Origin of the sequence: Streptomyces sp. NPDC003077, from assembly GCF_040611095.1 — a bacterium.
Lineage (GTDB): Bacteria > Actinomycetota > Actinomycetes > Streptomycetales > Streptomycetaceae > Streptomyces.
Genome location: NZ_JBEXNM010000015.1, coordinates 1 through 55,583 on the forward strand (window position 1 = coordinate 1; position 55,583 = coordinate 55,583).

The 55,583-nt window shown below is 72.7% G+C and carries 50 protein-coding genes, 1 tRNA gene, 1 pseudogene and 1 riboswitch (1 of these 53 running past the window's edge); of the genes and pseudogenes, 35 read left to right on the forward strand and 17 right to left on the reverse strand.

Translation table 11 applies throughout. The features are described 5' to 3' along the window. Positions 1–386 precede the first annotated feature (386 nt). The 3 genes from ABZX96_RS13075 (at position 387) to ABZX96_RS13085 (ending at position 4,801) form a co-directional block, all read left to right on the forward strand. Positions 387–1,751, forward strand: coding sequence for an FAD-linked oxidase C-terminal domain-containing protein (locus tag ABZX96_RS13075; protein WP_355542522.1), 1,365 nt, complete (start codon positions 387–389; stop codon positions 1,749–1,751). Positions 1,752–2,727: 976 nt separating this feature from the next. Then, positions 2,728–4,170, forward strand: coding sequence for an NAD(P)/FAD-dependent oxidoreductase (locus ABZX96_RS13080; RefSeq protein WP_355542525.1), 1,443 nt, complete (start codon positions 2,728–2,730; stop codon positions 4,168–4,170). A 226-nt stretch (positions 4,171–4,396) separates the two neighbouring features. Further along, entirely contained in the window at positions 4,397–4,801 is a 405-nt protein-coding gene (locus tag ABZX96_RS13085; RefSeq protein ID WP_355542528.1) for a VOC family protein, read from the forward strand. 162 nt (positions 4,802–4,963) lie between these two features. On the opposite strand, the gene ABZX96_RS13090 is transcribed toward ABZX96_RS13085, so the two are convergent. Next, positions 4,964–5,452, reverse strand: coding sequence for an SsgA family sporulation/cell division regulator (locus tag ABZX96_RS13090; protein ID WP_355542531.1), 489 nt, complete (start codon positions 5,450–5,452; stop codon positions 4,964–4,966). Positions 5,453–5,698: 246 nt separating this feature from the next. Between ABZX96_RS13090 and ABZX96_RS13095 the strand changes: the two genes are divergently transcribed. Together ABZX96_RS13095 and ABZX96_RS13100 are read left to right on the forward strand one after the other, a co-directional pair. Continuing rightward, positions 5,699–7,741: an RDD family protein gene (locus ABZX96_RS13095; RefSeq protein ID WP_355542533.1), complete on the forward strand. Its 2,043-nt coding sequence runs from the start codon at positions 5,699–5,701 to the stop codon at positions 7,739–7,741. 133 nt (positions 7,742–7,874) lie between these two features. Continuing rightward, on the forward strand, positions 7,875–8,843 hold the full coding sequence (locus ABZX96_RS13100; RefSeq protein WP_355542536.1) for an RDD family protein: 969 nt from the start codon (positions 7,875–7,877) through the stop codon (positions 8,841–8,843). A gap of 167 nt (positions 8,844–9,010) precedes the next feature. Here ABZX96_RS13100 and ABZX96_RS13105 read toward each other — a convergent pair whose 3' ends face one another. Beyond that, positions 9,011–9,352, reverse strand: a complete 342-nt coding sequence (locus tag ABZX96_RS13105; protein WP_355542539.1) for a hypothetical protein — start codon at positions 9,350–9,352, stop codon at positions 9,011–9,013. A gap of 650 nt (positions 9,353–10,002) precedes the next feature. Here ABZX96_RS13105 and ABZX96_RS13110 point away from each other — a divergent pair. Beyond that, positions 10,003–10,329, forward strand: a pseudogene (locus tag ABZX96_RS13110) (hypothetical protein); the annotation flags it as partial. Positions 10,330–10,492: 163 nt separating this feature from the next. Here ABZX96_RS13110 and ABZX96_RS13115 read toward each other — a convergent pair. Together ABZX96_RS13115 and ABZX96_RS13120 are read right to left on the reverse strand one after the other, a co-directional pair. Continuing rightward, a complete protein-coding gene (locus ABZX96_RS13115) occupies positions 10,493–11,089 on the reverse strand; it encodes an isochorismatase family protein (protein ID WP_355542542.1) in 597 nt (198 codons plus the stop codon). Positions 11,090–11,855: 766 nt separating this feature from the next. Continuing rightward, on the reverse strand, positions 11,856–13,184 hold the full coding sequence (locus ABZX96_RS13120) for a nicotinate phosphoribosyltransferase (protein ID WP_355542545.1): 1,329 nt from the start codon (positions 13,182–13,184) through the stop codon (positions 11,856–11,858). Positions 13,185–13,414: 230 nt separating this feature from the next. Here ABZX96_RS13120 and clpS point away from each other — a divergent pair, with 230 nt between their 5' ends. The 8 genes from clpS to ABZX96_RS13160 all read left to right on the forward strand — a co-directional run bounded on the left by clpS (position 13,415) and on the right by ABZX96_RS13160 (position 20,339). Further along, positions 13,415–13,741: an ATP-dependent Clp protease adapter ClpS gene (gene clpS / locus ABZX96_RS13125; RefSeq protein WP_355542856.1), complete on the forward strand. Its 327-nt coding sequence runs from the start codon at positions 13,415–13,417 to the stop codon at positions 13,739–13,741. Further along, positions 13,741–14,349 (forward strand): DUF2017 domain-containing protein, encoded by a 609-nt coding sequence (locus tag ABZX96_RS13130; RefSeq protein WP_355542548.1) that lies wholly within the window; start codon positions 13,741–13,743, stop codon positions 14,347–14,349. Before clpS ends, ABZX96_RS13130 begins: the two co-directional genes overlap by 1 nt. Before the next feature lie 617 nt (positions 14,350–14,966). Further along, positions 14,967–16,427 carry an amino acid permease gene (locus ABZX96_RS13135; RefSeq protein WP_355542551.1) on the forward strand — a complete coding sequence of 487 codons (1,461 nt, stop codon included), beginning with the start codon at positions 14,967–14,969 and terminating at the stop codon, positions 16,425–16,427. Positions 16,428–16,591: 164 nt separating this feature from the next. Continuing rightward, positions 16,592–17,017, forward strand: coding sequence for a M67 family metallopeptidase (locus tag ABZX96_RS13140; RefSeq protein WP_355542554.1), 426 nt, complete (start codon positions 16,592–16,594; stop codon positions 17,015–17,017). Between the two features lie 300 nt (positions 17,018–17,317). Continuing rightward, positions 17,318–17,485, forward strand: a complete 168-nt coding sequence (locus tag ABZX96_RS13145; protein WP_355542557.1) for a putative leader peptide — start codon at positions 17,318–17,320, stop codon at positions 17,483–17,485. A 211-nt stretch (positions 17,486–17,696) separates the two neighbouring features. After that, entirely contained in the window at positions 17,697–17,990 is a 294-nt protein-coding gene (locus tag ABZX96_RS13150) for a MoaD/ThiS family protein (RefSeq protein WP_355542560.1), read from the forward strand. Further along, positions 17,990–18,940 (forward strand): cysteine synthase, encoded by a 951-nt coding sequence (locus ABZX96_RS13155; RefSeq protein ID WP_355542563.1) that lies wholly within the window; start codon positions 17,990–17,992, stop codon positions 18,938–18,940. Before ABZX96_RS13150 ends, ABZX96_RS13155 begins: the two co-directional genes overlap by 1 nt. 646 nt (positions 18,941–19,586) lie before the next feature. After that, on the forward strand, positions 19,587–20,339 hold the full coding sequence (locus tag ABZX96_RS13160) for an MBL fold metallo-hydrolase (RefSeq protein ID WP_355542566.1): 753 nt from the start codon (positions 19,587–19,589) through the stop codon (positions 20,337–20,339). A gap of 151 nt (positions 20,340–20,490) precedes the next feature. Here the strand turns inward: ABZX96_RS13160 and ABZX96_RS13165 are convergent, their stop codons facing one another. Next, positions 20,491–21,762: a PTS transporter subunit EIIC gene (locus ABZX96_RS13165; RefSeq protein ID WP_355542569.1), complete on the reverse strand. Its 1,272-nt coding sequence runs from the start codon at positions 21,760–21,762 to the stop codon at positions 20,491–20,493. Positions 21,763–22,219: 457 nt separating this feature from the next. Then, the gene (locus ABZX96_RS13170; protein ID WP_355542571.1) at positions 22,220–23,554 is read right to left on the reverse strand and encodes a PTS transporter subunit EIIC; all 1,335 of its coding nucleotides are present in this window, start codon (positions 23,552–23,554) and stop codon (positions 22,220–22,222) included. A gap of 407 nt (positions 23,555–23,961) precedes the next feature. Between ABZX96_RS13170 and ABZX96_RS13175 the strand changes: the two genes are divergently transcribed. From ABZX96_RS13175 to rdgB, 4 genes are all read left to right on the forward strand, one after another. After that, the gene (locus ABZX96_RS13175; RefSeq protein ID WP_355542574.1) at positions 23,962–24,201 is read left to right on the forward strand and encodes a PTS glucose/sucrose transporter subunit IIB; all 240 of its coding nucleotides are present in this window, start codon (positions 23,962–23,964) and stop codon (positions 24,199–24,201) included. Between the two features lie 294 nt (positions 24,202–24,495). Continuing rightward, a complete protein-coding gene (rph, locus tag ABZX96_RS13180; protein ID WP_355542577.1) occupies positions 24,496–25,227 on the forward strand; it encodes a ribonuclease PH in 732 nt (243 codons plus the stop codon). Between the two features lie 167 nt (positions 25,228–25,394). Further along, positions 25,395–25,541: an SCO1431 family membrane protein gene (locus ABZX96_RS13185; RefSeq protein WP_355542580.1), complete on the forward strand. Its 147-nt coding sequence runs from the start codon at positions 25,395–25,397 to the stop codon at positions 25,539–25,541. 310 nt (positions 25,542–25,851) lie between these two features. Next, positions 25,852–26,454 (forward strand): RdgB/HAM1 family non-canonical purine NTP pyrophosphatase, encoded by a 603-nt coding sequence (gene rdgB / locus ABZX96_RS13190; RefSeq protein WP_355542583.1) that lies wholly within the window; start codon positions 25,852–25,854, stop codon positions 26,452–26,454. 68 nt (positions 26,455–26,522) lie between these two features. Here rdgB and ABZX96_RS13195 read toward each other — a convergent pair. The 4 genes from ABZX96_RS13195 to ABZX96_RS13210 all read right to left on the reverse strand — a co-directional run bounded on the left by ABZX96_RS13195 (position 26,523) and on the right by ABZX96_RS13210 (position 29,780). Next, positions 26,523–26,606: transfer RNA gene (locus ABZX96_RS13195), tRNA-Leu, on the reverse strand. A gap of 6 nt (positions 26,607–26,612) precedes the next feature. Continuing rightward, positions 26,613–27,338, reverse strand: coding sequence for an HNH endonuclease signature motif containing protein (locus ABZX96_RS13200; protein WP_355542586.1), 726 nt, complete (start codon positions 27,336–27,338; stop codon positions 26,613–26,615). Next, positions 27,335–28,009 carry an HNH endonuclease signature motif containing protein gene (locus tag ABZX96_RS13205; protein ID WP_355542589.1) on the reverse strand — a complete coding sequence of 225 codons (675 nt, stop codon included), beginning with the start codon at positions 28,007–28,009 and terminating at the stop codon, positions 27,335–27,337. The genes ABZX96_RS13200 and ABZX96_RS13205 overlap by 4 nt, the downstream gene beginning before the upstream one ends. 247 nt (positions 28,010–28,256) lie before the next feature. Further along, on the reverse strand, positions 28,257–29,780 hold the full coding sequence (locus tag ABZX96_RS13210; RefSeq protein ID WP_355542859.1) for an MFS transporter: 1,524 nt from the start codon (positions 29,778–29,780) through the stop codon (positions 28,257–28,259). Positions 29,781–30,707: 927 nt separating this feature from the next. Here ABZX96_RS13210 and ABZX96_RS13215 point away from each other — a divergent pair. Both ABZX96_RS13215 and ABZX96_RS13220 read left to right on the forward strand, forming a co-directional pair. Then, a complete protein-coding gene (locus tag ABZX96_RS13215) occupies positions 30,708–31,241 on the forward strand; it encodes a hypothetical protein (protein ID WP_355542592.1) in 534 nt (177 codons plus the stop codon). Further along, positions 31,241–32,599, forward strand: coding sequence for a HAMP domain-containing sensor histidine kinase (locus ABZX96_RS13220; protein WP_355542595.1), 1,359 nt, complete (start codon positions 31,241–31,243; stop codon positions 32,597–32,599). Before ABZX96_RS13215 ends, ABZX96_RS13220 begins: the two co-directional genes overlap by 1 nt. A 258-nt stretch (positions 32,600–32,857) precedes the next feature. Here the strand turns inward: ABZX96_RS13220 and bcp are convergent, their stop codons facing one another. Beyond that, positions 32,858–33,325, reverse strand: coding sequence for a thioredoxin-dependent thiol peroxidase (gene bcp / locus ABZX96_RS13225; RefSeq protein WP_355542598.1), 468 nt, complete (start codon positions 33,323–33,325; stop codon positions 32,858–32,860). A gap of 193 nt (positions 33,326–33,518) precedes the next feature. On the opposite strand from bcp, the gene ABZX96_RS13230 reads away from it, so the two are divergent. The 3 genes from ABZX96_RS13230 (at position 33,519) to ABZX96_RS13240 (ending at position 35,000) form a co-directional block, all read left to right on the forward strand. Beyond that, entirely contained in the window at positions 33,519–33,839 is a 321-nt protein-coding gene (locus ABZX96_RS13230) for a DUF3618 domain-containing protein (RefSeq protein WP_355542601.1), read from the forward strand. A gap of 308 nt (positions 33,840–34,147) precedes the next feature. Then, positions 34,148–34,450 (forward strand): co-chaperone GroES, encoded by a 303-nt coding sequence (locus tag ABZX96_RS13235; protein WP_355542862.1) that lies wholly within the window; start codon positions 34,148–34,150, stop codon positions 34,448–34,450. A 123-nt stretch (positions 34,451–34,573) separates the two neighbouring features. Beyond that, positions 34,574–34,644: riboswitch (guanidine-III (ykkC-III) riboswitch) on the forward strand. A gap of 35 nt (positions 34,645–34,679) precedes the next feature. Next, a complete protein-coding gene (locus ABZX96_RS13240; RefSeq protein ID WP_355542604.1) occupies positions 34,680–35,000 on the forward strand; it encodes a multidrug efflux SMR transporter in 321 nt (106 codons plus the stop codon). Positions 35,001–35,081: 81 nt separating this feature from the next. Here ABZX96_RS13240 and ABZX96_RS13245 read toward each other — a convergent pair whose 3' ends face one another. Then, the gene (locus ABZX96_RS13245; protein ID WP_355542606.1) at positions 35,082–37,403 is read right to left on the reverse strand and encodes a transglycosylase domain-containing protein; all 2,322 of its coding nucleotides are present in this window, start codon (positions 37,401–37,403) and stop codon (positions 35,082–35,084) included. Between the two features lie 384 nt (positions 37,404–37,787). Between ABZX96_RS13245 and ABZX96_RS13250 the strand changes: the two genes are divergently transcribed. The 4 genes from ABZX96_RS13250 (at position 37,788) to ABZX96_RS13265 (ending at position 41,369) form a co-directional block, all read left to right on the forward strand. Beyond that, a complete protein-coding gene (locus tag ABZX96_RS13250; protein ID WP_355542608.1) occupies positions 37,788–38,588 on the forward strand; it encodes an ABC-2 family transporter protein in 801 nt (266 codons plus the stop codon). Positions 38,589–38,697: 109 nt separating this feature from the next. After that, positions 38,698–39,462, forward strand: a complete 765-nt coding sequence (locus ABZX96_RS13255) for an ABC transporter permease (protein ID WP_355542865.1) — start codon at positions 38,698–38,700, stop codon at positions 39,460–39,462. A gap of 62 nt (positions 39,463–39,524) precedes the next feature. Continuing rightward, on the forward strand, positions 39,525–40,490 hold the full coding sequence (locus tag ABZX96_RS13260; RefSeq protein ID WP_355542610.1) for an ATP-binding cassette domain-containing protein: 966 nt from the start codon (positions 39,525–39,527) through the stop codon (positions 40,488–40,490). Between the two features lie 162 nt (positions 40,491–40,652). Then, entirely contained in the window at positions 40,653–41,369 is a 717-nt protein-coding gene (locus ABZX96_RS13265) for a DUF1707 domain-containing protein (protein ID WP_355542613.1), read from the forward strand. Between the two features lie 40 nt (positions 41,370–41,409). Here the strand turns inward: ABZX96_RS13265 and ABZX96_RS13270 are convergent, their stop codons facing one another. After that, the gene (locus ABZX96_RS13270; protein WP_355542616.1) at positions 41,410–42,726 is read right to left on the reverse strand and encodes an SGNH/GDSL hydrolase family protein; all 1,317 of its coding nucleotides are present in this window, start codon (positions 42,724–42,726) and stop codon (positions 41,410–41,412) included. A 461-nt stretch (positions 42,727–43,187) separates the two neighbouring features. Here ABZX96_RS13270 and ABZX96_RS13275 point away from each other — a divergent pair, with 461 nt between their 5' ends. The 3 genes from ABZX96_RS13275 (at position 43,188) to ABZX96_RS13285 (ending at position 46,550) form a co-directional block, all read left to right on the forward strand. Beyond that, on the forward strand, positions 43,188–44,504 hold the full coding sequence (locus tag ABZX96_RS13275) for a DUF445 domain-containing protein (RefSeq protein ID WP_355542619.1): 1,317 nt from the start codon (positions 43,188–43,190) through the stop codon (positions 44,502–44,504). 304 nt (positions 44,505–44,808) lie between these two features. Further along, positions 44,809–45,039 carry a DUF3311 domain-containing protein gene (locus tag ABZX96_RS13280; protein WP_355542622.1) on the forward strand — a complete coding sequence of 77 codons (231 nt, stop codon included), beginning with the start codon at positions 44,809–44,811 and terminating at the stop codon, positions 45,037–45,039. Next, positions 45,036–46,550: a sodium:solute symporter family protein gene (locus ABZX96_RS13285; protein ID WP_355542625.1), complete on the forward strand. Its 1,515-nt coding sequence runs from the start codon at positions 45,036–45,038 to the stop codon at positions 46,548–46,550. Before ABZX96_RS13280 ends, ABZX96_RS13285 begins: the two co-directional genes overlap by 4 nt. 74 nt (positions 46,551–46,624) lie before the next feature. Here the strand turns inward: ABZX96_RS13285 and ABZX96_RS13290 are convergent, their stop codons facing one another. Next, entirely contained in the window at positions 46,625–47,959 is a 1,335-nt protein-coding gene (locus tag ABZX96_RS13290) for an SCO0930 family lipoprotein (protein ID WP_355542628.1), read from the reverse strand. Between the two features lie 574 nt (positions 47,960–48,533). On the opposite strand from ABZX96_RS13290, the gene ABZX96_RS13295 reads away from it, so the two are divergent. The 4 genes from ABZX96_RS13295 to ABZX96_RS13310 all read left to right on the forward strand — a co-directional run bounded on the left by ABZX96_RS13295 (position 48,534) and on the right by ABZX96_RS13310 (position 52,970). Then, positions 48,534–48,839: a DUF6412 domain-containing protein gene (locus tag ABZX96_RS13295; protein ID WP_355542631.1), complete on the forward strand. Its 306-nt coding sequence runs from the start codon at positions 48,534–48,536 to the stop codon at positions 48,837–48,839. Between the two features lie 543 nt (positions 48,840–49,382). Next, positions 49,383–50,138: a membrane protein insertase YidC gene (gene yidC / locus ABZX96_RS13300; RefSeq protein WP_355542634.1), complete on the forward strand. Its 756-nt coding sequence runs from the start codon at positions 49,383–49,385 to the stop codon at positions 50,136–50,138. A 382-nt stretch (positions 50,139–50,520) separates the two neighbouring features. Continuing rightward, positions 50,521–51,378, forward strand: a complete 858-nt coding sequence (locus ABZX96_RS13305) for a fumarylacetoacetate hydrolase family protein (RefSeq protein WP_355542637.1) — start codon at positions 50,521–50,523, stop codon at positions 51,376–51,378. A gap of 194 nt (positions 51,379–51,572) precedes the next feature. Continuing rightward, positions 51,573–52,970 carry a choice-of-anchor A family protein gene (locus ABZX96_RS13310; protein WP_355542640.1) on the forward strand — a complete coding sequence of 466 codons (1,398 nt, stop codon included), beginning with the start codon at positions 51,573–51,575 and terminating at the stop codon, positions 52,968–52,970. An 88-nt stretch (positions 52,971–53,058) separates the two neighbouring features. Here the strand turns inward: ABZX96_RS13310 and ABZX96_RS13315 are convergent, their stop codons facing one another. The 3 genes from ABZX96_RS13315 to ABZX96_RS13325 form a co-directional block, all read right to left on the reverse strand. Further along, on the reverse strand, positions 53,059–53,217 hold the full coding sequence (locus ABZX96_RS13315) for a hypothetical protein (RefSeq protein WP_355542643.1): 159 nt from the start codon (positions 53,215–53,217) through the stop codon (positions 53,059–53,061). Between the two features lie 7 nt (positions 53,218–53,224). Further along, complete coding sequence (locus ABZX96_RS13320) at positions 53,225–53,698, reverse strand: heme-degrading domain-containing protein (protein WP_355542868.1); 474 nt, start codon at positions 53,696–53,698, stop codon at positions 53,225–53,227. A 65-nt stretch (positions 53,699–53,763) separates the two neighbouring features. Beyond that, on the reverse strand, positions 53,764–54,978 hold the full coding sequence (locus ABZX96_RS13325) for a Gfo/Idh/MocA family oxidoreductase (protein WP_355542646.1): 1,215 nt from the start codon (positions 54,976–54,978) through the stop codon (positions 53,764–53,766). 56 nt (positions 54,979–55,034) lie between these two features. Here ABZX96_RS13325 and ABZX96_RS13330 point away from each other — a divergent pair, with 56 nt between their 5' ends. Next, positions 55,035–55,583 carry the 5' end (the start) of an ROK family transcriptional regulator gene (locus tag ABZX96_RS13330; RefSeq protein WP_355542649.1) on the forward strand. The gene runs 606 nt beyond the window's last position, so 549 of the gene's 1,155 nt are visible here — the first part of the coding sequence; it begins with the start codon at positions 55,035–55,037; its stop codon lies off the right edge, out of view.

Sequence of the window (55,583 nt, forward strand, 5' to 3'; positions counted from 1 at the left end):
CCCCGGCGGGGGCGGCGGGGTGTGACGGTCCCGGGGTGGCCGTGGGGGGCGCTTTCGGACGATGACGAGGGCGCCCTCGGGCACTCCGCCGGGGCGCTCGCGTGACACCGCGGCGGCCGGACGCACCCGGTACTTCCCCGCGGGTGCGTCCGGCCGGCCCGTAGGGGGCGCGTGGACCCGGGCCCGTAAGGAACCGTGAGGGTTTTCCGGGCCCGTAAGGGAACGGCCTCCGGGGCTCCGGGGCCGTACGGACGGACCCGTGGGGGTGCTGACCACACCCCTGCGGGTCCGGTTTCGCACCCGCCCCGGTTCGCTCCCGGCACACCAGGGGAAGCAGGAGTTCCCGAACCTTCCGTGTACGTCCCATGGATGCGAGGCTGGGCCACATGGACCTCATCGCGCGGTTGCGAGCCGGACTCCCCGAAGAAGCCGTCCTCACCGATCCCGACGTCACCGCCTCCTACGCCCACGACGCGGCGAGCTTCTGCGCGGCCGGCACCCCGGTGGCCGTCGTCCTGCCCCGCACCGTCGAACAGGTCCAGCACGTCATGCGCACGGCCACCGCCCTGCGCGTCCCCGTCGTCCCCCAGGGGGCCCGTACGGGGCTGTCGGGGGCGGCCAACGCCTCGGACGGCTGCATTCTGCTGTCCCTGGTCAAGATGGACCGGATCATCGAGATCAACCCCGTCGACCGGATCGCGGTGGTCGAGCCCGGCGTCGTCAACGCCGTCCTCTCCCGCGCCGTCAACGAACACGGCCTCTACTACCCGCCGGACCCCTCCAGCTGGGAACAGTGCACCATCGGCGGCAACATCGGCACCGCCTCCGGCGGCCTGTGCTGCGTCAAGTACGGCGTGACCGCCGAGTACGTCCTCGGCCTGGACGTCGTCCTCGCGGACGGCCGGCTGCTGTCCACCGGACGGCGCACCGCCAAGGGAGTGGCCGGTTACGACCTGACCCGGCTGTTCGTCGGCTCGGAAGGCAGCCTCGGCGTCGTCGTCCGCGCCGTCCTCGCCCTCAAGCCCGAACCGCCGCAACAGCTCGCGCTGGCGGCGGAGTTCCCGTCCGTGGCCGCCGCCTGCGACGCGGTCTGCGAGATCATGGCGCGCGGCCACGCGCCCTCGCTCCTGGAACTCATGGACCGCACCAGCGTCCGCGCCGTCAACGCGATGGCCCACATGGGCCTCCCCGACAGCACCGAGGCCCTGCTGCTCGCGGCCTTCGACACCCCCGACCCGTCCGCCGACCTCGCCGCCGTCGGCGAGCTGTGCACCGCCGCCGGCGCCACCGAGGTCGTCCCGGCCGACACCGCCGCCGAGTCCGACCTCCTCCTCCAGGCGCGGCGGATGACCCTCACCGCCCTGGAGACGATCAAGTCGGCGACGATGATCGACGACGTGTGCGTCCCGCGCTCGCGGCTCGCCGCCATGCTCGACGGCACCGCCGCGATCGCCGAGAAGTACGACCTGACCATCGGCGTCTGCGCCCACGCGGGCGACGGCAACACCCACCCGGTGGTCTGCTTCGACGCCGCCGACCCGGACGAGTCCCGGCGCGCCCGCGACTCCTTCGACGAGATCATGGCGCTCGGCCTGGAACTGGGCGGCACGATCACCGGCGAGCACGGCGTCGGGGTCCTGAAGAAGGAGTGGCTGGCCCGGGAACTGGGACCGGTGGGGCTGGAGATGCAGCGCGGGATCAAGGCGGTGTTCGATCCGTTGGGGATTCTCAATCCGGGCAAGGTGTTTTGAGGGGCGGCTTCCGGCGTCGGTCGGCGTCGGGGGGCCGGTGTCGGGTGGTGTCGGGGCTCCGGCGTCGGTCGGTGTCGGTCGGCAATCGGGCGGTGTCGGTCGGCGATCGCTCCGTATGGTTCGGCCGGTTCGTCTCGTGGGTGCCGCTTCGATGACGAGGGCTGGTCCGGCGCGCCGGTAGTGCTCTCGCGCGCCGGGCGCCGATGAGTGTGCCGGGGCGCGGGAAGGCCGGGCGAGGCGCGTCCGGCCGTGTGCACGGGTCGCGTGCGCGGTCGCGCGGATGTTCGTACGGCGCACGGAAGCACGTACGGGCGTGGTGGCGCACGGGCGGGCGCCTGGGAACGTAGGGAAGCACCGGCGGCTGATGTGGCCGGCGTGCGCCGCCGACCGTTGACCGTTCCGCCGGTGTCCTCAGTCGGCCGCTGCACGGGCGCACGCCCCGTCCGCTCGACGGACGCACGCCTTCGGCCGTTCCACGGACGCACGCCTCCGGCCGTCCCGCACACGCGCGTCACCAACCGGCCCGTCCCGCCTGCCCGACCGGCCGGATCGGCCCGACCGGCCCGGCCCGCCGGAACGCGGGCGAGCACGCCGTTGTGCACTCCTGTACCGATCCTGGGGCACTCCCGGCCGGTTCCGCCGCGTCCGGGTGTGGTCCCGTACGCGTGTGGTGTGGCCGAACCCGGCACTCCGGCAGAGGATGGACGCGCACCGCACAAGAACAGGTTCCGAACGGCCGGTGTGACCCCACCGCCGCACGGGACGACGAGAACCGCGCGAGCCGGCGCACGACGGCCCACGCCGCTGCCCCGATCGCCCGCTGATCCACCCGTCCACCGGCCCGACCGCGCCACCGCACGGCGGTCGACCGGCGGCACGGCCCCGGACGCGGCGGGACGAGGTGTGAGAAGGCGATTCGGGGTGAGCCGCCCCAGTGGGTACGGACCGCACCGGCCGACGGAGGAGCGAGGAAACGATGGCGGGGACAGACGAGACGCACGAGTACGACGTGGTGGTGCTCGGGGCGGGGCCGACCGGCGAGAACGTCGCCGACCGGGCGCGCGCCAACGGCCTGAGCGCGGTGATCGTGGAGAGCGAACTGGTCGGCGGCGAGTGCTCGTACTGGGCGTGCATGCCGAGCAAGGCGATGCTGCGGCCGGTCACCGCGCGCGCCGACGCCCGCCGGGTGCCGGGCGTGCCGCGGGCGATCGACGAGCCGCTGGACGCCGCCGCGATCTTCGCCCACCGCGACGGCTTCGCCTCGCACTGGAAGGACGACGGCCAGGTCCAGTGGCTGGAGTCGGCCGGGATCGACCTCGTACGCGGCCACGCCAGGCTGGACGGGCCCCGGCGGGTCGTGGTGGACGGCGGTACGGACCGCGCCCGGGTGCTGACCGCCCGGCACGCCGTCGCCGTCTGCACGGGCAGCCGCGCCAAGCTGCCCGGCCTGCCGGGGCTGGCCGAGGCGCGGCCGTGGACCAGCCGCGAGGCCACCAGCGCCGGCTCCGTCCCGCCCCGGCTGGCGGTGGTCGGCGGCGGGGTGGTCGGCGTCGAGATGGCAACGGCCTGGCAGGCGCTCGGGTCCCGGGTGACGCTGCTGGTGCGGGGCGGGGGACTGCTGCCGAAGATGGAGCCCTTCGCGGGCGAACTGGTCGAGCAGGCGCTGACCGAGGCGGGCGCCACGGTGCGCACCGGCGCGTCGGTGACCGGCGTGCGGCGGCCGGAGCCGGACGGGCCGGTCACGATCACGCTGGACGGCGGCGAGGAGATCGTTGCCGACGAGGTGCTGTTCGCCACCGGCCGCGCGCCGCGCACCGACGACCTGGGCCTGGAGACGGTGGGCCTGGAACCGGGTTCGTGGCTGGAGGTGGACGACACCTGCCGGGTGACCGCCGTCTCCGGCGACTGGCTGTACGCCTGCGGCGACGTCAACGCCCGCGCGCTGCTGACCCACCAGGGCAAGTACCAGGCCCGCATCACCGGCGCCGTCATCGCGGCCCGCGCGCGGGGCGCGGCCGTCCAGGGGGAGCCCTGGGGCGCGCACGCCGCGACCGCCGACACCGCCGCGGTCCCCCAAGTGGTCTTCACCGACCCCGAAGTCGCCTCGGTCGGCCTGACCGCCGAGGCCGCCGAGCGCGCCGGCCACCGGGTGCGCGCCGTCGACTACGACCTGTCCTCCGTGGCAGGTGCCGCCCTGTATGCCGACGGTTACCGGGGGCGCGCCCGTATGGTCGTCGACCTGGACCGGGAGGTCCTCCTCGGCGTCACCTTCGTGGGCGCGGCCGTGGGGGAGCTGCTGCACTCCGCGAGCGTCGCGGTCGCGGGCGAGGTCCCCATCGACCGCCTCTGGCACGCCGTCCCGGCCTACCCGACGGTCAGCGAGGTGTGGCTGCGGCTGCTGGAGACGTATCGGGGCTGAAGACATCCCCGCGGACGGCAAAGGGCCCTTCCCCTTGGGGCTGTGCGCCGCACGACGGGCCCCGTACGCCGTACGACGGACTCCGTGCGCCGTACGACGTAGGACGAAATCCCGATTCCTGCCACGGGCACGCGGACATACGGTCGGTGGTGCGCAGGCAACAGCGCGCAGGTCACAGAGCAGCACCAACGGCCCTGTCCGCAGCGGATGACGCAGGAGGCCCCTCGTGCCCGTACAGCTCGACCACACCATCATTCACGCCCGCGACAAGTTCGCTTCCGCCCGGTTCCTTTCGGAACTGATCGACGGTCCCGAGCCCCAGGCCTTCGGCCCGTTCGCGGCCGTGCCCGTCGGCAACGGCCTGACCATCGACTACGCCGACTTCGTCGTGAAGCCGGAGCAGATCGTGCTCCAGCACCTGGCGTTCCTGGTCGACGAGGATGAGTTCGACCAGATCTTCGCCCGCATCCAGGAGCGCGACCTGCCGTACTGGGCGGACCCGTACCACGAGAAGCCGAAGGAGATCAACCACATCGGCGGTGGCCGGGGCGTCTACGTGAGCGACCCGGACGGCCACGCCATCGAGTTCCTCACCCGCAAGCACACTCTGGAGGACCTGAGCGCTTCCTGAACCCACGGGCGGTGTGCTCCGGGGCGGCCCAGGGGAGGGCCGGTCCCGGGACACCGCCCGCAGGCCGGTCCCGGGACACCGCCCGCAGCCGGTGACGCGCCACCGTCGGGAAAGCCCTGCGCGGGGCCCTTCCGGGAAAGGCCCTACGCGCGGGGAAAAGCCCTACGCGGCCCCGTCCGGGCCGTCGCCGGACGTGCCGGACGCGCCGGACCCGTCCGGCCACGGGTCCTCGCGCGGCGCCGGGGTGAGGAGGCGGCTCAGGCCCTTGTCCAGCTTCAGGTGGTCCTGTTCCGTCCCCGGCGGGACGATCCGCAGCGTGCGCTCCAGCCACGCCGACACCGCCGCCGCGGGCGCCTCCAGCAGCGCCTCGCCGTCCGGCGAACTGAGCGCCACACAGACCACGCCGCGCGCCCGCGACTTCGTCGGCCAGACCCGCACGTCACCGTGGCCGCACGGCCGGAACACCCCCTCCACCAGCAGCTCGCGGGCGAAGGTCCAGCCGACGGGGGACGGCGAGCCGATGTGGAAGGTGACGTGGACGGCGTAGGGGTCGTCCGTACGGTAGGCCAGCCGGGCCGGGACGGGGACGCTGTGCTCCGGTGACAGGACCAGACCCAGCTCCAGCTCTCGTTCCACCACGGTGTGCTGCATGGGACCGCCTCTCTATCTCTCCCTGGGCGGGCACCCGTATGAGGGCCCGCACCTCAAAGGGACGGTGCGGCCCCCGTGGCCTTACACGGCTTCGCGGCCTTTTTCGCGGCCCACTTCCAGGTGGTCCGGCATGGGGACGGCACGGGCCCGCCCCTCGGTCTGATAGATGTGGTCGCTGCGTTGCGGCAGACTGCACATGCCCCACCCACCACACACCAGGCCGAGAACAGATACGGGACTTCGGACATGAGCGCCCCTACCTCCGGATCCGAGGGCGGCAGCCCCACGCCAGGCTTCTACCCGGACCCGTCCATCCCCGGCTACATCCGCTACTGGAGCGGGACCGCGTGGGTTCCGGGCACCAGCCGCCCGGCCCCCGCCGAGGGCGAGCCGCTGCCCGCGCCGCCGCCGGGCGCCGCCGCCCGCCCCCAGGCGCCGGCCGCACCGCCGTCCGGGGCGGGGCGCGCGGGGGACGGGGCCCGGGCCGCCGCGCAGGAGGAGACCGGCCCGGTGTTCTTCGACGAGACGGAGCAGCCCGCCGGGGCGGCCTCCGGCGCCGACTCCGGCCGTCCCGCGCCGGGTCCCGGCAGTGAGGTGGACGACCGCACCCTGGCGGCGTGGGAGGGCCCCGGACGGCTGTCCTCCGGCACGCCTTCCGAGCCGGGTCCCGGACGGCTGTCCTCCGGCACGCCTTCCGAGCCGGGCCCCGGGCGGCCGTCCTCCGGCGCGTCCGCCGGGCCCGCCTCCGCCTGGCAGGCGGACGCGGGCCGGCAGGGCGGGTTCGCCGGTGCGCCGGATCACCGGGTGTCGTGGGGGGCGCCCTCGGACGAGGCCGCGGATGCGGCCGGGGCTTCCGGCGGTGCGGCCACTCGGCGGGCGGGGGCCGCGTCGCCGGTCCCCCCTTCGTCTTCGGCGGGGCGGACCGATTCGGCAGCTCAGGGCGGGGCGGCGGAAACGCCGGGCGCCGCCGAGCCGGTGGGTGCGGCGGACGCCGCAGGGCGGGCCCACGCGGCCCCGGGCGCCGAGCGCGCGTCGGCATCCCCGTCCGCCGAGCAGGCGCCCGCCGCCACGTCCGCCGACGCGCTGCCGCCCGACCCCTCCCGTCCGGACGGCACGGTCACCATCCGCGCCGTCCGCGAGCCCGGTCCCGGCACCGATCACGGGACGACGACCTTCCGCGCGGTGGGCCGCGAACCCGCCCCGCGCGGCGACACCGACCAGGGGACCGCGACCATCCGCGCGGTGCGCCCGGACGGCCCGGCGCCGCGGAAGACCGGCGACACGATGGCCATCCGCCTCACCGCCCCGCCGTCGGACGGGCCGTCCATCGGGGCGCCGAGGTCGCTGCCCTCCGGCGGTACGGCACCCGCCCAGGACGGCCGGCCGGGCGGGCAGCCCCAGCCGTCGGCCCGGCAGCCGCTCCCGTCCCAGTCCCCGGCATCCCCGGCCCGCCCGCCGCGGCAGGACGCGGCGCAGGGCGGGGTGCAAGGCGGTCCGCAGGCCGGGGCGCAGGGCCTGACGACGCCGCAGCCGGCGCCGGGGCGGCCGTCCCCCGTCCAGCCGTCCTCCCCCGTCCAGCCGTCCCCGTTCCCGCGGGCCGGTGCTCCGGCCTCCCCGGGCCCGCAGTCCGCGTCGGCCCCCGGTCCGCAGCACCGTCCGGCGGCGTCCGGGCCCGCCGCCGGGTTCCCCGCGCAGGACGGGCGGCTCGCGGCCTCCGGGCCGGTCGTCCCGCCGCAGTCCGGCGGGCCCGAGAGCGTCATCCCGTGGAAGCCGCCGGTCTCCGACCCGTTCGGCACGCAGGAGCAGGGCCGGCCGGCCGGGCTCGGGCGCCGGCTGGCGGCCCGGCTGGTGGACAGCGTCGTGCTGGCCGTCGTCACCGGCGCCGCCGCCGTCCCGCTGTGGGTGCAGGCGGCCGACCACATCGACGAGAAGGTCGAGGCGGCCAAGCAGACCGGCCGGCAGGTCACGGTCTACCTGCTCGACGGCACCACCGGCCCGTACCTGGGCATCGTGCTCGCCGTCCTGCTGGTCGCCGGGGTGCTCTGCGAGGCGCTGCCGACGGCCAAGTGGGGCCGCACGCTCGGCAAGAAGCTGTGCGGCGTCAGGGTGCTGGACATCGAGGGGCACGACAAGCCGTCCTTCGCGGCGGCGCTCAAGCGCTGGCTGGTGTACGGCGTGCTGGGGATGGTGGCCGTCGGGATCGTCAACGTCCTGTGGTGCCTGTTCGACCGTCCCTGGCGGCAGTGCTGGCACGACAAGGTCGCCGGCACCTTCGTCGCCGGGAACTGATCCGCCCTCAGGCGCGGCGCCGCCCCGCTCTTCCGTCGGAAACGGCCCCGGATCGACCGATCCGGGGCCGTTTCCGTCCCCCGAACGGCGCGCGCGGGGTGCGACGGGCCGCGCCAGGGGTTCGACTCGGGCCATGAGCAGCGACCAGCCGAGGCCCGGAGCCTCCGGTGAGCCCCCGGAGGACGACCCGTTCCGGAAGGGACCGAGGCCGCCGGGCGAGCCGCGTCCGTCGGCGAACGGTTCCCCGTACGGCGGTTCCGGCTCCCCGCGCGAGGGGCCCCCTCATGAGAGCGCCCCTCAAGACGGCCGTCAGGGCTCTCCTTATGACGGCCGTGAGGGCTCCCCTTATGACGGCCCGCCCCCCGACGGGTCTCCCTACGGGGCTCCGCCCTACGACGGTCCCGCCCATGAGGGTCCGCCCCGCGACGGGACGCCCCGGGACGGTTCGCCGTACGGCGGTACGGCCTACGGGACCGGCGAGGCGGGCGGCCCGCCCCCGCCCCCGCCGAGCGGCGGGCCGCCCTACGGCCAGGGCCCGTACGGGGGCGGCCCCTACGGGAACGGTCCTTACGGCGGTGACCCTTACGGGGGCAGCCCCTACGGCGGCGGCCCTTACGGCGGCCCGTACGGCGCGGCCGACCCGCTGGCCGGAATGCCGCCGCTCGCGCATCGCGGCCGGCGGCTGGTGGCCCGCATCATCGACGGGCTCATCATCGGCGTGCCCGTCGGACTGATCGTCAGTCTCCTCGTCGGCGGGGTGGACTACACCAGTACGAGCAGCGCGGACAGCGGCAGGCAGGCGACGGTCTCGGGCATCACGATGCTGGCCTACCTGGTCTACGAGGGACTGATGCTGACCAGCCGCGGCCAGACCGTGGGCAAGATGATCATGGGTATTCGCGTCGCGATGCTGGACAACGGGGCGATCCCGACGGGCCCGGCGGGCTGGGTGCGGGCGGCCGTCTACACGCTGCCGGAGATCGTGCCCTGCTGCGGCTTCCTCTTCTGGCTCGTCAACGTCCTGTGGTGCACCTGGGACAAGCCGTACCAGCAGTGCCTGCACGACAAGGCGGCGCGGACGGTGGTGGTCTCCGCCGCGTGAGCCCGGTGTTCCCGCGCGCGTCCGCCGATGGGGAGGCGGCGGATCCCGTACGGGAGATCACGGCCGGGGGCGGGCTTCCCGTGGTCGCTCGCCCCTGACAGGCCGTCATCACCTATAGATGCGCGAGGACATGCGCGGCGCGTGAAAGCGGACGGACAGCGGGTGGCTCAGCGGGAGCGTTCCCGTACGGCGGTACCGGCCGTGTGCGTGCGCTGCCGCGGCGACTGGCGGGGAATCCGCACCGGCCGTGGCGGCGTGGAGTCGGCGGACGCCTCGTCCCCGGATCGCGCCGTGGACGCCGTGCGCGCCGCACGCCGGCGGGCGCCGCGCGCGCCCCGAGGCGCCGGGGCCGCCGTGAGCGCCACGAGCAGGCCGAGGCCGAGGGCGACGAGGGCGATGACGACGATGCCGACCCCGGTCCGCGTCTGGGACAGCAGCAGCATGGCGAGTGTGGAGAAGACGACGGTGGCCGAGCCGTAGGCGAGCTGTGCGGGAGTCGGACGAGGCATGACGATTCCGTCCCTCAAAGGTCGGTAAGGGCTGTCGGTCGACTGTGGCGCGCCGTCAAGCGACTCTACGGTCCTTACTTCCCGAGGGGAACTGGCGGTAAGCGTGACCTGACCCACGGTTCCGAGGCACGGGGGCGCACGGCGCCATCACGCGCTTGGACGCCCGTGAGCTGTGCGTCTGTTGGCGAACGTGGGGCGCCGCTGCGTCCGGCGATGAGGGCGTACGCGCCCCCTGCCACCGTCCGCTGACCGGTCGCGGACGACCGCTTATCGCACACCTTCGGCGGGGGCCGGACACGTATCGGACGCGGCGGTCGGCGAGCGACGCGCGGCGCCCGGCGGACGGTATCCGGCGGCCCGTCTGCGGCACCCGGCGGCGGGGCGGCCCCGGCCGCCGTGCGGCCCCGGCCACGCGGACGGGGCGTGACCGCGCCGCCCCCTGATCGTTCCTGACACCGGTGCCGTGCCGCGGCCGGAAACGTCCGGACCGGCCCCGGACCGGCCCCGCGCCGGCCCCTGCGGCCCACCGGAGCGAACGGTGAAATGGCTGGTCATCGACGGTGTGACGGCCTTCCACTGGCGGGCGGTGGCCGATGGGGGTTGGATGCGGAGGACGGGGCCTTGTTGACACACAGTCTCGTGGGGGTGGAATGTCCACGACCGAGGGAGTGCCCGGCGGCGGAACGGCCGGGGGAGCGGGCGGCGGATACGTCCGCCTGCCGGGCGGGAACGTGGTGGTCGCCCTGTGGCTGCCCCGGCCGGACGGCGCGGGCCGCCGCGTACGCGTCCTCGTCCACGCCCGCAACCGCCAGCGCGCCCTGACCCGGCTGCGCAACCTCGGCCTGCGCTCGGTCTACCTGCGCGGGAACACCGCGCCGCCCACCCCGGACGAGATCACCGCGGTGCTGCACCACCCGGACGGCCTGGTCTGGCGGGCGGTCCTGGAGGACGACACGGAGTCCTGGCACCCGATAGCCGGCCTGCTGCGCCCACCGGTGCGCGAACAGGACCCGCGACCGCACGGGCGAGAGCCGTATCCGGAGGATCGCGGGGGCCGCGAGCGCCCGGGGGGTTCCCCGGACCCGCAGGACGCGCAGCATCCACAGGGCCCGCAGGATCCGCAGGGCCCGTACGGGCTGCTCAGCCGCTGAGGATCACCGGCTTGCCGCTCAGCTCCACCGACGCCTCCTTGAGCGCTTCCAGGGCCGCCTCCGTGGTGTGCCGGGCCACGCCCGCCGTCAGGTCCAGCAGGACGTGCGTACGGAACCCCTCGCGCACCGCGTCCAGGGCCGTGGCCCGCACGCAGTGGTCCGTGGCGATGCCGACCACGTCCACCTCCGTCACGTCGTGGTCGCGCAGCCAGTCCGCGAGCGCCCGGCCGTTCTCGTCCACGCCCTCGAAACCGCTGTAGGCGGCGCTGTACATGCCCTTGTCGAAGACCGCGTCGACGGCGCCGGAGGCGATGGAGGGCGCGAAGTTGGGATGGAAGCCGCTGCCCTCGGTGCCCGCCACGCAGTGCGGCGGCCAGGAGTTCTCGTAATCGGGCTGGTCGGAGAAGTGGTCGCCCGGTTCTATGTGGTGGTCCCTGGTGGCGACGACGTGCCGGTAGCAGCCGCCCGCGGTCTGGCCCACCAGATCGGTGATGGCCGCGGCCACGTCAGCCCCTCCTGCCACCGCGAGGCTGCCGCCTTCGCAGAAGTCGTTCTGTACATCGACGACGATCAATGCCCGGTGCATGGTGCGTGCCTTTCCTGGCCGGTGGGTGGAACGGGAAGCGCTGACGGGGATGACGGGGTGTCGGGGGTGCGGGGGATCCGGGGAATCCGCGGGATTTCGGGGATGAAGAAGCCCCAGGAAGCCAATGGGGCCGGCGAGGCCGACGAGGCTGACGAAGAGTGACGAAGACGACGAGGAACGAGGGAAACGAGAGGGACGACGAGAGACCGATGCGAAGACGGTGGAGCGTGGGGCGCCTGGGGGAACGAGCCGGCGGCGGACCGGAAGAGGGACCGGCAGCAGTACGGTCCGATGTCACCGAGGGTAGCCACCGGGCCGCCCGGGCGGGAGTGCGCACGCGGTGGCCGGACGGAGTGCGCGGGCGGAGTACGGCGCCCCGCCGGACGCCGGGGCTCACCCGGACCCCGAGGCACCCCGGCCCACGCGCCACCGCCCGGCGAACCACCGGCACCCGAGTGCCACACATGCCCCCAGGCCACACCTGTCACCCCCTCCCGACCACCGCACCGGTCGCCCCGCGTCACGCTTGCCGCGTCCCCCTAAGGCAGCTTCCCCCTCGTCACCCGGAAGCCATTCACCCGTGAGCCGCAGGAGTCGAGTCATTCATCCCTGAGCCGCGAGGGTCCTGCGCGCCTGAGCCGCGGGAGCCATGCGCCCCGGGCGCCGTTCCCCCGGGAGCCGTGCGTCCGGGAGCCACACACCCGGACGCCACACACCCGGACGCCACACCCGGGCGCCACGCCCCCGCGAGCCGCGCCCCCATTCGTCACACATACTCCGTCGGAAGCACCGGCTCCCCGCGCGAGAGCTGGGTCGCGGACATCGGCAGCCCGGCCCGGGCGCGGAGGTGCCGGTCGCGGGCGGCCTCCAGCGGCTCGCGGCCCACCACCTCGCCGCCGCGGACGAGCGGCACCGCCAGCTGCCGCTCGGCCAGCTCCGGCGGGATCTCGCCGGTGCCGATGACCTCCGCCTCGGCGATCCCGGTCTCGTCCAGCCGACGGGCGGACCACTTGCGCCCGCCGACCGAGGACTTGGCGCCCATCGACTTCTTGGCGACCGGTCGCAGCGGGGCGCCCGGGGCGTCGCTCTCGGCGCGCGCGACGAGCTTGTAGACCATCGAGCAGGTCGGGTGCCCGCTGCCGGTCACCAGACGGGTGCCGACCCCGTACGCGTCCACGGGGGCGGCGGCGAGCGAGGCGATGGCGTACTCGTCCAGGTCGCTGGTCACCACGATGCGGGTCTTGGTGGCGCCGAGCTCGTCGAGCTGCTGGCGGACCCGGTGGGCGAGGAGCAGCAGGTCGCCCGAGTCGATCCGGACGGCGCCGAGGCCGGTGCCGGCCACCTCCACGGCCGTGCGGACGGCGGTGGCCACGTCGTAGGTGTCCACGAGCAGTGTGGTGCCGCTGCCCAGGGTCGCGACCTGCGCGGTGAAGGCGTCCCGTTCGCTGTCGTGCAGCAGGGTGAAGGCGTGCGCGCTGGTGCCGACCGTGGGGATGTTGTAGCGGAACCCCGCCGCCAGGTCGGACGTGGTGTGGAAGCCGCCCACGTAGGCGGCGCGGGCGGCGGCCACCGCGGAGAGTTCGTGCGTGCGCCGGGCACCCATCTCGATCAGCGGACGGTCGCCCGCCGCCACGGACATGCGGGACGCCGCCGCGGCCACCGCCGAGTCGTGGTTGAGGATCGACAGGATCACCGTCTCCAGCACCACCGCCTCGGCGAACGTGCCCTCGACGCGCATGATCGGTGAGCCGGGGAAGTAGACCTCGCCCTCCGGGTAGCCCCAGATGTCGCCGCGGAAGCGGTAGTCGGCGAGCCACTCCAGCGTCGGTTCGTCGAGGATGCGGCGGTCGCGCAGGAAGCCCAGGATCATCGGGTCGAAGCGGAAGTTCTCCACCGCGTCCAGGACCCGGCCGGTGCCCGCGACCACGCCGTAGCGGCGGCCCTCGGGCAGGCGGCGGGTGAAGACCTCGAAGACCGAGCGGCGGTCGGCGGTGCCGGCCCGCAGCGCGGCCTGCAACATGGTGAGCTCGTACTGGTCCGTGAAGAGCGCAGTCGACGGCACGGCCACCGGCAGCCCCAGGTCTGCTGTGTTCATGCGGTGGATGCTACCTCCCTTACTCGTCACTTTGACGATTTCGGGGGCGGCGGCCGGTCGGCCCGGGGCGGGCGGTCCGCGTGCGGCCTTCTCCCGGCCGGGGCGCGCGTGCGCGGTGGCGTTCCCCCGGCCGGGCCGGATGCCCGGCGGTGAGGTTCCCCGGGTCGTTTGTGCGATGCCCCACTCCGGGTGGCAGCATGGGGAACGTGAGCGCCCACTTGTCACCCACCATCGTCCAGCCGCCGCCGCGTTGCGCGCTCGGCGCGCCGACGGAGATCGAGCGTCCCGAGTCCAGTGAGGCGCCTTTCGAGGTGCCCGAGCCCGACGTCCCGTGGGTCACGGTCGTTCACAACGACCCCGTCAACCTCATGAGCTACGTCGCCTACGTCTTCCAGTCCTACTTCGGCTACTCCAAGGACAAGGCCCGCCGCCTCATGCTCGACGTCCACCACAAAGGCCGCGCGATCGTCTCCAGCGGCAGCCGCGAGGAAATGGAGCGCGACGTGCAGGCCATGCACGGCTACGGCCTCTGGGCGACCCTTCAGCAGGACCGCTGATGGCCGGCCACTTCGAACCCCTGCCCGGCGGCGGTGCCGCCGCCCCCTTCGACGAGGTCGAGATCTCCATCCTGCGCAGCCTCGCCGTCCAGCTCCTGGAGCTGATCGGCCCGGGCGAGGAGCCGGACGGCGACGCCGACCCGCTCGCCGCGCTCTTCACCGAGGGCCCCAGCGAGCCGCCCTCCGACCCGGTCCTGGCGCGGCTGTTCCCGGACGCGTACGGCGGTCCCGACGTGGTGCCGGACGACGACACGCACGCCGCCTCCGCCGAGTTCCGCCGCTACACCGAGAACGACCTGCGCGCCCGCAAGCGCGAGGACGCGCTCGCGATGGTGCGCGCCCTGGACTCGCTGGGGCCGGTCGTCGGCGGCGGCGAGGGCGGCCCCGGGGGCGCCGTGCTGCGCCTGAAGCCCGACGAGTGCCGCCAGTGGCTCGGCGCCCTCAACGACCTCCGCCTCGCCCTCGGCACCCGCCTGGAGGTCACCGACGAGGAGGACGGCGACGCCCTGCTCCGCCTCCCGGACACCGACCCGCGCAAGCCGATGGCGGTCGCGTACCTGTGGCTGGGGGGCTTGCAGGAGACGTTGGTGGAAGCGCTGATGACGTGAGGGCGGGAGGCCGGCGGAGTGTGAGAGCGGGTCGCCGGACTCCGTCGGCGGGTGCGCCGGGCGGTCGGGCGTCGGCGGGGTCGGTCCCGTCGGCGCCCGTCGGCTTCCGAAGCCCGTCGGTGCCCGTCGGTGCCCGTCGGTTTCCGAGGCCCACCCGGGCCCGCCCCGCCCTGCCCCCTGCCGCCAACGGCGCACGGAACCCTGCCCCGCAGGCCCCCACCAGCGCCGGGAGCGGGCCTCCGCGCCCGGGCTCGCGACTTCGCCCTTTCTCCCTTGTCGCACCCCGCGACAAGGCCACCAGGCCCCCGCTATCTTGTCCTGATCATGACGGTTCGGTGAGGGAACACGGGAATCCGGATAACGATCCCATTACCGAACACATGCACCTTCCTGCATGTTTCATGATTTTGTCCGGTTTTAACCGAGATCTACATCGAGACATCACTGGTCGTTCTGCAACAGTCGTGATAAATGTTCACGACCTGCCGTGAGTGACGCCACCCATGTCGCTGCGGGAGCGCTGAGCCGACCGACCGTCGGCGTGCAGGAACTCCATCCGGGGGGATCGGGACCCGATCCGGACAAACCGGGTCGGAATGGAGAAAGGCGCACCACTCATGACCTCTGTGCAGGTCGGCAAACGACACGACGGCGACGAGGCCGCGGGTTCCGCCTCGGAAGAGGGCTACCAGCGGGGGCTGGGCAACCGGCAGATCCAGATGATCGCCATTGGTGGCGCCATCGGCACGGGCTTGTTCCTCGGAGCGGGCAAGGCGATCTCAAAAGCCGGACCGAGCATCATCCTCACCTATGCCGTGGTCGGCATAGTCATCTTCATCATCATGCGCGCCCTGGGCGAACTGCTCATGTACCGGCCGGTCTCGGGCTCCTTCTCGGAGTACGGGCGGGAATTCCTCGGCCCCTTCATGGGATTCGTCACGGGCTGGACCTACTGGCTTTTCTGGGTCGTCACCGGCATCACGGAAGTGACCGCGGCGGCCACCTATGTGCAGTACTGGAACAAGTCCATTCCGCAATGGGCCGCCGCTCTGGTCTTCACCATCGCCCTCTTCGGCATCAATCTGATTTCCGTAAAGATCTTCGGTGAGCTGGAATTCTGGTTCTCGATGGTCAAGGTGACCGCCATCATCGGCATGATCCTCATCGGCCTCGGCGTGATCACCCTCGGCTTCTCGGACGCGGGGGAGACCGCCTCCTTCAGCCTCCTGTGGTCCGACGGCGGGTTCTTCCCCAAGGGCATCGGCGGCACCCTGATGACCCTGCAGATCGTGATGTTCGCCTTCCTCGCCGTCGAACTCGTCGGCGTCACCGCGGGTGAGGCGACCGACCCCAAGAAGGTCCTGCCCAAGGCCATCAACACCGTCCCGTGGCGGATCGGCCTCTTCTACATCGGCGCGCTGATCATCATCCTGTCGGTCGTGAGCTGGACGGTCTTCGAGCCGGGCGTCAGCCCGTTCGTCGCCGCCTTCGCGAAGATCGGCCTGCCGGCCGGTGCGGGCATCGTCAACTTCGTCGTCCTGACCGCCGCCCTCTCGTCCGCCAACTCCGGCATGTACTCCACCGGGCGCATGCTGCGCGACCTGTCGCGCAACGGGCAGGGCCCGAAGATGTTCACCTACCTGAGCAAGAACGGGCTGCCGACCCGCGGCACCGCGGTCTCCGTGGCCATGATGCTCTTCGGCGTCTGGATCAACTACCAGTGGCCGGGCGAGGCGTTCAACTACGTCGTCTCCTTCTCGACCATCTCCGGCATGTGGGCCTGGATCGCCATCCTGCTCTCCCAGCTCCGCTACCGGGCCAAGGTCAACCGCGGGGAACTGCCGGCGTCCAGCTTCCGGGCACCCGGCGCCCCGTACACCTCGATCTTCGCGCTGGCCTTCATCGGCATGGTCATCGTCATGATGGGCGTCGATCCGGACGCCCGGATCTCGCTGTACGCGGCCCCGGTGTGGGGGCTCCTGCTGGCCATCGGCTACCTGGTCATCAAGAACCGCAACCCGGAGGTCTTCGCGGGCCGCAAGGAGGGCGCGTCGGCCGCTCCCGCCAAGGAGGACTGAGTCTCGGGTCCGGCCAAGGGGGACCGAGCCTCGGGGCCCCTCAAGGAGGACTGAGTCTCGGATTCCGTCAAGGAGGACTGAGCCTCGGACGCCCGGCGTCCAGCATGTGGGCCCGTACGTACCAAGCACCGGTACGTACGGGCCCTCTGTCTATCCTGATCCGCATGCTGACCCTCACGAAGGCCCTCTACGACCAGATCGTCGAGCACACCCGGCAGGACCACCCCGACGAGGCGTGCGGCGTGGTCGCGGGCCCGGCCGGCAGCGGTCGTCCCGAGCGGTTCATCCCCATGCTCAACGCCGCCCGCTCGCCCACTTTCTACGAGTTCGACTCCGCCGACCTGCTCAAGCTCTACCGCGAGATGGACGACCGGGACGAGGAACCGGTCATCATCTATCACTCGCACACCGCCACCGAGGCCTACCCCTCGCGCACCGACATCTCGTACGCCAACGAGCCCGCCGCCCACTACGTCCTCGTCTCCACCGCGGACACCGACGACGCCGGGCCCTTCCAGTTCCGCTCGTTCCGCATAGTGGACGGGGAGGTCACGGAGGAAGAGGTCGAGGTCGTCGACGCGTACGCGTGAGCGCGGCGGGACCCTCTCCAGCGGGCGGCCGACGCGTCGCCCACCCGGCCGCACGGGCGGCCGACGCGCCCTTGACCGGCGCGTACGGGCCGCCCGTGCGGCCGGTCCGGGGCCGGTGGCGCGCCGCGCGGAGCCGGCCCGGGCGCCCGTCCCCACGGGACCGGCGGGGTATCCGGCAGGCCCTCACCGCGGCCACCGGAAGCGGTCTCTCCGCGCGCCCGTCCCACCTGTTGTGCACCGGACGTCCGCACTCCGAGATGAGGTTCCAGTCGCCGGACCGGGAATCGATACGATGACCGCATGGTTTTCGACGACGTGAGCGAAAAGACGCAGGGCACCGCGCTCGCTCCGCTCGCCGCGCGTCGCTGTGCCTCGGCCTTCCTCGGGGTCTTCGGATGCGGGGCCGCGCGGCTGCACGTGGACCTGTGCCGACTCGCCAGCGCGATCTGTCCGGGCCACGCGGACTGAGCGGCACGGGTACGCGCCTTCACGGCCCCGCACGACTCGCGTCACCAGCTTCTCCGCACCACCGCGTCACCCGCGCGCGCCGGACCGGCGCACCGGCACCCCGCCGTGCCGCCGTGCGCCCGGCCCCGCCCGCGGCCCGCGCACCCTCCGCAGACCCACGTACGCACCCAGTCCACCCGGTACGCCACCGCAGCCCGACAGGAGCACTCTCATGGCCATCGAGGTCCGAATCCCGACCATCCTGCGCACCTACACCGACGGCCAGAAGTCCGTCCAGGGCAGTGGGGACACCCTCGCCGACCTCTTCGCCGACCTGGAGAGCCGCCACACCGGCATCCAGGAGCGCCTCGTCGAGGGCGGCGAGCTGCGCCGCTTCGTGAACGTCTACCTCAACGACGAGGACGTGCGCTTCCTCAAGGGCATCGCGACCGAGCTCTCCGACGGCGACAACGTCACCATCCTCCCGGCCGTCGCGGGCGGCTCCGGCGCCGCCGGAACGCGCTGATGCGGTACGACTCCCCGCTCGCGGCCGTCGGCAACACGCCGCTGGTGCGCCTGCCGCGCCTGTCGCCGTCCGACGAGGTACGGATCTGGGCCAAGCTGGAGGACCGCAACCCCACCGGCTCGGTCAAGGACCGGCCCGCCCTGCACATGATCGAGCAGGCGGAGAAGGACGGCCGGCTGACGCCGGGCTGCACCATCCTGGAGCCGACCTCCGGCAACACGGGCATCTCGCTCGCCATGGCGGCCAAGCTCAAGGGCTACCGCATCGTGTGCGTCATGCCGGAGAACACCTCCTCCGAGCGGCGCGAGCTGCTCGCCATGTGGGGCGCCGAGATCATCTCGTCCCCCGCGGCGGGCGGCTCCAACACGGCCGTCCGCGTCGCCAAGGAACTGGCCGCCGAGCACCCGGACTGGGTGATGCTCTACCAGTACGGGAACGCCGACAACGCCGGCGCCCACTACGCGACCACCGGCCCGGAGATCCTCGCCGACCTCCCCTCCATCACCCACTTCGTCGCGGGGCTCGGCACCACCGGCACGCTCATGGGCGTCGGCCGGTACCTGCGCGAGCACGTACCCGGCGTTCAGATCGTCGCCGCCGAACCGCGCTACGACGACGTCGTGTACGGGCTGCGCAACCTCGACGAGGGTTTCGTCCCCGAGCTGTACGACGAGACCGTGCTCACCACGCGGTTCTCGGTGGGCTCGGAGGACGCCGTGCGGCGCACCCGGGAACTCCTCGCGCAGGAAGGTATCTTCGCCGGGGTCTCCACCGGCGCCGCGCTGCACGCGGCGATCGGCGTCGCCAAGAAGGCGGTCCGCGCCGGGCAGACCGCCGACGTGGTGTTCGTCGTCGCCGACGGCGGCTGGAAGTACCTCTCGACCGGGGTCTACACCGCCGAATCCACCGAGGCGGCCATCGAGACGCTGCATGGGCAGCTTTGGGCGTGAAAGGCCGGGGTCGGGGGCGTGAGGCCCGAGGCCGGGGCTTTGGCTTGGGGTCTGAGCTTGGGGCCCGGTCTTCGGCCTGAGCTCTGGGCCTGAACGTCGGACTGAGCTTGGGGCCCGGCCTTCGGATCTGTGACGGAGGCGCGGCCTTCGGCCTGCGCTTCGGGCCTTGGCTCCCGGCCCGACGGACCACCGACGCCGACGGCGGCAAGCCGGTTGCCGCGCGCTGACGGCGGATCGGAGCACAAGAGGGCGCACCCGTTGACGGGTGCGCCCTCTCGCTGTGTCCGGGGCCCCACTCGGACTGGTGATTCCGCCCACAGCTCGCCCCGCCGGAGGGGCCACCAGCCCTTTTGCGCCTTACGCTCAGGGCACCGCACGACCCCCCGGCGACCCGTCAGGAAACCCTCCTGGGGCCACCGGGGCGGCACCCCGGACCCGCCCGACGGACCCTGGGGACGGGAGTCCGCGAGGACCGGGCAGGGACGCCCTGTCGCCTCCGCGGCTCCCTGCCGTAACCCGCAAGGCCCGTCCGTTAACCACGTCAACCCGCAGTCCCCGACCCGCACCCGCGGTCCCGAGGTCCCGTCCGTCCGCCACCCCCCGCATGGACCCGCCGACCAGCCCGCCCACGGAGGTTCACGCCCGTATGAAGCTCACTGTCGTCGGATGCTCGGGGTCGTTCCCGTCCACGGAATCGGCCTGTTCGAGCTACCTCCTGGAGGCCGACGGCTTCAGGCTGCTGCTCGACATGGGCAACGGTGCCCTGGGCGAGCTGCAGCGCCACTGCGGTCTCTACGACCTCGACGCCGTTCTCCTGTCCCACCTGCACGCCGACCACTGCATCGACCTCTGCGGCTACTTCGTCGTCCGCTACTACCGGCCGGACGGCGGACGCTGCGCCCCGATGCCGGTGTACGGACCGGCCGGCACCGAGCGGCGGTTGACCGCCGCGCACGCGGACCTGCCGACCGAGCGCGCGATGAGCGAGGTCTTCGACTTCCGCACGCTGACCCCCGGCACCTTCTCCATCGGCCCGTTCACCGTCCGTACGGAACTGGTGAGCCACCCGGTGGAGGCGTTCGGCTTCCGCATCGAGCACGGCGGCAAGACGCTGACGTACTCCGGTGACACCGGCACCTGCGACGCGCTGGACGCGCTGGCCGAGGACACCGACTTCTTCCTGTGCGAGGCCTCCTTCACGCACGGCAAGGAGGACATCCCCGACCTGCACCTCAACGGGCGGGAAGCCGGCGAGTGCGCCGAGCGCGCGGGGGTGGGGCGGCTGGTCCTCACCCACATCCCGCCGTGGACCGATCCCGGCATCAACCTGCGCGACGCCCAGGAGGTCTTCGACGGGCCGGTGGAGGTCGCGAAGGCGGGGGCGGTGTACGAGATCTGAGGGTGGAGGGGCGCGGACCCGCCGCGGGGCCTGGTTCCCGGACGGCCGGCGGCCCGTCTCGCGTCCCCACTACGACGAAGGCCCCTGGTCACCGCACGGGCGGTGACCAGGGGCCTCGGCGCTCCCCCGGACGGCCGGGGGACCGGAGGGATCAGCCCTTGAACTGGGCCTTCTCCTCCTCGGCGATCTCTTCCTCGGACTCGCGGCCCGGGGTCGGGATGTTGAACTTGGTGATCGCGAACCGGAAGATCACGTAGTACAGCGCGGCGAAGCACAGGCCCACCAGCAGCAGCATCCACGGCTTGGTCGCGATGCCCAGGTTCAGCAGGAAGTCGATGCCGCCGGCCGAGAAGCCGAAGCCGTCCTTCATGCCGAGCGCCCAGGTCAGGGCCAGGGAGACACCGGTGAGCACCGCGTGGACCGCGTACAGCACCGGGGCGATGAACATGAAGGTGAACTCGATCGGCTCGGTCACGCCGGTGATGAAGGCGGTGAGCGCGATGGAGAACATCATGCCGCCGACGACCTTGCGGCGCTCGGGGCGGGCGCAGTGGACGATCGCCAGGCAGGCGGCGGGCAGCGCCCACATCATGATCGGGAAGAAGCCGGTCATGAACTGGCCCGCGGTCGGGTCGCCCGCCAGGAAGCGCGCGATGTCACCGTGCTTGCCGTTGTAGTCACCGGCCTGGAGCCAGGGGAAGGAGTTCAGCAGGTGGTGCATGCCGACCGGGATCAGCGCGCGGTTGGCGACACCGAAGATGCCGGCGCCCACGGCGCCCGAGCCGACCAGCCACTCGCCGAAGTTGTGCAGGATCGAGCCGAGCACCGGCCAGATGTAGCCGAAGATGATGCCGATGATCAGACCGGCGAACGCCGACAGGATCGGGACCAGGCGGCGGCCACCGAAGAAGCCCAGCCACTCGGGCAGCTTCTTGCGGCTGTAGCGCTGGTAGAGGAGGGCGACGACGATGCCCATGACGACACCGCCGAGGACGCCCGCGTTCACCGGCGGGGCGGCCTCGACTATCTTGCCGTCGACGATCTTCTGGACCTTGGCCATGCTGTCGTCCGTGAAGGTGCTGAGCACCTGCTTGAACACCAGGTAGCCGACCACGGCGGCGAGACCGGTGGAGCCGTCCGACTTCTTGGCGAAGCCGATGGCGATGCCCACCGCGAAGAGCATGGCCATGTTGTCCAGCAGCGCGTTGCCGCCCGCGAGCATGAACTCGGCGATCTTGTTCAGGAACGCGGGGAAGTTCTCCCGGCCCAGCATGTCCGCCTGGCCCAGACGGACCATCAGCGCCGCGGCGGGCAGGGTGGCGATGGGCAGCATGAGGCTGCGGCCGATGCGCTGGGCGACTGCCATCGCGCCGGAGCCGCGGCTCTTCTTGTCGGGAGCCGCCGCAGCGGTGGCCGAACTCATCGGATTCCTCCTGGTGAGGCGGGCTCTCGGAGAAGGGCGGAGGCCCGCTGGTCTGGTCTACACCACTTGGTGGTTTAGACCATTCTTAGCATGTCGCCATGACATAAAGGAATCCATTGTTCCAAGTGGTGTGGGACACATGGGAAACGGCCCCCGGGTGCTTGGTTCCGGGGACCGTTCGACCCTGTTCGCGAGGCTTGATCACTGGGCTGTTCGGCCCTGTTCGCCGGGGGTGTGGATCATTTAGTTTCGGGTCGCGGTGGGGGTGCGTGATGCCGTTCCCGGGGTGCTCGGGCGGGGTTTCCCGTGAGGGGGCCGATGGGGTTTCCGGGAGCGGGGCGGCGTGGTTTTCGCGGGTCGGTGGGGGCGGTTCCCGGTTTCTCGGGTAGGGGTTCTCCGGAGGCGGGAAGTGGTTCTCGGGAGGTGGGAAGTGGTTCTCGTCGGAGTTACCGAACGGTCACTTCGAACCCTGCTTCTCCCGTTCGGCTTCCTCGATCTCTTCCGGTTCCCGGCCGGGTGTCTGGAGATCGAACTTCGTGATCACGAAGCGGAACAGCGCGTAGTACACGACCGCGAAGCACAGGCCGATCGGAATGATCAACCACGGTTTGGTGGCCAGGCTCCAGTTGATCACGTAGTCGATCAGTCCGGCGGAGAAACTGAAACCGTCCTTCACCCCCAGCGCCCAGGTCACCGCCATGGACACACCCGTCATCACGATGTGGATTCCGTACAGCAGCGGCGCGATGAACAGGAACGAGTACTCGATCGGCTCGGTCACACCCGTGACGAACGAGGTCAGGCCCACCGAGAGCATCATGCCGCCGACCTCCTTGCGGCGGTGCGGCCGGGCGGTGTGCGCGATCGCCAGCGCCGCGGCCGGCAGGGCGAACATCATGATCGGGAAGAACCCGGTGAGGAACTGCCCGGCGTGCGGGTCGCCCGACAGGAACCGGTTGATGTCCCCATGGACCATCGTTCCGTCCGGCTTCGTGTAGTCCCCGAACTGGAACCACATGAAGGTGTTCAGGAACTGGTGCAGTCCGATCACCAGCAGTCCCCGGTTCGCCACGCCGAAAATGCCGGCGCCCCACGAGCCCAGGCTCGTCAGCCACTTGCTGAAGCTCGTCAGCGCGTCACCGATCGGCGGCCAGATCCACAGGCACAGCGCCGCGAAGGCCAGGCCCACGAACGCCATGATGATCGGCACCAACCGGCGCCCGTTGAAGAAGCCCAGCCAGTCCACCAGCCTCACCCGGTGGAAGCGCTGCCACAGCCAGGCGGAGAACAGCCCCATGACGATCCCGCCGAACACCCCCGGATTCTGGAACGCGGCCGGCGCGGTCCCGCCCGGCGCCACGCACACCCCGCTCCACAGCCCCGCCGCCGCGAACTTCGCCCCGGAGGGGCAGTCCACCGGGAACTGGTGCAGCACCGAGTAGTAGACGAGGAAGCCGACCACCGCCGCCAGCGCCGTGGAACCGTCCGCCTTCTTCGCCATGCCGATCGCCACACCGATGCAGAACAGCAGCGGCAGCCCCAGGGAGGAGTCCAGCAGCGCGCCGCCCGCGCCCGCGAACACCTTGGCGACGTTGTCCCAGCCCAGGCCGTCCGAGCCGAACACGTCGGGCTGGCCGAGCCGGTTCAGGATGCCCGCGGCGGGCAGCACGGCGATGGGGAGCTGGAGGCTGCGCCCCATCTTCTGCAGACCCTGGAAGAGGGTGGAGGTCCATTTCTTCTGGTTCTTCTGGGGCGCCGCCTTCTTCTTGGGCGCCGCCGCGTTCGAACTCATCTGCGTCCTCCCGGCGACCGGTCCAGGGGCCGCCGTGGTGTGGGGGTCGGGTGGGGTGGGGGAGTGGTGGCTGCCGGGTGGGGCCGGAGTGTCTCCGTGGCCTGTGGGGACGGGGCGGGTGGGCCCGCGGTGGTTTGTGAGGCGGACGGGGGCGGTCTGCCCGGGGCGTGGGGGAGTTGCCCGGGTCGGTGGGCCGTTCCGGCGTCCTGATGACGGTTCCCCCGGCGGTTGTCGCATACTGGTGGTGTAGACCACTTGTGGTGCGATTTCGGGCCCCGGAACACGTGCTGCCGGGTGGTCGCCATCATTCGCCAGATAGCGGACATCTGCCCGAGTAACTGGGCTAAACGTGCGTTACGGTGTGATCACCGCTCGGCGGGACCGCCGGCGGCCGAGACATAGCAGGAGTGGACATGGCCAGCAAGGCTGAGAAGATCGTCGCCGGGCTCGGTGGCCTCGACAACATCGAAGAGGTCGAGGGCTGCATCACCCGCCTCCGCACCGAGGTCAGCGACCCCTCCCTGGTCGACGAGGCCGCCCTGAAGGCCGCCGGCGCGCACGGCGTCGTGAAGATGGGCACCGCCGTCCAGGTCGTCATCGGCACCGACGCGGACCCGATCGCCTCCGAGATCGAAGACATGATGTGACAGACGGCCACTGAGCCGTACGCGCGCCCGCCCGGCCCTCACCTTCGGAGAGCCGCGTGCGCGACGCGCATCCCGGGCCCCGCTCCCGCGCCGCCCGCCCGTACCGCCGTATTTTCCGCGGCTTGGTGTGGGCGTGGGGGTGCGGGGGCGGGGTTCGGTGCGTGGGGGCTGCGTGTGGGGCTTCTCCGTGGGTGGGGTTCGGTGGGTGGGGGGGCTTCTCCACGGGTGGGGCCCGCTCCGTACGGGCGTACGCGTGGGGACGGGGGCCGCGGCATTGCCGATAAGGTCGGGACCATGTCTCGTATCGATGGCCGTACCCCCGACCAGCTCCGTCCCGTCACCATCGAGCGGGGATGGAGCAAGCACGCCGAAGGCTCCGTCCTCATCGCCTTCGGTGACACCAAGGTCCTGTGCACCGCCTCCGTCACCGAAGGCGTCCCGCGCTGGCGCAAGGGCAGCGGCGAGGGCTGGGTCACCGCCGAGTACGCGATGCTCCCCCGCGCGACCAACACCCGCGGCGACCGGGAGTCCGTCCGCGGCAAGATCGGTGGCCGCACGCACGAGATCTCCCGCCTGATCGGCCGCTCGCTGCGCGCCGTGATCGACTACAAGGCCCTCGGCGAGAACACCGTCGTCCTGGACTGCGATGTCCTCCAGGCCGACGGCGGCACCCGCACCGCCGCCATCACCGGCGCGTACGTCGCGCTGGCCGACGCGGTGGCCTGGGCCCAGCGCAAGAAGATCATCAAGGCCAACCGGCAGCCGCTGACCGGCACCGTCTCGGCCGTCAGCGTCGGCATCGTCGGCGGGGTCCCGATGCTGGACCTCTGCTACGAGGAGGACGTGCGCGCCGACACCGACATGAACGTGGTCTGCACCGGCGACGGCCGCTTCGTCGAGGTCCAGGGCACCGCCGAGGCCGAGCCCTTCGCCCGCGAGGAACTGAACTCCCTGCTCGACCTCGCCGTCGCGGGCTGCGGCGGCCTCGACGCGGCCCAGCGGGCGGCGCTGGCGGGGGAGCTGTAAGGGGTTCCCGCCGCCGAGCGGATGTGCGTCGGGGCGGGGCGGGAGCCGTGGGCTTCCGCCCCGCCCTTGTGCTGTCGTCACCCGTCCCTTGTGCGTACCTTGTGACGTTTTTCTCGTGGGATCTGCGTCTCTAGGAATGCGGCGGGGCGACGCGCATGGTGGGGTTCATGTCCACTTCTGCTGCTTCCGCCGCCACCGCTCCCCGCGCCAGCACGGGCGGCCCCAAGGGCGACCGCAACCTGCTGGAGCACGTCCTCGGCTGGGCCTTCGTGGTCGTCCTGGCCATGCTGCTGACCCAGACGGGGTTGATGTGACCTGGTGGCCGGTGGATCTGGTGGCCCGGTGGATCCGGTGATGGGTCGGTGACGTGGGCTGTCCGGGCTGTCCGGGCGGCTGGTCGCGGTCGGTGGCTGCCGGGCCGGGGCTGACGAGGCCGGGCCGAGCGGGGCCGGAACCGGATGGGGGGCGGTGTCGGCCTGTCGGCCTATCGGCCGGGTGACACCGGAGCAGGCCCAGGCAGTGCCGAAATCGGCCGGGTGGTGCCGGAATCGGCCGGGTGGGACCGGAGCAGGCCGGGTGGTGCCGAATCGGGCGCGGGCGTGCTCGCCGGGATAATCGTGCTCCATGAAACGCCTGATCCTCGCCACCCGTAACGCCGGCAAAGTCACCGAACTCCGCGCCATCCTCGCCGCCGCCGACCTCGACGTCGAGCTGGTCGGGGCCGACGCCTACCCCGAGGTCCCCGACGTCAAGGAGACCGGCGTCACCTTCGCCGAGAACGCGCTCCTGAAGGCGCACGCCCTGGCCCAGGCCACCGGTCACCCGGCCGTCGCCGACGACTCCGGTCTGTGCGTGGACGTGCTCGGCGGCGCGCCCGGCATCTTCTCCGCCCGGTGGGCCGGCCGGCACGGCGACGACCGCGCCAACCTGGACCTGCTGCTCGCCCAGCTCTCCGACATCGGTGACGAACACCGCGCGGCCCACTTCGCCTGCGCGGCGGCGCTCGCCCTGCCCGACGGCACCGAGCGCGTGGTCGAGGGCAAGCTGGAGGGCACCCTGCGCCGCGCCCCCGCCGGCGAGGGCGGCTTCGGCTACGACCCGATCCTCCAGCCGCTCGGCGAAACCCGCACCTGCGCCGAACTGACCGCCGACGAGAAGAACGCCATCAGCCACCGCGGCAAGGCGTTCCGGGCGCTGGCGCCGGTGGTGCGGGAATTGCTGGGGTGATCGGGGGATCGACCTGGAAGGGCCCGGCTCGTGATCTCACGAGCCGGGCCCTTCGTTTTCCAGGTCAGTGCGGCCGGTGGGACTCGAACCCACATGGGATTTCTCCCAAGGGCACCTAAAACCCTCGCTTATACCTATTCAGCAACGGCCGCAAGTCGCTAATCATGGTACCCGGTCGGTGGCTGCCGGGGCAGGTGGGTGGCGTCCGCGGTGGGGGTGCGGCGGACTTTTCCGGTGCTCCCTCCCCGGCACCAAGTGGTGGTCACGGCGTGACAATTGGGGCACAGCAGGCGAAGGTTTTCGGGCCTGTTGTCGTGCCGCTCGCCGTTGACGTGGTCGACTTCCAGCGTCAGCGGTCGTCCGTGCCATTCGGGACCCGTGCCGCACTCGGCGCACTTTTCCGGCCTGCCGATGGCTTCGAGAGCCCGGCGCAGCGCCACGGTCCTCGTCCGCTTGTGGACCGGGCCGAGGACCAGCACCGCGGCAGCGGGCTTGCGGGGTGCCGTGCCGGGTTTTCCCCGCTGGTGTGCCTGGCCGAGAAAGTGGGACGTGTCCAACCCGTCCTCCGCTATGCGCTGGCGGAGCAGCGTCCGGGCGTGGTGGCTGTCCGGCCATTCCAGCTTCCGCAGCGTGGCGGCGAGGGAAACGGATGTGGCGACGGCGTCACACAGGGTCTTCTTCGCGGGACGTGGTGTCGTCCGTCGGGACTGGACACTGCGAAAGTGCGAGATGTCGATGCCGAAGTGCTCGAAACGACGGAGAAGGTAACGGTCGAGTTTCCCGTAGGGGTGGGTGCCGAGGAATGCGATGACCTCCCTGATGTCGCCGCAGGTGGCCGCCGCCGCGGCCAGGCGCTCGCGGGTGTAGCGCTGGTCGCCGTTCACCGTGGGCGCCCCGGGGTGCGAATGGGACGTCCGCGTTTGCCACGGCCCCGGTAGGTGTCGGTGGCGGAGTGGCAGTTCGGGCACAGGAGGCGGAGATTGCCGGGCTCGTTGTTGCGCCAGTCGCCGTCGATGTGATCGGTCTCCAGGGGAAGCGGACGCCCCCGCCACCAAGGGGCGGTACCGCACCGCGCGCATTCCTCCCGAACGCCGAGCTCCAGCATCGCCTGCCTCAGTCGTGCGCCCGGTACTCGGACATCGCGAGTCGGGTCGTTCGTCAGCAGCGTCTGTCCCCGTGCACGGGAGCGGCGCGCGCCTGCGGCCTGGCCGGTGGCGTACGGCCCGGAGAAATGCGCGGTGTCGATTCCGAGCGCCCGGACGCGGCGACCGATGTGCGTCTGCTGACCGCCGGTGACGGGGAGGCCCAGATGGCGCAGTACCTGTCGCCAGTTCGACGACGCGGTGACAGCCGCTTCGAGCGTCTCCCGGCTCCACCGCGTCCCCTCGCGCTCGAAGTGGGACGTCTCGACACCCATGGCTTTCATGCGCGCGCGGAGATAGCGCCGTGAAGGGCTTCCGGGGTCCACGCCGAGTTTTTCCAGCGCCTCCGAGAGCGTCCGCGAGGTCTCCGCGGCCTTGGCGAGTCGCTCTCGTGTGTACGGACTGACCCGCATCCCATTCCCCCCATCCCCCCGCCCCTGCCGGGCGCCTGCCCCTTCGGCGGCGGTGCGCGTCGTGGCCGCTGGGGACCGCCGTGGTGACGACGATCTCGAACTCATCAACGACCGACGAACGCCCGGGTTACGCCGGACGGGGAAACGCACCGGAACGTCCCGAGGCCGAACCCCAGCCGACCAAGACGCAGACCCTCCTCGCAACCGCGGCCTCCTCAAAGCCGCAGCACCTCAAAACCGCGCCCCCTCAAAACCGCGGCCCCGGCACCCGCGACGTCACGATCTCCGCGGCCTCCTCCACCGTGGCGACCGACGGGGGCGAGCCCTCCAGGGGCTGGCGGGCGGTTTCCTTCATGCAGGCGATGGCGATGACGCCGATCAGGGCGGCGCCCATCGTGTAGTACGCCGGGACCATGTCGTTGCCGCCGGTCGCGTTGATCAGGGCGGTGATCGCGAGCGGGGTGGTGCCGCCGAAGATGGAGGTCGCCAGGTTGTAGCCGATGGACAGCGAGCCGTAGCGGACGCTCGTCGGGAAGAGGGCGGGGAGGGTGGCGGACATGGTGCCCAGGAGGCAGACCAGCGACAGGCCGAGGATGAGCATCCCGGCGATCACCGCGACCAGGCTGCCCTGCTTGACCAGCAGGAACGCGGGGGCGGAGAGCAGCAGGAAGCCGAGCATGCCGGTCATCAGGAGCGGCTTGCGGCCGTACCGGTCGTTGAGGCGGCCGACCGAGCTGATGAGCAGCATCAGCACCACCATGGTGCCCAGCAGGAGCAGCAGCCCGTGCGATTCGCTGTACCCCAGGGCGTCCGAGAGGTAGGTCGGCATGTAGGACAGCAGCATGTAGTCCACGACGCCGTACGCGCCGGCCAGGGCGATGCACAGGAGCAGCGTCGGCCAGTGCCGGGTGAAGATCTCGCCGAGCTTCTTGCGGGGGGCGTTCTCCGAGAGGTGGGAGAACTCCGCCTCGGTGTCCGTGCCGGAGCCTTCCGGGGCGTGGGTCTGGGCGGTCTCCAGTTTCTGGAAGGCGGGGGTCTCGTCCAGCTTCAGTCGCAGGTAGAGGCCGACGAGTCCGAGCGGGCCGGCCACCAGGAAGGGGATGCGCCAGCCCCAGTCGATCATGGCCGCGTCGCCGAGCCAGGTGTTCAGGACGAGGACGAGGCCCGCGGCGCCGGTGTAGCCGGCGAGTGTGCCCACTTCCAGGAAGCTGCCGAAGAAGCCGCGCTTCTTGTCGGGGGCGTATTCGGCGATGAAGGTGGCCGCGCCGCCGTATTCGCCGCCGGTGGAGAAGCCCTGCACCATCCGCAGGACGATCAGCAGGATCGGGGACCAGATGCCGATGGTGGCGTACGCGGGGATGAGCCCGATGCCCAGGGTGCCGAGCGCCATCATGATCATCGTCAGCGCGAGGATCTTCTTCCGGCCCAGCCGGTCGCCGAGCGGTCCGAAGAACGCGCCGCCCAGCGGACGGACGAGGAAGGCCACGGCGAAGGTCGCGAAGGAGGACAGCAGGCTGGTGGTGGAGTCGCCGCCGGGGAAGAAGACCTTGCCGATGGTGACCGCGAGGTAGCTGTAGATCCCGAAGTCGAACCACTCCATGGCGTTGCCGAGCGAGGCTGCCTTCACCGCGCGCTTGACGGTCTTCTCGTCCGTCACGGTGATGTCGGTGCGGCGCAGGCGGGGGTTCCGGCGCCGGGCCACGACCTTGAAGAGGTGGCGGTGGCGTCTGAGCGCGGCCGGGTCCCGCTCCGTCGGGGTGTCGGCTTCCATGCTTCCGGTCGGCACGAGTCGCGTCCTCTCGGTGGTTCGGCACGCGCACTGCGCGGCCCTGGGGCGTACGACAGGTGCGCCTGCGCAGTGGCGGGCGGCTCAAACCCCACAGGTCACGGAAGGCGACATACGTCACTACGCACTTGGTGCGGGGCGGGGCGCGGCCCGCGAATCGCCCAGGGCGGAGCATGTGGGGGTATGTCGCGGTGTGGAGGGACGACATATCGCTATGCCGGTATGTCGATGTGTGGACGGATGGGCGTAGGGGTGTGTGGGGCGTCGGCGGTCTGAGCGGGGGCCGAAGACGGCAGGGGCGGAGTCGGCGCCGCCGGGGTGGCGAGCTCAAGGCCCGTGCGACTCCGCCGCGGGGCGCCGGCAGTGGTCCCCGCCCGCCGTTCGCGCGCTGTTACAGGACTGGTACGCAGCCGCGCGGTCTTCGCGGCATCGGGGCAATGCGACTGTGTTCCGGACGCGACAGAGTGTCGCCGTCGGATCTGCGTGGTGACCGCGCGGGCACGAGGCGTCCCGGACGGTGAGCCGGCCATCGGACGCGCCGCGGGGCCGGGGCCGTCGGGCAACCCTCGGTGGCCGGCGCCTTGGCGTCGCTCGGACGCCGCGCGTCGCGGCGCGCCCGTACGCGCGGCGCTTCGGCGAGGCTCGGCCGCGCTTCGGTGTCGTCCGGGACGCCCGGGACGTCCGGGACGCCCGGACGCTGTGCGGCTGCGGCGGAGTGCGTACGCGGTCGCGTTCCACCGTCGCCCGGACGTGCCGTACGGCGCCGTCGGCCCGGACGTACTACGCCTTTCCGGCACGGGATTCGTCGTGCGGGGGCGTGGTTTGCCACAGTTCCCTTGGTGGGGTGCGCGCACGCCGACGTCGTGAGCCGACGGCCGCCGGCGCAGGCCGCCGCACCGGAAGGAGAAGTCGATGACCGAGCGCGGACGTCCCGCCGGCGAACGTTCCCGCAGGACGCGCCCGCGTACCGCCCTGACGGTGCTCGTCGTGATCGCCGCGCTCGCGGTGGGCGGGGTGTGGTTCAGCCGGGCCGCCGACCGGGCGTCGACGGTGGGTGCCGCGCCGAAGACCGCGGCGGTCCGGGAGGGCGCGCCGGGCCGCGTCGCCACGCCCGCCCCCTCGGAGGGGCTGCCGGGCGTGCGTGACTGCGGGTTCGGCCGGCCGGAGGTCAGGCCCAAGGTCATCACGTTGACCTGCGCGGACGCGGGCATGGTGGCGACCGGGCTGACCTGGGAGCGGTACGGCGTCAAGGAAGCCGAGGGCAAGGGTGTGGTGCAAGTGGTGAAGACCGCGGCGGGTGCGGGTGCGGACGCCGGTTACCCGGCGACGTTCCGGCTGTACGGGCCCAGGACGGTGGACGGGGCCCGGGCGTTCACCGGGCTTGAGGTCAGCTACGAGGGCTCCACGCCACTCGGGGAGCAGACGGAGACGTACACCCTCGCGTGATGGGCATCCGGGGCCGTATCGCGCTGGCCATTTCGTGCATCACGGCGCTGGCCGTGGTGGTCCTCGGCTTCGCCGTGCACCACATCGCCGACGCGGAGCGCGAGCGCTCGGCGCGTTCCTTCCAGGACGACCGGCTCAGCGCGGCGCTGCAGATCTACGAGCGGGACGGCACGCTGGCGCTGGGCGCGCATCTCGACGACGAGGCGCTGCCGCGTCCGCTGCGCGCGGCGGCGCTGAGCGGCCGGGCGGGCACGTACCTCAGCGGCGGTGACGACCCCCGGGTGTGGGCCGCCACGGGGGTGGACGGCCGGGGGCTGCCGGGAGCCGCGGGGCGGACGCTGTCGGTGTCGGCGGCGTACCGGGACGACGACCCGGCGCGGGTGGCGCTGGACCGCGCGCTGCTGATCGCCGGGTGCGGCACGGTGGCGCTGATGGCGGTGGTGTCGTGGTTCGTCGCGCAGCGGCTGTCGCGGCGGCTGCGGCACAGCGCGGCGGCGGCCCGCCGGATCGCGGCGGGCGCGCCACCGGACGCGGACGGGCTGGCCGGGGGCGGCCGGGACGAGGTGGCCGAGCTGGGCCGCAGCGTGCACCACATGGCGACGTCGCTGGCGGCGCGGGTGGCCGCCGAGCGGGAGTTCACCGCGGACGTGGCCCACGAACTGCGCACCCCGGTGGCCGGGCTGGTCGCGGCGGCGGAGCTGCTGCCGCAGCAGCGCGCCGTGGAACTCGTCCAGGACCGGGCGCAGACGCTGCGGCGGCTGGTGGAGGACCTGCTGGAGATCTCCCGGCTGGACGCGGGCGTGGAACGGGCGGACCTGGACGCCTGCGAGCTGCCGTCGCTGGTCCGCGGCATCGTCGCGCGGGCCGAGCGGCAGCAGGGGGCCGCGCGGCAGCCCGCCGGGCCGCCGGTGAGGGTGACGGTGGAGGGCGAGCCGCTGATCGTCCGGACCGACCGCCGACGGGTGGAGCGGGTGCTGGTGAACCTGCTCGCCAACGCGGCCAAGCACGGCGCGCCCCCGGTGGAGGTGGTGGTCCGCGGCGCGCGGATCGCGGTGCGGGACCACGGCCCGGGTTTCCCGGAAGACCTGCGCGCGGAAGGGCCCCGGCGCTTCCGCACGGCCGCTCCGGAACGGGGCACGGGCCACGGGCTGGGGCTGACGATCGCGGTCGGGCAGACGCAGGTGCTGGGCGCCCGTCTGGTGTTCGGCACCGCGGAGAACGGCGGCGCCGAGGCTGTCCTGGAACTGCCGCACGACCCGGAGACGGCGGAGCCCGAGGCCGGCGCGGGGGCGGTGGACGAGGCCGGGGGTGCCGGTCAGGTGAGTGGTGCCGACCGGGCGGGGGCGCCGAGCGGGTGAGCGGTGCCGACCGGGCCGGGGACGCGGCCCGGGCCAGGGCGCCGATCAGGTGAGGGACGCGGCCTGAGCCAGGGCGCCGACCAGGTACGGGTAAGGGACGCAGCCCGGGCAGGGCGCCGACCAGGTAAGAGGTTGCCGATCCAGCGGGGGCGCCCGGACCGGTCGGGCGACGCACGGCACGGCGGGCAGGGGCCCCGCTCCTGCTCCCGCCCCGCCCGTGACCGCCCCCGCCCGTGACCGCCCCTCGCCACCGCCCCGCTACAGCCCCAGATCCTTGATGATCTTGGCGACGTGGCCGGTGGCCTTGACGTTGTAGAGCGCGCGTTCGACCTTGCCCTCCTCGTCCACGATGACCGTGGAGCGGATGACGCCGGTGACCGTCTTGCCGTACAGCTTCTTCTCGCCGAAGGCGCCGTACGCCTCCAGAACGCTCTTGTCCGGGTCGCCGAGGAGCGTTACCTTCAGCTCCTCCTTCTCGCGGAACTTGGCGAGCTTCTCCGGCTTGTCGGGGGAGATGCCGATGACGTCGTAGCCGTGGCCGGCCAGGAAGTCGAGGTTGTCGGTGAAGTCGCAGGCCTGCTTGGTGCAGCCGGGGGTCAGGGCCGCCGGGTAGAAGTACACGATGACCTTGCGGCCCTTGTGGTCGGCGAGCGAGACCTCGTTGCCGTCCGCGTCGGGCAGGGTGAAGGCGGGGGCGGTGTCGCCGGGCTGCAGTCGCTCGCTCATGGGTCTCCTCGGTCGGATCTCGGTACGCCTCCGAGGTTAGCGAGCGTGGTAAACGGGGGTGCTGTGGGGCGCGGTCGGGTGCGAGCTGACAGACTGTTCACACGCATCATCGAACAAGTGCGGCGCCAAGCGTTCCATCGACGTACAGCTTGGTACACCCATACGTATCGACCGAGACGACGGAGGCAGCGCGGTGTCGGAAGCCAGGACCCCTGCGCAGATCGAGGCGGACATCGCCCGCAGGCGGCGCGAGCTCGCCGTGACGCTCGACGAGATCGGCGTGCGGCTGCACCCCAAGACGATCATCGGGGACGCGAAGGCGAAGACGGCCGCCGCCGTGGACCGCACGGCCGGCCGCGCCTACGTGACCGCCAACCGCGTCGTCTCCGACGTGCGCTCCCAGCTGGTGTCGCAGGACGGGGCCCCGCGGCTGGAGCGCATCGTTCCGGTCGCGCTGATCGGCATCGCGGTCGTCGGCCTGCTGGTGATGGGTTCGAAGAAGCGCCAGTCGTAGGCGGCGGACGGGGAGCGAGTCGCCAGTCGTAGGCGGCGGACGGGGACCGAACCGCTTGCCGTAGCTGCGGACGGGGCCGAGCCGTCTGCCGCAGCCGCGAGCGGGGACCGAATTGCCTGCCGCGCTCCCGGGCCGAACCGTCCTCATTGAGCCGTGCCCCCGACCGAGCCCCCCACCGAAGGCCGCGAACCGGGACCAAGCCGGTCCTCCGGGCCCGGGGCCGGGCGCCGTTCCGCCGTGCGGGCAGGTACGGTCATGCCGTGAGCCCGAATAACACCAAGGACACCCACGACAAGCTGCCCATCCGGATGCTGCACGACCGCGTGCTGGTCCGGACCGACATCCCCGAGGGCGAGCGCCGGTCGACCGGCGGGATCGTGATTCCGGCGACCGCCGCCGTCGGCCGCCGCCTGGCCTGGGCCGAGGTGGTCGCGGTCGGGCAGAACGTGCGGACCGTGGAGCCGGGGGACCGGGTGCTGTACGACCCGGAGGACCGCGCCGAGGTGGAGGTGCGGGGCGTCGCGTACGTCCTGATGCGGGAGCGCGACCTGCACGCGGTGGCCGCGGAGCGCCTGGAAGGCGGCGCGGACTCCACGGGGCTGTACCTGTAGGACGCCGACGCGGTACCGGTGGCGGTGGGCGCTCTCGTACGTCCGGCGCAGCCGCCCCGGCGCCCCGGCCACCTCTCTCCCTCATCGGCACGAACGGGCGGTGATCGACATCACCGCCCGTTCCGTCTGCCCGTTGCTAGCCTGGACGTACCCGACGAGACGCGCCGTACCGGGTCACGACAAGACGACGCACCCCCTGTAGAAGTTCGCTTCCCGGAGGTGCCGTCCCATGGCATGGATTCTGCTCGTGATCGCCGGCCTGCTGGAGGTCGGGTGGTCGATCGGTATGAAGTTCACCGAGGGTTTCACCCGGCTGTGGCCCAGCGTGTTCACCGGCGCGGGCATCGTCGCCAGCATGCTGCTGCTGTCCTACGCGGCCCGTACGCTGCCGATCGGCACCGCGTACGGCGTGTGGGTCGGCATCGGCGCGGCCGGTGCGGCGGTGGTGGGGATGCTGGTGCTCGGTGAGCCCGCGACCGCGGCCCGGATCTTCTTCATCTGCCTGCTGCTGGTGGCCGTGGTCGGCCTGAAGGCCACGTCGGGGCACTGAGGCGCCGCTCGGCGACCGGCCCGCGTACAGCCGCCGAGCGCCCCCCGCCCCACGCCCCCTCACGCCCCGGCGCCGCGCCCCCTACCACCCCGGGGGCGCGGCGTCGTCCGTTTCGCCCGGCCCACCCGGCCCGTCCGGCCCGCCGGGCTCGATCGTCGGGAAGCCCTCGGTGGGAAGGGTGCTGTCCGTGGGCTCTTCGGTGGGGATCTCGGGCTCGGTGGGGGGCTCCGGCTCGGTGGTGGGCGGGATGGTGCTGGGCGGGGCCGTGGTCTGCGGGGTGGTGGAGGGCGCGGTCGGGGGTGCCGTGGTGGACGGGGGCGCGGTGGAGGGGAGGGGCTCGGACGGGGAGGGGGCCTGCGGGGCGCCGCCCTCCAGTTGCAGGTCGAAGTCGTTGGCGGGCCGGCCCTCCAGGGCACGGGCCGTGTAGTCCGCCCAGATGCGGGCGGGGAACCCGCCGCCGTTGACGCGGGCCTCGCCGCCGGCGCCGTAGAGCGGTTTCTGCGCGCCGTTGGACGGGTCCTTGCCCATGACGGCGACGACGGTGGCCAGGTCGGGCGTGTAGCCCGCGAACCAGGCGGCCTTGTCCTGTTCGGCGGTGCCGGTCTTGCCGGCCGCCGGGCGGCCCGCCGCCTGGGCCGCGGTGCCGGTGCCGTTGGGGCTCTCGACGACGCTGCGCAGGATGGAGGTCGTGGTGTCGGCGGCCTCGCGGGGGATGGCGGTCTTGTCGCCGCGTTCGGGCAGGTGGAGATCCTCGCCGCCCTTGGTGACCTTCTTGACCAGCGTGTACGCGCGCTGCGCGCCGTGGTTGGCGAAGGTGGCGTAGACCTGTGCCATGTCCAGGACGCTGGGGGTGGCGGTGCCGAGCGAGATGGCGCCCTGGGACGAGGCCAGGCTCGGGGTGTCCGGGGGGACGCCGAGTGCCACGGCGGTGTCCTTGACGCGGTCCGGGCCGACGTCGATGCCCATCTGGGCGAAGACGGCGTTGACCGATTTGTCGGTGGCCGTGGTGACGTCGATGTCGCCGTAGTCGCGGTCGTCCTCGTTCTCGGGGGCGAAGCCGGTGGACTGCCCGTGGTTCGTCGCCATGCGCTTGCTGTCGCCGTTGTAGACCGTCTCGGGTGTGATCCGGTGGCCGTCCTGCGTGACGGAGCCGTTGGCGACGGCGGAGGCGAAGACGATCGGCTTGAAGATCGAGCCGACCTGGTACTCGCGGGTGGTGGCGGCGTTCACGTACTGCTTGGTGAAGTCGGTGCCGCCGTACATCGCGACGACCTCGCCGGTGGCCGGGTCGATGGAGACGCCGCCCGCCCGGACGTACTTGTCGATCGGGCGGTCGTCGCTGAGCTGGTCCATCAGCCGCGTGCGCACCGCGTCCACCAGGGCGTCCTGGCGGGGGCGGTCGATGGTGGTGGTGATGCGGTAGCCGCCGGCCGCGAGGGTCTGGTCGTCGACGATCTTGTTGTTGGTCAGGTAGTCCCGGATCGCCTCGATCAGGTAGCCGCGCTGCCCGGACAGGCCCGTGGGCGCGGTGGCCTTGCCGGGCGTCGGGAAGGTGAGCGCCTTGCGTGCGGACGGGCTGAGCCACTTCTTCTTGACCATGCCGTCCAGGACGTAGTTCCAGCGGCCGAGGGCGCGGCCCCGGTTCTCGGGGTGGGCGGCGACGTCGTAGGCGCTGGGGGCGTTGAGGAGGGTGGCGAGGTAGGCGCCCTCGGCGGTGTTCAGCTGGTCGGAGTTCTTGCCGTAGTAGGCCTGGGCGGCGGCCTGGATGCCGTAGGCGTTGCGCCCGTAGTAGCTGGTGTTGAGGTAGCCCTCCAGGATCTCGTCCTTGCTGCGCTCCCGGTCCAGCTTGATCGAGATGAAGAACTCCTTGGCCTTGCGGGTGAGTGTCTGCTCCTGGCGCAGGTAGTAGTTCTTCACGAACTGCTGGGTGATGGTGGAGCCGGACTGCTTGCCCTTGCCGCTGAGGGTGTTCCAGGCGGCCCGCACCATGGCGATGGGGTCGACGGCGGATTCGGAGTAGAAGTCCCGGTCCTCGGCGGCCAGCACCGCCCGCTGGACGGTTTTGGGCACCTGGGCGAGCGGCACGTTCTCCCGGTTGACCTTGCCGGAACGGGCGAGCTGGCTGCCGTCCGAGTAGAGGTAGACGTTGCTCTGGGCCTGTGCCGCGGCGTTGGCGGGCGGGATGTCCACGAGGAGGTAGCCGGCCACCAGGCCGCCGCCGATCAGCAGCAGGAGCAGCAGGAACGCCCCCAGGACCATGCGCCAGGTGGGGACGAGGCGGCGCCACCCGGTGCGGCGGGGGCGGGACGCGCGGCCCTTGGCGCCCGGGGGAGGCGTGTCGGGGCGGGGCTCCCCTTCGGGAGCCGGTCCGCCTCTGCCGTCCTGCTGCGGATCGTCGTTCATGTCTGTGGGGACTCCTGGGCCGCGGCGAAGATCGTGCCGTGGGTGCCGTGGCGGGTCGGTGGGGGCGGGAACGCGTCGGGAGCGAGTCGGGGGTGTGTGAGGAGGCGTCGGGACGCGCCGGGAGTGTTCGGGAGTGTGCCGGGATCACGGCGTTCCCGACGCGGAAAAGGAACGGTCGCACGGAAAGGAACTGTCGCCCGATAAGAAACTGTCGCACCATGCGTTCCAGACGGGAGAGGGGGCACGCACCTGTGACCGCTCCGTGACCCGCCGAACGGCCCGCGTTCTCACCAGGACGGGTGATAAACCCTTGGTGGTCCTTCCACCCCCTGGACTAGGCTCCTGGATCTTTGGCCATGGCATGCGGGAGGGGGCGGAGCAGCGGTGTGGTTCCCAGTCGTCGCGGTCAACGGGTTCCGGCGGTACGCGACGTACCGGACGGCGACCCTCGCGGGCCTGTTCACCAACACCGTCTTCGGGTTCGTCATCGCGTACGTCTACACCGCTCTGTGGGACCAGCGGCCCCACCTCGGCGGGTACGAGCTGTCGCAGGCGCTCACCTTCGTGTGGCTCGGGCAGGCGCTGCTGGCCGCGATGGGGCTGCTGACCGGGGGCGCGTTCCAGGAGGAACTGCAGGAGCGCATCCGCACCGGTGACGTCGCCGTGGACCTCTACCGGCCCGCCGACCTCCAACTGTGGTGGCTCGCCGCCGACCTCGGCCGGGCGGTCTTCCAGCTCCTGGCGCGGGGTGTGGCCCCGATGGTGGTCGGCGCGCTCGCCTTCGAGCTGACGCTGCCCGGCGAGCCGCTGAGGTGGCTGGCCTTCGCGGTGTCGGTGCTGCTGGCGCTGGTCGTCAGCTTCGCGCTGCGCTACCTGGTGGCGCTGACGTCCTTCTGGCTGCTGGACGGCTCCGGGATCAACATGCTCAGCGCGCTGGCCGCGACGTTCTTCTCCGGGATGGTGCTGCCGCTGCGCGCGTTCCCGGGCGACCTGGGCGAGGCGGTGCAGGTGCTGCCGTGGGCGGCCGTCCTCCAGGTGCCGGCCGACGTCCTGATGGGCGTGCGGTCCGGCGCCGCGCTGCCTCTGGGGCTGGCCTTCCAGGCCGGGTGGGCGGTGGCGCTGCTGGCACTGGGGCGGCTGGTGCAGGGCCTGGCGACCCGGAAGGTGGTGGTGCAGGGTGGCTGACACCGGGACACGGGCCGCGACGAGGACGGGGCGGCCGGGGCGGGGCGGGTACGGCCGTCCGGTGGCGGCGGTGCGGCAGGGGCTGCGCGCCTACGGGCTGATCGTGGCCATGTGGGTGCGGTCGACGGTGGCCTACCGGGCGTCCTTCGTCATGCTGACGGTGGGCAGCTTCGTGGGCGGCGGGCTGGAGTTCGTCACCGTCCTGCTGATGTTCTCGCACATCGACGTGCTCGCCGGGTTCACGCTGCCCGAGGTCGCCCTGCTGTACGGCACCACGGGAGCCTCGCTGGCCCTGGCCGACCTGCTGCTGGGCAGCATCGAGCGGCTGGGGCGGCGGGTGCGCGACGGCACGCTGGACACGCTGCTGGTCCGGCCCGCCCCGGTGTTCGCCCAGATGGCCGCCGACCGCTTCGCGCTGCGCCGGGTGGGCCGGGTGGTGCAGGCGGGGCTGGTGCTGGGCTGGGCGCTGAGCCGGGTGGAGGTCGCCTGGACGCCGGGGAAGGTGCTCATGGTGCCGGTGATGCTGCTGTGCGGTGCGGCGATCTACGGGGCGCTGTTCACGATCGGCGCGGCCGTCCAGTTCCTGGCCCAGGACGCCGCGGAAGTCCAGAACTCCTTCATCTACGGCGGCAACGTCATGCTCCAGTACCCGCCGACGGTGTTCGCCAAGGACGTGGTGCGCGGCGTCACCTTCGTCATCCCGCTCGCCTTCGTCAACTGGCTCCCGGCCCTGCGGCTGCTCGGCCGCGACGACCCCCTCGGGCTGCCCGGCTGGGTCGACTTCCTCGGGCCCGCGGTGGCGGCGGCGCTGTGCGCGGCGGCCGGGCTGATGTGGCGGGTGGGCGTGCGCGCGTATCGCAGTACGGGGAGTTGAGGGCGGGGCAAGGGCGTGATCACACGCGGAGGCCGGGACGGAAACGGGACGGGGAGGGACGGATGGGCGACCTGATCGAATTGACCGACGTGCGGAAGGTGTTCGTCGTCCGGCGCAAGGCGGGCCCGCTGCGCCGGACCCGGCACGAGGTGCGGGCCGTGGACGGCATCGGCTTCACCGTGCCGGCCGGCGAGATCGTCGGCTACATCGGCCCCAACGGCGCCGGCAAGTCCACCACCATCAAGATGCTCACCGGCATCCTCGTGCCCAGCGGCGGCCGGGTGCGGGTGGCCGGCGTGGACCCGGCGCGGGAGCGCGCCCGGCTGGCGCGCCGGATCGGGGTGGTCTTCGGGCAGCGCACGACACTGTGGTGGGACCTGCCGCTGCGGGACTCGTACGAACTCGTACGACGGCTGTACCGGGTGCCGCCCGACGACTACCGCAAGAACCTCGAACGCTGCGTGGACCTGCTCGACCTCGGCCCGCTGCTGGACGTCCCGGTGCGGCAGCTCTCGCTGGGCCAGCGGATGCGCGGCGACCTCGCGGCGGCGCTGCTGCACGACCCCGAGGTGCTCTACCTGGACGAGCCGACCATCGGCCTGGACGTCGTCAGCAAGGCCAAGGTGCGCGGCTTCCTGCGCGAGGTGAACGCCGAGCGCGGCACCACGATCCTGCTCACCACCCACGACCTCACCGACATCGAGCAGCTGTGCCGCCGGGTGATGGTCATCGACCACGGGCGGCTGATGTACGACGGCGGGCTCGCCGGGCTGCACGAGGTGGGCGAGAGCGAACGGACGCTGGTGGTGGACCTGGCGCGCGAACTCCCGCCCATCGAGGGCGTCCCCGGCGCCCGCACGGTCCGCGTCGACGGCCCCCGGCAGTGGCTGGCCTTCCCCGCCACCCAGAGCGCCGCGCCGCTGGTCGCGGCCGTCGCCGAGCGGTACCCGCTGGTGGACCTGTCGGTGCGGGAGCCGGACATCGAGGACGTGATCGCCAAGCTGTACGCGGGTGGAGCGGTGTTGTGACGAGGTGGTGTTGTGACGAGGCGTGTGGTGACGGGGCGGTGAGGTGGGGCGCGGGCCTTCCTCATGGGGGCCTGGGTGGCCGGGCGCGTGTGCCCCGTGGTGTCCGGGTCTTCGGTCGCGCGTGCGGACCGCTGCCCCAGCCCTGACGCTTAGTCTGTTCGTATGACTGACGAACTCCCCGAGCTGCGTGCCTCCGACGCCGATCGCGAGCGGGTCGCCGAAACCCTGCGCAACGCCCACGCCGAAGGGCGCCTCGACTTCGAGGAGTTCGAGGAGCGTCTGGAGACCGCCTACAAGGCCCGCACGTTCGGTGAGCTGCGCCCGCTGACCGCCGACCTGCCACAGGGGCACGTCGGCGCGTCCCCCGCCGTTCACCGGCCCGGTGTGCCGGCCACCTGGCGCGAGCGGATCGGCGGCACCGCCACGTCCCGCTGGGCCTTCGCGATGTGGAGCGGCTTCTCCCGCCGGGGGCGCTGGACGGCGCCGCGCGCCTTCACGGCGGTGACGTTCCAGGGAGGCGGCGAGCTCGACCTGCGGGACGCCAACTTCGAGGCGGAGGAGGTCACCATCCGCTGCTTCATCCTGATGGGCGGCGTGGAGGTCGTCGTCCCGCCGGGCGTGGACGTCCAGGTGACGGGCTTCGGCTTCATGGGCGGGTTCGAGGACACCGACCACGAGCCCGCCGACCCGGGCGCGCCCCGCGTGAAGATCACCGGGTTCGCCATGATGGGCGGCGTCGGCTTGAAGCGGAAGGCGTCCAAGCTGGAGAAGAAGCGGCTGGAGGCGGAGCGGGAGCGGTCGGCGTGGCGGGAAGGCCAGGCGCCCCAGGAGCGCCGAGAGGTGACGGACCGGGACCGGCCGCACAAGGAACTGGGCTGAGGGCCGGGCCGCGGGGCGCCTGCTCTTCGTCCCCGGTTCCTCATCCCTTCGACGAGGACGACGCCGTCGCCGCCGGCGCCCGGGCCGTGAGCTGATCGAGGTCCACCGCCTCGGCCATCGCCCGGTACCCCGCGTCGCCGGGGTGCAGGTGGTCGCCCGAGTCGTAGGCGGGCCGCAGGCGTTCGGGGTGGGCGGGGTCGCTCAGGGCGCGGTCGAAGTCGATGACGGCGTCGAAGAGGCGGCCGGCGCGGATCGACCGGTTGATCTCCTGGCGGAGGGACTCCGTCTGGGGTGTGTGGCCGCGGTGGCCGCCGAAGGGCAGCAACGTTCCGCCGACCACCCGCAGTCCGCGGTCCCGCGCGGCGTCGGTGACCTCGCGCAGCCCCGCCACCACGGCGCCCGCGTCCCGTTGCCGCGGGGAGCGCAGCAGGTCGTTGATGCCGATCATGACGACGACCGTGCGGGCGCCCGTCCGGCTGAGCACGTCCCGCTCCAGGCGCGTCAGCAGGGCGGCGTTGTCGGGGTGCGCGGCCGGGGCGGGGCGGCGGCCGTCGGTCAGCAGGCGGTTGCCCGCGATGCCCTGGTTGAGGACGCCGTAGCGGGGTGCGCCGTGCTCGGTGCGCAGCCGGTCGGCGAGGAAGTCGGGCCACCGGTGGTTGGTGCCGGGCGTGGACCGGGTGCCGTCGGTGATCGAGTCGCCGACGGCGACGAGGGTGCCCTGGGCCCGGGGATTCCAGACGTCCACGCCGGTCACGTACCGCCAGTACGGGGTGCGTCGGTTGTACGCGGCGCCGGAGAGGTCCCCGGACCGGTTGCCGTGCGCCAGGTAGGAGGTCTGCTGGGCCGTCGAGTGGTGGGTGACGGGGCCGGACGGGGCGGGGGCGTAGGTGGTGACCAGGACGTCCGCGTCCGCCGGGACGGTGAGGCGGGCCGGGTCGCTGGTGACCGCGCGACCCGGGGGCACGGTCACCTCGGTCCGCCCGTCGAAGGTGAGCCGCCGCAGGGTGCCGGGCGCGGCGGCCGGGGCGCCGCCGGACGCGGGCAGCGCCAGGGTGACGTGGGTGAGGGTCAGCGGCCGGTTCCCGTAGAGGTTGGAGAACCGCACGCGGGCGCGGCTGCCGCCGATGCTGGTGTGCACCACGTTGCGTATCGACTGGCGCGGGTAGCCGTCGCCGGTGCCCGGCTCGGCGGCGGAGGGCGCGGCCGACCAGGTGCCGACCCACCCGTCCGCCGGAGCGGGCGCGGCCGGGGCGGCGGGCTCCGGGCGGCCCGGCCGGGCGAGGAGGAGCACCGCCGTGACCAGCAACCCGAGGCCCAGGACACCGGAGAGCAGTGCGTAACCCATCCTTGTGGACATGCCGGGCAACTCCTGGGGCGGCGGAGCGGCGCGGGCTCCGGACGGTCAGGACCAATGCGTGATCGACGGACCGACGCGGTCCGGACGCGGCTTTCATGATCCCACGGGCGTTCGGGGGGCCGGACGCGGCCTTGGCGCTCCCGTGACGGTCGGGCGTTCGGGCGCGGCCTTGGTGATCTGGTGACGGTTGGGCGTTCGGGCGCGGGCTTCGCGATTCTGTGGACGATCGGGTGCCTGGTCGCGGCCTCCGTGATGCCACGGGCGTTCGGAGGCCCGGTCGCGGCCAGTAGGGCGGGTGCCGGGGACTCGTGCTTCACCCCACGGACGTCCGGGGACCCGGCCACGGCCTGTGGGATGGACGCCGGGAACTCGTGGTTCGTTCCGGGAGTAGGTCACAGTTGGACAGACGGCCGGGTACGCGAAGAGTGTCGCAAAGGCGTACCCCTGAACGGGTGGAGCGGATGGAACGGACGAGTACCGACAAGGCGCCGGGCACCGGCGCCGGCGCGGTCGGCGGGCTCGGTGACAGTCCCGCGGACCAGGAGAAGCGGCGCGCCGTACGCCGGATGAAGACCCTCGCCACCGGCCTGCTGCTGGCCGTGGCCGTGGTCTACGGGCTGGCGAAGTGGGGCGACGCCGCCGGGGCCGGGGCGTGGACGGGGTACGTGGCCGCCGCCGCGGAGGCGGGGATGGTGGGCGCGCTGGCCGACTGGTTCGCGGTCACCGCGCTGTTCAAACGGCCCCTGGGCCTGCCCATCCCGCACACCGCCATCATTCCGACCAAGAAGGACCAGCTCGGGGTGAGCCTCGGCGAGTTCGTCGGCGAGAACTTCCTCTCCGGGGAGGTCATCCGGCAGCGGCTGCGCCGGGTCGGCATCGGCCGGCGGCTCGGCGCCTGGCTGGCCGAGCCGAAGAACGCCGACCGGGTGACGGCCGAACTCTCCACGGCGCTGCGTGGCGCGCTGACCGTGCTGCGCGACTCCGACGTCCAGGCGGTGGTCGGCGAGGCGATCACCCGGCGCGCGGACGCCCAGGAGGTGGCGCCGGGGCTGGGCAAGATGCTGGACAAGATCGTCGCGGACGGCGGGCACACCCGGGTGGTGGACCTGGTCTGCGTCCGCGCCCACGACTGGCTGCTGGCCCACAGCGACTCCGTCATGACGGCGGTCTCCGGCGGCGCGCCCGGATGGACGCCCCGTTTCGTGGACCGCAAGGTGGGCGAGCGGGTCTACAAGGAACTGCTGCGCTTCGTCACCGAGATGCGCGACATGCCCGAGCACCCGGCGCGCGGCGCCGTGGACCGCTTCCTGAAGGACTTCGCCGGCGACCTCCAGTCCGACACGGACACCCGCGCCCGCGTGGAACGCCTCAAGTCCGAGGTGCTGGGCCGCTCCGAGGTCCAGGACCTCATCGGCTCCGCCTGGAGCTCCGTCCGCTCCATGATCGTGGCGGCGGCCGAGGACGAACAGAGCGAACTCCGGCTCCGGGTGCGCGCCGCCCTCCTCTCCCTCGGGAAGCGGATGGCCGCGGACGGGCGGCTGCAGGGCAAGGTGGACGGCTGGCTGGAGGGCGCGGCCGTCTACGTGGTGACGACCTACCGGAGCGAGATCACCGCACTCATCACCGAGACGGTGGCGAGCTGGGACGCCGAGCACACCTCGCGGAAGATCGAGGCCCACATCGGCCGCGACCTTCAGTTCATCCGCATCAACGGCACGGTGGTGGGGGCGCTGGCGGGGCTGTGCATTTATGCGGTGTCGCGGGCGTTGGGGGGGTGAGGTGGCGCGGAGGTCCGCCGAGGTCCGCAGGCGGGGCGGGCCGCGGGCCGGGCCGTGCGCCGGTGGGGCGGGCGGCGGATCGTTGACGTTGAGGTGTCCCGGATTGGGACGCGTTCGAAGACGAGGGCCTGCGAGGTGTCCGGGACGAGGGAGCCGGGGCCCGTCCGGCGGCTGACCGACTGACCGGCTGACCGGTTGAGCGGCTGCCCGGCTGCCCGGCTGACGAAGGACCCCTCCCCGTAGCCCACGCCCCCGGGCGCCGCCATCCTGTCCCTCCTGTCCCGGCTGGGTAGGGTCTGACCCCGTGCGATCCCACTCTTCCGGCGGACGATCCCCGGCCTCCCGGCGCGCCACCCTGCTGTGGCTCCTGGCCCCGTACGTGCTCTACCTGGCCGTACTGCCCCTGGTGAACCGCGTCACCCCGACGGTGCTCGGCCTGCCCTTCCTGTTCTTCTGGCTGCTGCTGGCCACGCTGTTCACCCCGGTCGCGGTCTGGCTGGCCTGGCGCGGCGACCGGAAGCGGGGGCGGGCGTGAACGCCGCCGTCGCGACCACCGTCTTCGGGGTCTTCATGGTGTTCACGCTGGCCCTGGGGCTGCTGGCGGTCCGCGGCCGGGGCTCCGGCGGCGGGCTGGCCGAGTGGTCGCTCGGCGGGCGCAGCCTGGGCACCGTCTTCATCTGGGTCCTGATGGCCGGTGAGGGCTACACCAGTTTCAGCTACCTGGGCGCCGCGGGCTGGGGCTACAACTTCGGCGCCCCGGTGCTCTACGTCCTGGCGTACATGTCGTGCGGCTACGCCATCGGGTACGTCGTCGGCCCGATGCTGTGGAACTACGCGCGCCGGCACGGCCTCGTCGGCATCACCGACATGGTGGCGCACCGCTACGGCCGCCCCTGGCTCGGCACCGCCGTTGCCATCCTGGCCACCGTCTGCCTGCTGCCGTACATCCAGCTCCAGATCACCGGCATGGGCGTGGTGGTCTCGACGATCTCCTACGGGGCCATCAGCCTGAACTGGGCGTACTTCATCGGTTTCGCCGTGACCACCCTCTTCGTGGTGGTGAGCGGCCTGCGCGGCAGCGCCTGGGTGTCCGTGCTGAAGGACATCCTGGTCATCGGCACGCTGGCGTTCCTCGCCGTCTACGTGCCGTTGCACTACTTCGACGGGTACGGGCCCTTCCTCGACCGGATCGTGGCCGAGAAGCCGCAGTGGCTGACCTTCCCCGGTCACGAGTCGAACGGACTCGGTCAGGGCTGGTTCATCACCACGACGTTCCTGAACTCCCTGACCGTCGTCATCTTCCCGACGACCGTCGCCGGCTACCTGGGCGCCCGCAACGCCGACGCGCTCCGCCGCAACGCGGTCTTCCTGCCCTTCTACAACGTGCTGCTGTTCGTGCCGATGCTGCTGGGCATGGCCGCGCTGTTCATCGTCCCCGGGCTGACCGGCGCCGATTCCAACCTCGCGCTGTTCAAGCTGGTCGTGGACTCGCTGCCGGCCTGGGCGGTGGGCGTCATCGGGGTTGCCGCGGCGCTGTCGTCCATCGTGCCGATGGCCGTGTTCATGCTGGTCATCGGCACCATGTGGGGACGCAGCGTGCTGGGCGCCGTGCCGCGCCTGGCCGACCGGCAGAAACTGTGGTCCCGGGTGGTGGTGGTCGCCGCCGGGGCGCTGGCCCTCCTCCTGACGTACACCGCCCCGAACACCCTCGTCCGCCTCTCGCTCATCTCCTACGAGGGGATGGCGCAGCTCGTTCCCATGCTGCTGCTGGGGCTGGTGTGGCGGCGGCTGACGCTGTACGGGGCGGTCGGCGGTCTGGTGGCGGGCGTGGGCCTGGTCTGCTGGCTGGTCTTCAGCGGCCACGACCCGGTGTGGGGCGTCAACGCCGGCATCCTGGCGCTCGCCCTGAACCTGGCCGTGGCGCTCACCGTCACCTGGCTCGGCCCCCGCCCGGCCGACGACCGTCCGGACGCCGAGGTGCTGGCGTCGGATGTGGAGGACGAGGCCCCGGCGGGCGAGCGGGTGGGGGCGGGTTCCGGGGGGTGACCGCCGGGAGTGAACGGAGGTGGGGTGCTGGTTCCGTCCCGGTTCCGTCCCGGTTCCGTCCCGGTTCCGTCGCGTCAGGGGCTCGCCGGGTCGGTGATCTTCTTGCCGGTGGCGGAGACCGCGAACCACACCCCGCCCTTGCCCTGGCCCTTGATGTCGCCGGGCTGCTTGTCCCCGGTGAACCAGTAGACGGGCCAGCAGGCGATGCTCAGTTGCCGGCTGCCGTCGGGGCGCTTGACGGTGCCGACCAGCTTGGCCGCGACGCCCGACAGCTTCGCCCGGTCGACCGGCCGGGCGGGCTTCCAGGTGTCCAGGCAGGCGCCGACGCAACCGATCCGCATCGGCCAGGCGCTGTCCTTGTCGAACCGGTACAGCGTCCTGGCCTTGCCGTCGACGAGTATCCGGCCGAGCCGGGGCTGCTCCCGCACCGCGAGCCCGGCCGCGTTCCCGGCGGCGTTCCCGGACGCGCCCTCCGCCCCGCCGTAACCGTCCGCCGTGTTGCCCCCGGCCCCGCCGTCCGCTTTGCCGTCCGCCTTGCCGCCGTCGGCCGTCAGGGCGTACCAGGCGCCGCCCACCCCCTGCCCCTTGGCGTCACCCGGCGCGGTGTCCTTCGCGTACCGGTAGACGGGCCGGCCGCCGAGGGTGAGCTGCTCGACCCCGTCCGGGCGGCGGACGGAACCCAGCGCACCGGCCGCCATCCCGGTAGCCGGCCCGGCGCCCTCGGCCGGGACCGGTGGCCAGGCGGCGGCGCAGCCGCCCGTGCAGGCGGAGGCGGGCGGCTGGGCGGTGTCCCGCTCGAAGCGGTAGAGGGTCCTGCCCTTGCCGTCGGTGACGACCGGGCCGAGCCCGCCGACCTGGCGTAACGCGAGGGTCCCGGCCGCGCCGCGCCCCATGCCGGGCCCGGGCGCGGGGCTGTCCGCCCCCGACCCGTACCCGTCGCCCCCGGAGGGCGCGGCGGACCCCTGCCCGGCCGACCCCGCGCCGTAACCGTTCGCCGCGTCGGCCTGCGCCCCTTGGCCCTTCTGGTCCTTGGCCGCGCCGCCCGCGCCGTCCTTGGCGCCGTACGCGTCACCGGGGGCGCCGGCCGCAGACCTGGCGCTGTCGGCCCCGGCCTTGCCGTACGCGGAACTGTCGTACGAGGTCGATCCACCCTTCCCGCAGGCGGCGCTCAGCGCCAGGACCGCCGCCGCGACCACGGTAACGGCCACCCGGTGCCGGTCGGGGTGGGGTCGGCGGCGGGCCGGAGGCCGGTCGGTCTGCGGATGGGGCGGACGGGGCGGGTGGCAGGGGCAGGGCTGGGAGGGGGGCGTGGGTGGCCGGTGCGAGGTGGGGGTGGGTGTGGATCGGTTCGGGGTGGAGGTGGTGGTGAGGGTGGCGGGTGGGGGCGTGGGGTTCGGGCGTGGGTTCATCGGTGGTGCTCTCCTCGTGCGTCGGGGCGACGGGTGACGGATGCCGTCGCCGCGGGGGAGGTACGAGGAGAGGTACGAGGGGAGCGTGACGGGCGTTCAAAGCGGTCGTAATCGGTCCACGTGTGGCAAAAGTGGCCTGCGGAGGAGTCGGTTGACGGCAGGTCGGGACGAGGAGGGAGCGCCTTTGATCGTGGTGGGGGGAGGGAGTGAGCGGCCGGGGTGGGCGAGCGGCGGGAGCGGTGCGCGGGGGTGGTGGCCGCGCTGTTCACCGTTCGCGCACCGGTTACGCTGGGGCGGCGGCTCGCGTGGGCTCGTAAGCGTCCGGATCGGACGGATGCCGATGACGATCCGTGCCCGTCCGGGATCGGAAAGCGCGCCGGGCCGACAGTTCCCTGTGGGAACCGTTTCGTACGATGATGGCATCTGTATGAGTGTTGATCGGTGCGGTTGTTGATCGACGCGTGCGTTGATCGACGCGGGCGTTGATCCGTACGGGCATGGGCCCGTACGAGCAACCGTCCGTGGCCGCTTACGGCGGCCGACACGAGGACCACGGAAGGAGGAGGACGACGACATGTACCGCTTCGTCGGAGCCTGGCGGCCACTGGCCGGTGCGGCGTTCTTCCTGCTCGCCGGGTTCCTGCTGACGCAGAGCGGGCTGACCGCCGCGCTGACCGCCGCGGCGACCACCACGGCCGTCCTGTTCCTGTGCCGCGCCTTCCTCGTGGCCGCCATCGCACGGCCGGTCCCGCCGGGGCGGGTCCGCACCGCGATCCGGGACCGGGAACGCCGTACCGCCTTCCTCGCGCAGCGCGACCCGGACGCCGCCGGCCGTCCCCGTCCGCGAGCGCCCGGCCACGCCCTCCCGACGACCGCGTAAGCGCTGAATCCCGGCCCTGGCGGCAGCTCCTGGCACCACACGGGTGCTCCTGGCCGACATCTGCACGGGCGCTTCTGGCCGGCACCTGCACGGGTGCTTCTGGCCGACACCGACACCGCACCTGTATGTGTCCGCCGCGCCTCTAGGTACCTGTACGTACGTGGCACGTAGGCGCACACACCCGTCATAGGCGCACCCCAAGCACCCCAGCACACGGATGCGCGCCTCGGGCGGGCCCGTGCCCGTGCCTGTGCCCGTGCCTGTGCCCGTCACGCACCGGTTCGCGCCGGTTCGCACCGACGCCGGACCGCCCTGAGCTGCCCCATCCCGGAACCCGGACACCTCGGTACCCGCACGCCGGATGCCCGGATACCCGGATGCCCTGGCACCCATCCACCCGGACAAGGCCCCCATGCCCCGTCCCGGCTGGTCGGCTCCACCCGGATTCAGCGCCCACGCGGCTCGTCACGCCGTTGCTCACCCCGGCCCACGGCCGGGGGTTCCGACAACCCGGTACGACGAGACCCGTTGGAGGGCTCACCCATGTCCGTCTTCACCATCCTGGGCGGTCTGCTGTCGCGGATCGCCGACGCGATCGACCCGCTCTTCGGCGCGTCCGCCACGGCCGCCGCCATCGTCCTGTTCACCCTCGGCGTGCGCGCCGCGCTGCACCCGCTGGCCCGCGCCGCCGCGCGCGGCGAGAAGGCGCGGGCCGTGCTCGCGCCGCGCCTTGCCGAGCTGCGCCGCAAGCACGGCGACGATCCCGAACGGCTGCGGAAGGCCGCGGCCGAGCTCTACGCCGAGTCCGGTTCCTCGCCGCTGGCCGGGTGCTTGCCGACCCTCCTCCAGCTCCCGGTCTTCTTCCTGATGTACCACCTCTTCTCCGCCGGTGGCGGCGACCTGCTCAGCCACACGCTGCTCGGCGCCCCGCTGGGCGGGCGGTGGACGGACGCCCTGGCGGACGGCGGGGTCTTCGGGCCGCACGGGCTGGTCTACGTCGCGCTGTTCGCGCTGGTCGTGGCCGTCGCCACCTGGAACTTCCGGCGGGCGCGGGCCGCGTCGGCGGCGCTCCCGGCGACCGGCGGCGGGGAGGCGGTGCCGGGCATGGCGGGGCTGACCAAGATCATGCCGTGGCTGTCCTTCGGCACGCTGATCACGGTGGCGGTGGTGCCGCTGGCGGCCGGCCTGTACGTGGTGACGACGACGGCCTGGACGGCGTGCGAACGCGCGCTGCTGCACCGGGACCGCACGCGGATCGAGCCGGGCGAGCGGAAGGCTGTGGCCGGTCCCGCCCGCTGAACACAGTGCGCGCCGCCGCACCGGGACCGCACCCGGACCGAGCCGGGCGGCCGGAAGGCTCTCGCCGGTCCCGCCCGCTGAACGCGGTACGCGCTGCCGCACCGGGACCGCGCGCGAGCCGAGCCGGGCGAACAACGGAAGGCTGTCGTCCCTCCCACTGAACGCGACGAAAAGCCGGCCAGCCGCAGGTGACGGACGGGATCCGCCCATTCCGGACCGTAACCACCCCCATACCGATCGGTAACGGTCCAGTCCGTGAACGGGGTCTTGCGGACTGGACGCCGTTCTTGGACGATCGGCCAAATCGCTCGATGGCCGTCCCCCATCGGCCGGCCCGTGGAGACCTCCTCGGGCCGACCCTTCGACCACGGGAGTTGAACGGATGAAGCTGCTGCGTGTCGGACCGGTGGGGGCGGAACGCCCGGCGCTGCTCGACGCGGACGGGGCCCTGCGGGACCTGTCCGGCCTGGTCAGGGACATCGACGGGGCGCTGCTCGCGGACGAGGCGGCGCTGGCCCGGGTGCGCGCCGCCGCCGGGGCCGGGGTGCTGCCCGTCCTGGACGCGGCCGGGGAACGGATCGGCCCGCCGGTCGCGGGCATCGGCAAGGTCGTGTGCATCGGGCTGAACTACCACGATCACGCCCGGGAGACCGGCGCCGCGATCCCCGAGGAACCGATCATCTTCATGAAGGCGCCGGACACGGTCGTCGGCCCCAACGACACGGTGCTCGTGCCGCGCGGCGGCGTGAAGACCGACTGGGAGGCCGAGCTCGCCATCGTCATCGGTGGCACGGCCCGCTACCTGGAGACCGACGCGCAGGCGCTGGCCGCCGTCGCCGGGTACGCGGTGGCGCACGACGTGACCGAGCGGGCCTTCCAACTGGAGCGCGGCGGCCAGTGGGACAAGGGCAAGAACTGCGAGACGTTCAACCCGCTGGGCCCCTGGCTGGTGACGGCCGACGAGGTGCCCGACCCCCAGGCGCTGGGCATCCGCCTCTGGGTGAACGGCGAGCCGAAACAGGACGGCACGACCGCCGACCAGATCTTCCCGGTGGCGGAAGTGGTCCGTTATGTCAGCCAGTTCATGACCCTGTACCCGGGTGACGTCATCAACACCGGCACTCCGGCGGGCGTGGCGATGGGGCAGCCGGAGCCGAAGCCGTTCCTGCGGGCCGGTGACGTGGTCGAGCTGGAGATCGACGGGCTGGGCCGCCAGCGGCAGGAGCTGAAGAACGCCTGACGCGGGGAGCCCGCCTGACGGTCCGTCTGCGTGTACGGACGAACCGTCAGGCCATCCGCCGGTCCCGATCAGGCTCGGCCCCCGGCCCTCGCCGCTCCGGCCGGGGGCCGTCTGCCGTCTCCTCCGACCGGTTCGGGGGACACCCGTGTGCGTGTCCCCCCACCGATTGTGCGGTTTGTCGGATAGTGCACCGTATGCCAAGAAAGATCACACCCTTGGTCCGGGCGGTGATGGCGGCACTGGTAGGGGCCGTGGTGGTGTCGCTGTTCGGATTGTTCGCCACATCCGGAACGGCCGCCCCGCTGCCCGGCGGCCTGGGGCCGTGCAAGGGCAGCCAGTGCCCGGGCCAGGACTCGGACCCCAACAACGGGCGGCTCGCCGGCCGGGACGAGAACATCAACATCTTCGTCGGCGGGGACTACCACGTCGGCGGCTCGGCGGCGGAGGCCGAAGGGAAGGTCGTCACCCTCGGCGACTTCGACATGAACAAGACGTCCGGCTCGAACGTCTACAACGTGGGCGTGGTCGGCGTGGGCTCGCGGGTGCCGCCGCCCGACGGTTCCGACTTCCTCACAGTCGGCGGCAACCTCACCGTCAAGGCCGGTCAGCGGCTGCTCGCGGAGGAGGGATCGGTCAGTGGCGTCGTCAAGTACGGCGGGACGCTGTCGGGCACGGTGAGCCCGAAGCCGGTGCACGACCCGAAGGCGGCCGATCCGTACCGGCATCTCTCGCCCGAGCTGACGAAGGCGAGCCACTGTTACGCCCGGGAGAACGGCAAGCAGCGCCCGGCCACCGGGACCGCCGTCAACCAGGGCCACCAGACGCTGTTCACTGGGGACGGGAAGTCCGCCCTCCAGGTGTTCAACGTGGACTTCGACATGGTCTCCAAGACGGGCGGGGACCAGGGCATCGCGTTCGAGAAGATCCCCAAGGGCGCCACCGTCCTGGTCAACGTCCTCGGGGACGCCCGCACGATCAGCACGTACATCGGGCACGACCTCCAGCCGGCCGGCATCCGGGAACGGCTGCTGTGGAACTTCCCCGACGCGACCCAGGTGACCATCAAGGGCAGCGCGCAGTTCCAGGGCTCCGTCCTGGTGGGCAACCCGAAGAGCGTGACGACCGTGTCGGTGCCGGGCATGAACGGCCGGTTCTTCACGACGGGCTCGCTGCGGCACGTCTCGTCCTCGGGGGCGGAGATGCACCGCTACCCGTTCGACGGAGACCTCCCGGACTGCGGGACGCCCCAGCCCTCGCCCACAACGACCTCCGACGCTCCCACGCCCACGCCCACGACCCCGACGCCCACGAGCCCGAGCCCGACCGCGACGACCACGAGCCCGTCGGCGTCCCCGTCCCCCTCCGCGTCCCCGTCCGCTTCGGCCTCGTCCCCCGGCCCGACGGCGTCCGCCTCCTCCGCGGCGCCCGGCGCGGTCACCGGAGGCGGGGGAGGCGACGGCCACGACGGCGCACTCGCCGACAGCGGCGACCCGTTCACCGATCCGCTGCTCCTCGCAGGGGGAGCGGCCACGGTGCTCGCGGGCGCCGGACTGGTACTGCTCATGCGGGCCCGCCGGTCACGTAAGGGCTGAGAACGCGGATACGGACGGTGGCACGGGGAGCCCGCAGCCGGGCGCCCCGTGCCACCGCTTTATGCCATCGTTCCGTGCCACCGCCGCGTCACCCCGTCAGGTAGCGCTCCAGGCCCTGTACCACCAGCGCGTGGTCCTCCTTCTGCGGCGGGTCGAAGACGGCGACCGCGCCGACCGCGCGGACGTGGTTGGCGGCATGGGCACTCGTGAGGGGCGGGCACTCGTGAGGGACGGGCGTCCGTGCCACCGCCGCGTCACCCCGTCAGGTAGCGCTCCAGGCCCTGTACCACCAGCGCGTGGTCCTCCTCCTGTGACAGGCCCGAGACGGCGACCGCGCCCACCACGCCGGTGCCGCGCAGCCGGATCGGGAAGGCGCCGCCGTGCGCGGCGTAGCGGTCGGGGTCCAGGCGCGAGGACTCCTCGAAGGTCCGGCCCTTGGCGCGGAAGCGGGTGCCGACGAGGTAGGAGGACTCGGCGTACCGCTCCACCACGCGGCACTTGCGGTCCACCCACGCGTCGTTGTCGGCGCTGGTGCCGGGCAGCGCGCAGTGGAAGAGGCGCTGGGCGCCGCGCCGGATGCCGACGGTGACGGAGGCGCCCCGCGCGCGGGCGAGTTCCACCAGCAGCGAGCCCAGCCGCCAGGCGTCGTCGGGGCCGAAGGACTCAAGAATCAGCCGGTGTTCCTGCGCCTCCAGCTCGGGCACCAGCGCGCGGGCCCGCTCTTGCACGGAGACGGAGTCGGAACCGGATGCGGGGGCAAGGCTCGGGTCGGGAACCTCTCCGGGTGCGCCACTCACGCCGACGCCCCCTCGATCCGGACCGTCCGGCCCTCCGCCGCGGAGAGCTTCGCGGCCTCCAGGACGCGCAGCGTCGCCGCCGCCTCCAGCGCGCTGACCGGCGGCCGGCCGCCCGCCCGCAGCGCCTCGGCCACGGCCGCGTAGTACGCCGGGTAGTCGCCCGGCAGCGTCGGGACGAGGCGGTCGACGGCCTCCGGGGACGCCTCCGCGCCGGCGGTGGCCCGGGTCGTGCCGCCGGAGCCGAGCCAGCCCCAGGCGGCCTCCGGCTCCGTGCCCCACGCCTCGTCCTCGCCGGGCCGCCGGCCCTCGCGGAGGGCCGCCTCCTGCGGGTCCAGCCCGTACTTGACGTAGCCCGCGCGACTGCCCAGCACCCGGAACCGCGGGCCGAGCTGGGCGGTGGTGGCGCTCACCCACAGGTGGGAGCGGACGCCGTTGGCGTGGGTGAGGGCGATGAACGTGTCGTCGTCCGCCTCGGCGCCCGGCCTGCGGACGTCCGACTCGGCGTACACCGAGGTCACTGGCCCGAACAGGGCGATCGCCTGATCGGCGAGGTGGCTCCCCAGGTCGTACAGCAGGCCGCCGATCTCGGCCGGGTCGCCGGACTCCCGCCAGCCGCCCTTCGGGCGCGGACGCCAGCGCTCGAACCGCGACTCGAACCGCTGCACCTCCCCGAACGCCCCCTCGGAAAGGAGCCGCTGGACCGTGCGGAAGTCGTTGTCCCAGCGGCGGTTCTGGAACACGGACAGCAGCAGCCCCCGCTCCTCGGCGAGCGCGGCCAGCCGCTCCGCCTCGGCGGCGGTCGCGGCCAGCGGCTTGTCCACGACGACCGGCAGCCCGGCCTCCAGCGCGGCGGTGGCGAGCGCGACGTGCGTCTTGTTGGGGGAGGCGACGACGATCAGGTCGAGGTCACCCGCCCGGTCCAGGACCGCTTCGGGCTTCTCGACCGTACGGACCTGGGGGTGCTCGGCGCGCGCCTTCGCCTGCCGTTCGGGGTCGGAGGTGGAGACGGTGTCCAGCGCCAGGCCCTCGGTCGCGGCGATCAGCGGGGCGTGGAAGACCGAACCGGCCAGGCCGTAGCCGATGAGGCCGACGCGGAGCGGGCGGTCGGCATCGGTAGGGGTACCGGCCGGGGGAGGAGTGGAGTCGGCACCAGTCGGGGAGGGGGTGGAGTCGGCACCGGGACCGGCCGGGGAAGGGGTGGAGTCGCTCATGCTCCCCACTTAAACAACGCTGTTGCCAAAGCGCAAGCGATGCCGACAATAGGGGGATGACCAGCCAGAACCCCGCCTCGCTGCCGGGCGCCAACCTCCCCGTCCTCCGTGGTCACAACACCGCGCTGGTCCTCGGCCTGCTCCGCGCGGCGGGCCCGGAAGGGGTGAGCCGGCTGGAACTCGCCGCCCACACCGGGCTCACCCCGCAGGCCGTCAGCAAGATCACGTCCCGGCTGCGGGACGAGGGCCTGGCAGCCGAGGCGGGCCGCCGGGCCTCCACCGGAGGCAAACCGCGCACCGTGCTGCGCCTGGTCCCGGGTGCCCGGCACGCTCTCGGCCTGCACCTGGACCGAGACGAGATCACCGCCGTCCTCGCCGACCTCGCGGGCGAACCGGTCGCCGTCCGCCGCGCCCCGCTGCCCTTCGGGGAGGGCGCCCCCGCGCTCCTGGACACGGTGGCCGAGGTGGTCGCCGTACTGCGCGCCGACGGGCCGCCCGGCCGGGTGCTCGGCGTCGGGGTGGCCGCGCCCGGACCGCTGGACCACGCGGCGGGCGTGCTGCACCGCGTCACCGGCTTCCCCCAGTGGGACGGCTACCCGCTGCGC

Excerpts from the sequence above, each read along its gene's own strand:
- ABZX96_RS13075 (WP_355542522.1), top strand. The coding sequence starts at position 387 with ATGGACCTCATCGCGCGGTTGCGAGCCGGACTCCCCGAAGAAGCCGTC.
- ABZX96_RS13080 (WP_355542525.1), top strand. The coding sequence starts at position 2,728 with ATGGCGGGGACAGACGAGACGCACGAGTACGACGTGGTGGTGCTCGGG.
- ABZX96_RS13090 (WP_355542531.1), bottom strand. The coding sequence starts at position 5,452 with ATGCAGCACACCGTGGTGGAACGAGAGCTGGAGCTGGGTCTGGTCCTG.
- ABZX96_RS13095 (WP_355542533.1), top strand. The coding sequence starts at position 5,699 with ATGAGCGCCCCTACCTCCGGATCCGAGGGCGGCAGCCCCACGCCAGGC.
- ABZX96_RS13100 (WP_355542536.1), top strand. The coding sequence starts at position 7,875 with ATGAGCAGCGACCAGCCGAGGCCCGGAGCCTCCGGTGAGCCCCCGGAG.
- ABZX96_RS13105 (WP_355542539.1), bottom strand. The coding sequence starts at position 9,352 with ATGCCTCGTCCGACTCCCGCACAGCTCGCCTACGGCTCGGCCACCGTC.
- ABZX96_RS13115 (WP_355542542.1), bottom strand. The coding sequence starts at position 11,089 with ATGCACCGGGCATTGATCGTCGTCGATGTACAGAACGACTTCTGCGAA.
- ABZX96_RS13120 (WP_355542545.1), bottom strand. The coding sequence starts at position 13,184 with ATGAACACAGCAGACCTGGGGCTGCCGGTGGCCGTGCCGTCGACTGCG.
- ABZX96_RS13130 (WP_355542548.1), top strand. The coding sequence starts at position 13,741 with ATGGCCGGCCACTTCGAACCCCTGCCCGGCGGCGGTGCCGCCGCCCCC.
- ABZX96_RS13135 (WP_355542551.1), top strand. The coding sequence starts at position 14,967 with ATGACCTCTGTGCAGGTCGGCAAACGACACGACGGCGACGAGGCCGCG.
- ABZX96_RS13140 (WP_355542554.1), top strand. The coding sequence starts at position 16,592 with ATGCTGACCCTCACGAAGGCCCTCTACGACCAGATCGTCGAGCACACC.
- ABZX96_RS13145 (WP_355542557.1), top strand. The coding sequence starts at position 17,318 with ATGGTTTTCGACGACGTGAGCGAAAAGACGCAGGGCACCGCGCTCGCT.
- ABZX96_RS13150 (WP_355542560.1), top strand. The coding sequence starts at position 17,697 with ATGGCCATCGAGGTCCGAATCCCGACCATCCTGCGCACCTACACCGAC.
- ABZX96_RS13155 (WP_355542563.1), top strand. The coding sequence starts at position 17,990 with ATGCGGTACGACTCCCCGCTCGCGGCCGTCGGCAACACGCCGCTGGTG.
- ABZX96_RS13160 (WP_355542566.1), top strand. The coding sequence starts at position 19,587 with ATGAAGCTCACTGTCGTCGGATGCTCGGGGTCGTTCCCGTCCACGGAA.
- ABZX96_RS13165 (WP_355542569.1), bottom strand. The coding sequence starts at position 21,762 with ATGAGTTCGGCCACCGCTGCGGCGGCTCCCGACAAGAAGAGCCGCGGC.
- ABZX96_RS13170 (WP_355542571.1), bottom strand. The coding sequence starts at position 23,554 with ATGAGTTCGAACGCGGCGGCGCCCAAGAAGAAGGCGGCGCCCCAGAAG.
- rph (WP_355542577.1), top strand. The coding sequence starts at position 24,496 with ATGTCTCGTATCGATGGCCGTACCCCCGACCAGCTCCGTCCCGTCACC.
- ABZX96_RS13185 (WP_355542580.1), top strand. The coding sequence starts at position 25,395 with ATGTCCACTTCTGCTGCTTCCGCCGCCACCGCTCCCCGCGCCAGCACG.
- rdgB (WP_355542583.1), top strand. The coding sequence starts at position 25,852 with ATGAAACGCCTGATCCTCGCCACCCGTAACGCCGGCAAAGTCACCGAA.
- ABZX96_RS13205 (WP_355542589.1), bottom strand. The coding sequence starts at position 28,009 with ATGCGGGTCAGTCCGTACACACGAGAGCGACTCGCCAAGGCCGCGGAG.
- ABZX96_RS13210 (WP_355542859.1), bottom strand. The coding sequence starts at position 29,780 with ATGGAAGCCGACACCCCGACGGAGCGGGACCCGGCCGCGCTCAGACGC.
- ABZX96_RS13215 (WP_355542592.1), top strand. The coding sequence starts at position 30,708 with ATGACCGAGCGCGGACGTCCCGCCGGCGAACGTTCCCGCAGGACGCGC.
- ABZX96_RS13220 (WP_355542595.1), top strand. The coding sequence starts at position 31,241 with ATGGGCATCCGGGGCCGTATCGCGCTGGCCATTTCGTGCATCACGGCG.
- bcp (WP_355542598.1), bottom strand. The coding sequence starts at position 33,325 with ATGAGCGAGCGACTGCAGCCCGGCGACACCGCCCCCGCCTTCACCCTG.
- ABZX96_RS13235 (WP_355542862.1), top strand. The coding sequence starts at position 34,148 with ATGCTGCACGACCGCGTGCTGGTCCGGACCGACATCCCCGAGGGCGAG.
- ABZX96_RS13240 (WP_355542604.1), top strand. The coding sequence starts at position 34,680 with ATGGCATGGATTCTGCTCGTGATCGCCGGCCTGCTGGAGGTCGGGTGG.
- ABZX96_RS13245 (WP_355542606.1), bottom strand. The coding sequence starts at position 37,403 with ATGAACGACGATCCGCAGCAGGACGGCAGAGGCGGACCGGCTCCCGAA.
- ABZX96_RS13255 (WP_355542865.1), top strand. The coding sequence starts at position 38,698 with ATGTGGGTGCGGTCGACGGTGGCCTACCGGGCGTCCTTCGTCATGCTG.
- ABZX96_RS13260 (WP_355542610.1), top strand. The coding sequence starts at position 39,525 with ATGGGCGACCTGATCGAATTGACCGACGTGCGGAAGGTGTTCGTCGTC.
- ABZX96_RS13265 (WP_355542613.1), top strand. The coding sequence starts at position 40,653 with ATGACTGACGAACTCCCCGAGCTGCGTGCCTCCGACGCCGATCGCGAG.
- ABZX96_RS13270 (WP_355542616.1), bottom strand. The coding sequence starts at position 42,726 with ATGTCCACAAGGATGGGTTACGCACTGCTCTCCGGTGTCCTGGGCCTC.
- ABZX96_RS13275 (WP_355542619.1), top strand. The coding sequence starts at position 43,188 with ATGGAACGGACGAGTACCGACAAGGCGCCGGGCACCGGCGCCGGCGCG.
- ABZX96_RS13290 (WP_355542628.1), bottom strand. The coding sequence starts at position 47,959 with ATGAACCCACGCCCGAACCCCACGCCCCCACCCGCCACCCTCACCACC.
- ABZX96_RS13295 (WP_355542631.1), top strand. The coding sequence starts at position 48,534 with ATGTACCGCTTCGTCGGAGCCTGGCGGCCACTGGCCGGTGCGGCGTTC.
- yidC (WP_355542634.1), top strand. The coding sequence starts at position 49,383 with ATGTCCGTCTTCACCATCCTGGGCGGTCTGCTGTCGCGGATCGCCGAC.
- ABZX96_RS13305 (WP_355542637.1), top strand. The coding sequence starts at position 50,521 with ATGAAGCTGCTGCGTGTCGGACCGGTGGGGGCGGAACGCCCGGCGCTG.
- ABZX96_RS13310 (WP_355542640.1), top strand. The coding sequence starts at position 51,573 with ATGCCAAGAAAGATCACACCCTTGGTCCGGGCGGTGATGGCGGCACTG.
- ABZX96_RS13325 (WP_355542646.1), bottom strand. The coding sequence starts at position 54,978 with ATGAGCGACTCCACCCCTTCCCCGGCCGGTCCCGGTGCCGACTCCACC.